Consider the following 57,671-nt stretch of genomic DNA (forward strand, 5'->3'; position numbering starts at 1 on the left):
ATGCGATCGTCGGCAGCGTCAGATGTGTATAAGAGACAGGTCCGTGTGGACCGGGCGCCTTTTGCTTGCGCGGACAATCAGCCCCGCCAGGCGGTGTAGTGGCGAACGTCACTCTCGCGCGAATCCGCCGCCGGGCCGCCGGTTCGACACCCCGGTTCCGCGCGATGAGAGGTGTCTCACAGCCGCCGGGTCAGGGCGTCTGCGGCGGCGAGAAGATCGGCCGCCCAGCGTGCTCCGGGGCGACGGCCCATGCGGTCGATCGGTCCCGACACCGACACCGCCGCGATCACGTTGCCCCGCCCGTCGCGGACCGGTGCCGACACACTCGCCACGCCCGCCTCCCGTTCGGCCGCGCTCTGCGCCCATCCGCGCTTGCGAACCTCGGCCAGTGTGCGGTCGGTGAATTTGGCCGTCGGCAGCACTGCTTGTTGCGTCGCGGCGTCGGCGTAGGCCAGCAGCACCTTGGCGCCCGAGCCGGCCGTCATCGGGAGCTGCGTGCCGACCGGCACGGTGTCACGCAGGCCCGCCGGAGGCTCCAGGGCCACCACACACACCCGGGACAGGCCCTCCCTGCGGTACAGCTGGACGCTCTCGCCGGTGATTTCGCGGAGCCGGGGCAGTACGGCCGCGCCGGCCGCCAGGAGCGGATCGTTGACGTGGGAGGCCAATTCGGTCAAGGCGGGGCCCAGGCGCCAGCGACCGTCGCCGTCGCGTGCCAGCATCCGGTGGGTTTCCAGGCCGGCCGCCAGTCGGTGCGCGGTCGCGCGGGGGAGCCCGGTCCGCTCGCACAGTTCGGCCAGCCCACACGGAGACTCGGCCACCGTGTGCAGCACACCCACCGCTTTGTCGAGCACGCCGATGCCGCTATCATTTCTCACAGAGAGATACTAACGTCTCGCATACTGAGATAGCTACGTGAGATGGCGACTGTAGCTCCCAGCCCGTTGACTGCAGCCCAGCAGTGCCCTGAACGAATCGAGTAGTAGCGATGGACCAATCGACACCGACGTCTGCACAGCCGCGCACCATGGCCGAAAAGGTGTGGGCCGACCACGTTGTGGCCTCCCAGGAGGGAGAGCCCGATCTGATCTACATCGACCTGCACCTCGTGCACGAGGTCACCAGTCCGCAGGCTTTCGACGGGCTCCGGATGGCCGGGCGTCCGGTGCGGCGGCCGGATCTGACCATCGCCACTGAAGATCACAACGTCCCGACGGTCGACATCGACAAGCCGATCGCCGACCCGGTTTCGCGCACCCAGGTCGAGACATTGCGGCGCAACTGTGAGGAATTCGGCATCCGGCTGCACCCGATGGGCGACGCCGAGCAGGGCATCGTGCACATCATCGGGCCCCAGCTGGGTCTCACCCAGCCCGGTATGACGGTCGTGTGCGGCGACAGCCACACCTCCACCCACGGCGCGTTCGGTGCGATCGCGATGGGCATCGGCACCTCTGAGGTGGAACACGTGCTGGCCACGCAGACCTTGCCGCTCAAGCCGTTCAAGACCATGGCGGTCAACGTGGACGGCGTGCTGCCGCCCGGCGTGAGTGCCAAGGACATCATCCTGGCGGTCATCGCCAAGATCGGCACCGGCGGCGGCCAGGGTCACGTCATCGAATACCGGGGCAGCGCCATCGAATCCCTGTCGATGGAAGGCCGGATGACGATCTGCAACATGAGCATCGAGGCGGGGGCCAGGGCCGGGATGGTCGCGCCCGACGAGACGACGTTCGAGTTCCTCAAGGGCCGCCCGCACGCCCCGAAGGGTGCGGACTGGGACGCCGCGGTGGCGGCCTGGAGCCAACTGCGCACCGACGAGGGCGCCGAGTTCGACACCGAGATCTACCTGGACGCCGCGTCGTTGAGCCCGTTCGTGACCTGGGGCACCAACCCCGGCCAGGGCGTGCCGCTGTCGGCGGCAGTGCCGGATCCGGAGCTGATCGGCGACGACGGCGAGCGTCAGGCCGCGGAAAAGGCTTTGGCCTATATGGATCTTCGCCCCGGTACGGCGATGCGGGATATCGCCGTGGACACGGTGTTCGTCGGCTCGTGCACCAACGGCCGCATCGAGGACCTGAGGGTGGTGGCCGACGTCCTGCGCGACCGCAAGGTCGCCGAGGGTGTGCGGATGCTGGTGGTGCCCGGCTCGATGCGGGTCCGCGCCCAGGCCGAATCTGAAGGGCTGGACCAGGTATTCATCGCCGCCGGAGCCGAGTGGCGCCAGGCCGGCTGCTCGATGTGTCTCGGCATGAACCCCGATCAGCTCTCGCCGGGGCAGCGCTGCGCCTCGACGTCCAACCGCAATTTCGAGGGCCGCCAAGGCAAGGGCGGTCGCACGCACCTGGTGTCGCCTGCCGTCGCCGCCGCCACTGCCGTCCGCGGCACGTTGGCCTCGCCCGCCGACCTGCCCGCCGCCACCACCCGCTAGAGGAGAAGACGATGGAAGCCTTCAAGACCCACACCGGCATCGGCGTTCCGCTGCGGCGGTCCAATGTCGACACCGATCAGATCATTCCGGCGGTCTACCTGAAGCGGGTAACCCGAACGGGTTTCGAGGACGGGTTGTTCGCCGCCTGGCGTTCCGATCCGTCATTCATTTTGAATCTCGCACCATTCGACAAAGGCTCGGTATTGGTGGCCGGGCCCGATTTCGGCACCGGATCGTCACGCGAGCACGCCGTCTGGGCGCTGATGGACTACGGCTTCCGGGTGGTTATCTCCTCCCGCTTCGCGGACATATTCCGGGGCAATGCGGGCAAAGCCGGGCTATTGGCGGCAGAAGTTTCTCAGGATGATGTCGAGCTGCTCTGGAAGCTCATCGAGCAGCACCCGGGCTTGGAAATCACTGTGAATCTTCAAGATCGAAATATCTCCGCGGGAACGGTCGTGGTGCCGTTCAGGATTGACGATTACACCGCCTGGCGACTGCTCGAAGGACTCGACGATATAGGCCTTACGCTGCGGAAACTCTCCGCGATCGAGGCCTATGAGCAGGGCCGACCGTCCTGGAAGCCACGCACCCTGCAGGGCTGATCAGGGGCCTCGGCGACCCGAATTCGCCGCCCACCAAACCGGTTCTGCACCCACCCGACAGGAGTCCAAGGGGGGCAAGCGGATTGCCGGAATGTTCGCTAGCTACCCCCGAAATTGCGCGTGGCTCTTGGAAATCAGTGGTCACAGGGTTTACCGTGTCCACTAGTCGGTTCAAAGTGGACCACTGGTTTCGGAGGTTTTGGATGAACAAAGCGGAGCTCATCGACGTACTCACAACCAAACTGGGCACCGATCGTCGGCAGGCTACCGCCGCGGTGGAGAACGTTGTCGACACCATCGTGCGCGCGGTGCACAAGGGCGAGAGCGTCACGATCACCGGCTTCGGCGTTTTCGAGCAGCGCCGCCGCGCAGCCCGTGTGGCGCGCAACCCGCGCACGGGCGAGACCGTGAAGGTCAAGCCCACCTCGGTGCCGGCGTTCCGTCCCGGAGCGCAGTTCAAGGCGGTTGTCTCTGGCGCACAGCGTCTCCCGGCGGACGGCCCCGCGGTCAAGCGTGGCGTGACCGCCGGCCCCGCCAAGCGCACCGCAGCCAAGAAGGCCCCCGCCAAGCGGGCCGCCGTCGCCAAGAAGGCCCCGGCCAAGGCCGCTGCCACCAAGGCTCCGGCGAAGAAGGCTCCCGCCAAGAAGGCCGCGACCAAGGCCCCGGCCAAGAAGGCCGCGACCAAGGCTCCGGCCAAGAAGGCTGCCGCCAAGGCTCCGGCCAAGAAGGCCGCTGCCAAGGCTCCGGCCAAGAAGGCCGCGACCAAGGCTCCCGCCAAGAAGGCCGCGACCAAGGCCCCGGCCAGGAAGGGCCGCAAGTAGATTCCCTGTCAGGCACGCCGTGAGCCGCTATGCGCTCACGGCGTGCCTTTCTGTGTGAGGCCGTTACTTCTTGGTGGGCAGGGGACTGCAGATGTGGTCGGCGGCCACCAGCCGCCCGTCGACAAGGGACATCACCCAGGTGCTGCCCTTGCGGTTGCCCGTCGTCTCCGGACGGACGTTGTCCCGTTCGCACCACCGGGCGATGAGATCGGGAATCACCTTGCCCTGCGTGCAGATCACCGGGGTGCCGGCGCGCGTGGCGATCTCGAGGACCCGGTTGCGGGTCGCCTTATGGTCGCTGGCGTAGGCCTCTTCGGTCAGCGCGGGCTCGTTGTGGATGTCCACCTCGAGCTCCTGAGCGAGCGGCTCGATGGTCTGGTGGCACCGCACTCGGTCGGCGGCGTAGAGCGTGCTGGCGTCGAACGACAGCAGCTGGCCGACCAACGACTCCGCCTGAGCCCGGCCGTGTTTGTCCAACGGACGAGCCCGGTCGTCGCCGTTGTAGCGCGACCGACTCCCCGCCGTCGCGTGTCGCACGATCAACACCGTCTTGGTGTCAGGTGGGTATTTGGCGAAGCGCTGCAACACTTTTCGGTCGTAGGGGTAGTGCAGCTGGTTCATCGCCGCTTCGACCGGGAGCCAGATCAACTTGTCCACTTCGGCGTTGGGGGCGAAGTCTCCGCCGGTCGCCTGGGCCACCCAGTACCAGACCCGCTTGGTACCCGGGGGGATCGGGTACGAGACCGAGCCGAGCCTGCGGCCGAGCACAGCGGTGTAGCCGGTCTCTTCGTGGATCTCGCGCACCGCGGTCACCGGTTCGGTTTCGCCGGGGTCCACTTTGCCTTTGGGCAGCGACCAATCGTCGTAGCGCGGCCGGTGGATGAGAGCGACCTCGACAGCTGCCCTGTCGGCGGTCAGATCGCCGCTGCGCCGCCAGAGCACCGCACCGGCAGCGGGCACGACCTTTTTCTCGGCGGTCGTGTTGTTGTTCGACACCTCAACTCCTGCAGGTCATTCTCCGGTGCCGCTGCTGGCCCGTACCCCGACCCGATCAGCGCTGTCGGTGACGTTCCATCAGCGACACCTGGTGGTCGCGTACCGTCTGGCCTTCCTGCGGCAGCGCGGTCCAATGGCCGTCGTGCTGCAGTTCCCAGCACCGGGTGGCGGGGTCCATGGCGGATTCGAAAACATCGTTCAGTTGCGCGGTGAGTCGCGGGTCCTTCACCTGAGCCATGACCTCGACACGCCGGTCGAGATTACGATGCATCATGTCGGCGCTACCGATCCAGAACTCGTCGATGGCGCGGAAATGAATAATCCGCGAGTGTTCCAGGAAGCGGCCGAGGATCGACCGCACCGTGACGTTCTCGGAATAGCCGGCACCCCCCGGCCGCAGCGCGCAGATGCCGCGCACCACGATGTCGACGGGAACGCCTGCCTGCGACGCCCGGTACAACGCGTCGATCACCTGCTCATCGACCAATGCATTGGCCTTCATACGAATTCCGGAAGGCGCACCGTCCAGGTGGGCAGCGATCTCCCGGTCGATCCGCTCGACGATGCCCTTGCGCACGCCGCGCGGAGCCACCAGCAGGTTGCGGTAGGAATCCTTGCGCGAGTAGCCGGTCAGGGAATTGAACAGATCCGTCAGATCGGCGCCGATATCGGGGTCGGCCGTCAACAGGCCCACATCCTCATACAGGCGAGCGGTTTTCGGGTTGTAGTTACCCGTCCCGATATGGCAGTAGCGGCGAATGGTCGAGCCTTCGCGGCGCACCACCAGGCAGGTCTTGCAGTGCGTCTTGAGTCCGATGAGGCCGTAGACCACGTGCACGCCCGCCTGTTCCAGTGCGCGCGCCCACTTGATGTTGGCCTGCTCGTCGAACCGGGCCTTGATCTCCACCAACGCGACGACCTGCTTGCCTGCCTCGGCCGCGTCGATGAGTGCGTTGACGATCGGGGAGTCGCCCGACGTGCGGTAAAGCGTCTGCTTGATAGCCAGCACATTCGGATCGGCGGCGGCTTGTTCGATGAAGCGCTGCACGGTCGTTGAGAACGAGTCGTACGGATGATGCACCAGGACATCGCCGTCGCGCAGCGTCGAGAAGATGCTCTTGGGCGTCTCCCGCTCGCCGAAAGCCGGTGGCGTCGCGGGCACGAACGGCGGGTCTTTGAGGTCGGGGCGGTCGACACCGTAGATCTGCCACACCGACGACAGGTCGAGCAGCCCCGGCACCTGGATCACGTCGCCGGGGTCGACGTCGAGTTCGCGCAACAACAACTCCAGCATGTTGTCGGTCATGTCGTCGGCGACTTCGAGACGGACCGGCTTGCCGAAGCGGCGGCGGGCAAGTTCGCGTTCCAGTGCCTGCAGCAGATCCTCGTCGCGGTCCTCTTCGACCTCGAAGTCCGCGTTGCGGGTGATCCGGAAGGCATGGTGTTCCACGACTTCCAGGCCGGGGAACAACACCGGCAGAAACGCGGCGATAAGCGCTTCCATCGGCAGGAATCGCAGGACCTGCGACCCGTCGGCCGGTGGGGGCAGTTGCACGAAGCGGTCGACGTTGTCGGGCACCTTGATTCGGGCGAAGTGCTGGCCGCCGTCGTCGGGATGGCGGACGGTGATCGCCAGGTTGAGGCTCAGCCCACTGACGAACGGGAAGGGATGTGCGGGGTCGACCGCGAGCGGCGTCAGCACCGGAAACACTTGCTCGTGGAAGTAGGTGGAGAGCTTGTCGCGTTCGGCGGGGCTGAGTTCGGCCCACGTGACGATGACGACGCCTTCTTCGGCGAGCTGTGGGCGTACCGAGTTGAGGAAGACCGCGGCGTGCCGGCTGGCGATCTGCTGGGTGCGCTCGTTGATCCGGCGGAGTTGCTCGCGGGGGGACAACCCGTCGGCCGAGCGCACCGACAACCCCATCTCGTCACGGCGTTTCAGACCGGCGACCCGGACCATGTAGAACTCATCGAGATTCGACGAGAAGATGGCGAGGAACTTCAAGCGTTCCAACAGGGGCAGCGATTGATCGGCCGCCAGCGCGAGCACGCGAGCGTTGAAGTCCAGCCAGCTCAGTTCCCGGTTGAGATAGCGGTCCTCGGGCAGCGCGCTGTCGACGGCGGGAGACGTGGCCGCCGGCGGCGCCCCAGGTGTCGCATCGGCACCGGCTGACGGCTCCGACCCGTTCGAGGTGTCGCCGCGATCGGTGTCGTCGGCCCGAACGGTCGGCTCGGCTTCGGTGGCTTCGCTCACCCGTCCGATCATTCCCTATCCGCCAGCCGTACGGCTACCCGCGCTGGTGATGTCGCGCGAGGGTTTTCGTCGTGGCCGGTCCCACGCCCAACCGGCGGGCAGCAGACAGATCGTCAGGTGTGTCGATATCGCAACGCAGCCCCGGCCATGGCCCGGTGAGTTCGATCGCGCCGGAGTGCCGGTGGCGCGCAGCGGAATCGGCGCCGAACTGCGGTTGCAGGGGCACCCCGAAAGCGAACAGCGCGGCGGTTCCCGTGCCGTGCCGGTCACCGACGAAACTACGCGGGTGGGCCTGCGCCGCGGCGAGCGCGCCCGCCAGCTCCTGCGGTTGCAGCGCGGGTAAATCGCCTTGCAGCACAACGATGTTCGGGGTGGATCCGCGCAGTTCCAGCTCCGCGGCGGTGATCGCGTTGTTCAGCGGATTGCGGTGCCCGGCAGGCGTCGGGTCGGAGATCACCCGGGCGCCCAGTTGCAGGGCGGCGTCGGCGGCGTCCTCGTCGGGCGTGACGACGGTGACCGCGGCGACCGCCGAGGCGGCGGTGATGGTGTCGACCAGCATGGCCAGCACGACCGCTTCCCGGGTGGGCGCGGAAAAGATCGGAGCCAGACGGGTCTTGGCCGCCGTGAGGCGCTTGACGGCGATCACCAGCGCGACCTCGGCGTCCGGCGTCGTGCCGGCGGGACGGGTACCGCTCATGGCAGCCATCCTGCCAGCCGGGCCGCTGCCGCCGCGTACCTGCGCGCAGCGGCTAGGGTGATGCCGTGGTGGAGGCTGCGGTAATGGGCGCCGGCGGGTGGGGCACGGCGATTGCGAAGGTCCTGGCGGACGCGGGTAACCCGGTGACGATGTGGACGCGACGTCCGGAAGTCGCCGACGAGATCAACACCGAGCACCGCAACAGCGAGTACCTCGGCGATGTCGTGCTGCCGCAGGCGATACGCGCGACCAGCGACCCGGCCGAGGCGCTGACCGGCGCGTGCACGGTGTTCCTTGCGGTGCCCGCCCAACAGCTGCGGGCCAACCTCGAGGGCTGGAAGCACCTGATCGGTGACGACGTCACGCTCGTGAGCCTGGCCAAGGGCATCGAGCTGGATTCGCTGATGCGGATGAGTCAGGTCATCGTCCAGGTCACCGGCGTCGACCCGTCCCGGATCGGTGTCGTCACCGGGCCGAACCTGGCCAGTGAGATCGCCGCCATGCAGCCGGCCGCCACGGTGATCGCCTGCAGCGATTCCGGGCGCGCAGTCGCCTTGCAGCGGGCGATGGCCACCGGATACTTCAGGCCATACACCAATTCCGACGTCGTGGGCGCCGAAATCGGCGGTGCCTGTAAAAACGTGATCGCCCTCGCGTGCGGTATGGCGGTCGGGGTCGGACTGGGGGAGAACACCGTCGCCGCGATCATCACCCGCGGACTGGCCGAGATCCTGCGCCTGGGCATCGCGCTGGGCGCCAAGCCCGCAACGTTGTCCGGGTTGGCGGGAGTCGGCGATCTCGTCGCGACCTGCACGTCACCGCGCTCCCGCAACCGCACGTTCGGCGAACGGCTGGGCAAAGGTGGCACCATGGAGTCGGCACTGCTCGCGGCGGGTGGACACGTCGCCGAAGGAGTGTCGTCATGTGAATCGGTGTTGGCCCTCGCGTCCAGTTACGACGTCGAGATGCCGCTGACCGAAGCCGTCCACCGGGTATGTCACAAGGGATTGTCGGTACACGAGGCCGTCGCACACCTGCTGGGACGCAGCACCAAACCGGAGTAGAGATGATCGAAGGCACGTACGGCGATTCCACCCGCACCGTCAAAGCCGTTGGGTCCGAATCGGTTCCGGGCGTACCGGTGGCGCCGATGCCCGTTCCCGCGTCGACCTATCACCTGTCGCCCGACGAGACCGAGCCGCTGGACAGCTACGGGCGCAGTTCCAACCCGTCGTGGCGGCAGCTGGAAACCGCGCTGGCCGAACTCGAAGGCGCTTCCGCCGCGCTGACTTTCGGATCCGGCATGGCGGCCATTACATCGGTGCTCCGCGTCCTGACCAAGCCGGGCTCGACGCTGGTCGTACCCGCCGACGGCTACTACCAGGTTCGCCGGTACGCATCGGAATACCTTGCCCCGCAGGGAGTTACCGTCATCGAAGCCGGTGCGGGCGAGATCTGCCAAGCCGCGTCCAACGCAGACGTTGTGCTGGCCGAAACACCGGCCAATCCCGCGCTGGACGTCGTCGACCTGCATCGCCTGGCGCTGACCTGCCGGGGCCGCGGCGCCACACTCGTCGTCGACAACACCACCGCGACCCCGCTGGGCCAGCAACCGTTGTCGCTCGGCGCGGATCTGGTCGTGGCCAGCGCCACCAAATCGCTGTCGGGCCACAGCGATCTCATCGCCGGCTACGTCGCGGGAAGCCAGCCCGAGCTGATGTCCGCGGTGGAACGCGACCGGCTCCTGGCCGGGCCGATTCTGGGAGCGTTCGAGGCCTGGCTCGTCCTGCGCAGCCTTGGCAGCGCCGGACTGCGCTTCGAGCGACAGTGCCAGAACGCGCAAGCGCTCGCGGTGATGCTGCGCAATCACCCGGCCGTGCGATCGGTGCGCTACCCGGGCCTGCCCGAAGACCCCTCGCACGATCTGGCTGCCGCACAGATGCAGCGGTTCGGGGGTTTGGTGTCGATCGAACTGGCCGACGCCGCGGCGGTGCATGCGCTGGTCGAGCGCAGTGCCCTGCTCATCGCCTCGACCAGCTTCGGCGGGATCCACACTTCGGTCGACCGACGTGCCCGCTGGGGCGATCCGGTCCCGGCCGGGTTCGCCCGGATATCGGCAGGCATCGAGGACACCGACGATCTGATCGCCGACGTCAGTGCGGCGCTGAGTTAGAAACCGCAGGTCAGGACGCGCTGAAGGTTGAGGTCCGCCCAGGGCGGTAGCCTCTCTAGGTTGTGACTGTCCGCAATCAGCCCGGATCCCGGATCCGCGTCGCCGTCGTGTACGGCGGACGCAGCTCCGAACATGCGATTTCCTGCGTGTCGGCGGGCAGTATTCTGCGCAACCTCGACCCAGAACGTTTCGAGGTGGTCGCCGTCGGAATTACGCCCGAGGGCTCCTGGATGCTCACCGACGGCAGGCCGGAGACCCTGGCCATCACCGACGGTCAGCTGCCCGGCGTCACCGACACCTCCGGCACCGCCCTGGCGCTGCCCGCAGACCCGCGGCGTAGCGGTCAGCTGCTCTCGTTGGGCTCCGGGCCAGGACAGGTGCTCGCGTCGGTCGACGTCGTGTTCCCCGTGCTGCACGGGCCTTACGGCGAGGACGGCACCATCCAGGGCCTGCTCGAGCTGGCCGGGGTGCCGTATGTCGGCTCGGGTGTGTTCTCCAGTGCCGCCGGCATGGACAAGGAATTCACCAAGAAGCTGCTGGCAGCCGAGGGCCTGCCGATCGGCGACCATGTCGTGCTGCGGCCCAAGGACGCCACCGTGGATCTCGAGCAGCGCGAGCGGCTCGGGCTGCCGGTGTTCGTCAAGCCCTCCCGCGGTGGATCCTCGATCGGGGTGAGTCGCGTGACGGCATGGGACGAGCTGCCCGCCGCCATCGAGCTGGCCCGCCGCCATGACCCGAAGGTCATCGTCGAAGCCGCGATCCCGGGCCGCGAACTGGAATGCGGTGTGCTCGAATTCCCTGATGGCTCAGTCGAAGCCAGCACAGTGGGGGAGATCCGCGTGGCCGGCGTGAAGGGGCGCGAGGACGGCTTCTACGACTTCGCCACCAAGTATCTCGTCGATGCCGCCGAACTGGACGTGCCCGCCAAGATCGAGGACGACACCGCGGAGGCGATCCGTAGTCTCGCGGTACGGGCATTCACCGCGCTCGACGGCCAGGGCCTGGCGCGTGTCGACTTCTTCCTCACCGACGACGGTCCGGTGATCAATGAGATCAACACCATGCCCGGGTTCACCACGATCTCGATGTTCCCCCGCATGTGGGCTGCCAGCGGCGTCGACTATCCGACGCTGCTCGCGGCCATGGTCGACACGGCACTCGCCCGCGGCACCGGCCTGCGCTGAGTCAACGCCCCTTGAAGTTCAGCGCGCCGGCCCCGGATCCGGCGGGCGGGCCGGCATGGTGCGGGTGATCTGCGCCGAGATCAGCTGAATCGGTGTCGGCCCAGAACCTGCGGGCAACGTCAGTGCGACGTAGACGGGCCGGTCGACGGCGTACCAGGTGCTCCGAGCCTGGTCGGGCGTGCCCGCAGGCGCTGCCCCAGGCGCCGCCCCCTCATCTCCCACGCGGAACCACTGCACGTCGTCGACCAGCTGCAGGGGCGTGCCCACGACGAAATCGCCAGGGCGTTCCAGGCCGCAGCGCAGGATGACCGGTTCGGTGCCGGATTCGCCCTGCCACGCGGCGGTACCCGCCGGGGTGGGCTCGACAGTGGGCGCGCGCAGGAAATCGCCCAGCTGCTCTGGCAGACCGTTGAGCAGGGCTCCGCATTCGGGACTTTGCGCCTGTGGGGCCGGAACCGAGGAGATCGCCACCGGTGGGTGGTCCGGGGACTGCTGGCGCGCCGCCGCGATCCCCAGCACGGTGATCAACACCGACACCGCCACCACAATCGCCGCTATGAGCAGTGCGCGAGGTGGGCCGTCGGTGGTCTGCGGGTCGGTCACGCAGCCAACTCTATGGCTGAGCTCCGTTGGCGATCGGGCAGGTGAGCGTCCGGGTGATCCCGGTCACCTGCTGCACACTCGGGACCACGTCGGACTGCAGGGCCGCGAGCGTATCCGCGCCGACGCGCAGGACCACGTCGTAGGGGCCGGTGACATACTCGGCCGATTGCACACCGGGAAGGACCGCCAGCGCCTTGGCGACGACCTCGGCGCGGCCCACCTCGGTCTGGATCAGCATGTAAGCCTCCACCACCTGCTGTCTCCTCCGTGTCGCTGCATAGACTCACTCGCCGCAGACAAACAAACTACCGTAGGTCCGCCCAGTGTTCAGAGCACGGCCGCGACCGGTAGGAGGGGGCTATGGCCGGCGCAAAATCCAGCGGGCACGACCCGGACACTCTGGCCGGCGTCGGTGAGTTCGCCGTCATCGACCGCCTCGTGGCAGGGCGGGTACAGCCCGCGGCGGTGACACTCGGTCCCGGTGACGACGCCGCGCTGGTGCGCGCCGATGACGGCCGCACCGCCATATCGGTCGACATGTTGGTGCAGGACCGGCACTTCCGACTGGACTGGTCGACACCGCACGACATCGGCCGCAAGGCCATCGCGCAGAACGCCGCCGATATCGAAGCCATGGGCGGGCGGGCCACGGCATTCGTGGTCGCGTTCGGCGCGCCCGCCGACACTCCCAGCGCCGCAGCGGTCGAACTCGCCGACGGGCTGTGGGACGAGGCGCGGCGGCTCGGCGCCGGAATCGTCGGCGGCGATCTGGTGCGGGCCCCGCAGTGGGTGGTGTCAGTCACGGTTCTCGGTGATCTCGAAGGCCGGGCCCCGGTACTGCGCAGCACCGCCCGGCCCGGTGACACCGTTGCCGTGGTCGGCGATCTCGGGCGGTCGGCAGCCGGATATGCGCTGTGGCACAACGAAATCCACGATTATCCGGAGTTGCGGCGTCGACATCTGGTGCCCGAACCACCCTACGGCCAGGGTGCGGCCGCGGCACGTGCGGGCGCCACCGCGATGACCGACGTGTCCGACGGGTTACTCGCCGATCTGGGCCATATCGCCTCGGCGTCCGGAGTCGTGATCGACCTCTCTGCCGCGGCGCTCGAGAGCGACAGGGCCGCGGTCGCGGCCGCTGCCACGGCAACCGGTGCCGACCCGTTGGAGTGGGTGCTGGGCGGTGGCGAGGACCACGCCCTGGTTGCGACCTTCCGCGGCTCGCCGCCGGAGGGCTGGCGGGTGATCGGCCGGGTACTCGACGGTCCGGCCGCGGTGCTGCTCGACGGCGACGCGTGGGCGGGAAACCCGGGATGGCAGTCGTTCGATTGACGGGCTCACGCTAGGTTGGCTTTTCGTGATGCGCACGCGAGGAGCGATTTGATGGTGACCGACGCGAGGAGCAATCCGACAAAAGCACGACCGATGAGCGAGCTTGTCGAAGACGGTTGGGCCCGGGCGCTGGAGCCCGTGGAGGCTCAGGTCGCGCAGATGGGGGAGTTCCTGCGCGAAGAACTCAGCGCGGGGAGACGGTATCTGCCTGCCGGGCAGAATGTCTTGCGCGCCTTCAGCTTTCCGTTCGATCAGGTGCGGGTGCTGATCGTCGGGCAGGATCCCTACCCGACGCCCGGGCACGCGGTGGGTCTGAGTTTCTCGGTCGCTCCCGATGTGCGGCCCTTGCCGCGCAGTCTGTCCAACATTTTCACCGAGTACACCGAAGATCTCGGCTTTCCGCAGCCCAGCACCGGTGACCTCACTCCGTGGGCCCAGCGTGGTGTGATGCTGCTCAACCGGGTACTGACCGTGCGGCCGGGCACGCCGGCCTCGCACCGCGGCAAGGGGTGGGAGGCGGTCACCGAATGCGCGATCCGGGCTTTGGTGGCGCGGGATCAGCCGATGGTCGCGGTGCTGTGGGGGCGTGATGCGTCGACGCTGAAACCGATGCTGGCGGAGGGCGATTGCGCGATCATCGAGTCCCCGCACCCGTCACCGTTGTCGGCATCGCGGGGATTCTTCGGGTCAAGGCCGTTCAGCAGAGTCAACGAACTGCTGCAGCAGAAGGGTGCCGAGCCCATCGACTGGCAGCTGCCCTGACGGTGCAGCAGCTCACGGCATCGGCACGCCCGGCGGCGACGGGATTGCCGGGGGTGCCGGAATGGCGGGTGGCGACGGGATTGCCGGGATGGCCGGAGGTGACGGGATCCCCGGCGGCGGTGGGACCATGACAGTTCCGTAGCCGCCACCACCGGTGGTCTCCTCAGGAGGCGCCGTAGGCGCCGGTGACACCGTGGTCTGCTCCGTCGGCGTCACGACAGGACTCGGCGTGGTGCTCGTGGTCGTCGACGTGGTGGTTCCAGTGGTCGGCTGGTCGCCGGAGTTATTGCTCCCGCATGCCGACAACGCCGAAGCGGTGGCTAGCATGCAGGCGCATCCGTACACGAACCGACCGGACAAGCGAAGAGGGCTCATGATGGCAGGAGGTACCCTGCCGAGCCGACTGTTAAACGACGACCGAACGCGCGACCGCCCGCGCTTTCGCGCGAGCGGTCAGCTGTGTTGGTCGTCGTTTACGCGCAGGCAGTCAGCCGTGCAAGTTTCGGCTTCGCGCAAGCGCTCAGCCGCGCGAGACCTTGCCGGCCTTGATGCAGGAGGTGCAGGCGTTCACGCGCTGCTTGTTACCGCCCGGACGTGCCACGGCACGGACCGACTGAATGTTCGGGTCCCAGCGTCGGTTGGTCCGCCGATGCGAATGCGACACCGACTTGCCGAAGCCCGGCGCCTTCCCGCAGATATCGCACACGGCAGCCATATCAACAACTCCTTGAAATCAGTTCTTGGGGGTCTGGGTTTGGTCGCCGCAAAACTACGCGGCTCGACCCGACAACCTGACCAGGATACCGAGAGGCCAGGGTATCGCCAAAATCGCCGGTGAACCGCGTGTCAGGTTATGCACAGGACCCGATGGTCTGATCAGCATTGTCGCAGGCACTGGCTAGGCTGACGCGCACGGCGGCCATGCCGCACGGCGTGTGTTCTCAGGCGAACGGCTCGGGATCTGGAGGGGGTTCGGGTGGCTGCTGGACGGCTCGATGCCTCCGCTCTGCGCGCGTGGGCGCACACTGCCGTCGGTGACCTCATCGCGCACACCGACGAGATCAACCGGCTCAACGTCTTCCCGGTGCCCGACGCCGACACCGGCACCAACATGCTGTTCACGATGCGTTCGGCGTGGGCGCAGGTGGACGCCCAACCGGCCGGCGACGTCGCACAGGTAGCAGCCGCACTGGCCGCGGGCGCGCTACAGGGCGCGCGCGGTAACTCCGGGGTGATCCTGTCGCAGATCCTGCTGGCCGTCGCCGAGGTGGTCGCATCGGCCGCGGCGCAGCGCGACGGTGATCTGTACGACATCGACGGTGTGCTGTTCGGTGCGGCCCTGCGGCATGCCGTCGCGCTCGTCGTCGCGTCGATGGGTGAGCCGGTGCCCGGCACGATCGTCTCGGTTCTGCAGGCCGCTGCCGGTGCTGCCGAGCACTGCGCCGCCGGCGGTGCCGAACTGGGCGCGGTCACTGTGGCGGCCGCGGACGCCGCTGCGGCGGCGCTGGACCAGACACCGCATCAGCTCGACGTGCTCGCCGAAGCCGGCGTGGTCGATTCCGGTGGTCGCGGTCTGCTGGTGCTGCTGGATGCGATGGCATCCACGATCGCCGGACATGCGGCACGGCGGCCGGCGTACCAGCCGTCGGCGGAGCCGCCCCTGCCTGCCGCAGGCACCTCGGCTCCGCCGCAGTTCGAGGTGATGTATCTGCTCAGCGGATGCGATGCCGACGCTGTCGAAGGATTGCGGGCAGCGCTGGACCAGCTGGGCGAGTCGGTGACCATCGCCACTTCCGGCAGCAATGAGTTCTCGGTCCACGTGCACGTCGACGATGCCGGTGCCGCCGTCGAGGCGGGTTTGGCGGTGGGCACGCCGAGCCGGATCCAGATCACCGCGTTGCTCGGGGGCCCCGACACCCGCCCCGCGGGCGGTTGGGCCAAGCCGCGGGCGGTGCTGGCCGTTGTCGACGGCGACGGCGGAGCCGAACTGTTCGCCGGGGAGGGTGCGGCCGTGCTACGGCCCCGGGAGGGGGAGGCGATCAGCGCCAAGCAACTCTTGCGTGCGCTCGTCGACGCCGGAGCCGCGCAGGTGATGGTGCTGCCCAACGGGTATGTGGCCGCCGAGGAACTTGTCGCGGGCTGCACGGCCGCCATCGGCTGGGGTATCGACGTGGTGCCGGTGCCAACCGGCTCGATGGTGCAAGGGCTGGCGGCGCTGGCTGTGCACGACGGCGATCGGCAGGCCGTCGACGACGGCTACACCATGGCCCGGGCGGCCGCAGGCGCCCGGCACGGGTCGGTCCGCGTGGCCACCGAGGAGGCCCTGACGTGGGCAGGTACGTGTAAGCCGGGCGACGGCCTCGGCATCGCCGGCGACGAGGTGCTCATCGTCGGACCCGACATCACCACCGCGGCGGCCGGTCTCATCGATCTGCTCCTGCTTGCCGGAGGCGAGTTGATCACGGTGCTGACGGGTGACGGTGTGCCCCCCGAGGTGGGCGAGGCGCTGCAAGAACACGTGCACCGCGAACACCTCGGCGCCGAATTGGTGACGTATCACACGGGCCACCGGGGTGATGCCCTGCTGATCGGAGTCGAGTAGTGGCCGTCCTTTCCGACCGGCTGGACCTCGTGATCGGGGCCAAGTCGGCCAAGCCGTTGGAGGAGCACTTCGGTATCCGCACCGTCAACGATCTGTTGCGGCACTATCCCCGCAAATACAGCGACGGCATGACGGTCCGCGGTGAGGGCGAGGCGCTCGATCTGGAAGAGGGTGAACACGTCACCTTCATCGAGGTGATCACCGAGACCAAGGAAGGGACGATGAAGCCGGTCTTCGACAAGAAGACCGGTCGGCAGAAGACCCGCAAGTGGCTGCGCGTCACGCTCGGAAAGCACCGCCCTGCCGTCACCGCAACGTTTTTCAACGCGGGGTGGATGGTCGACAAGCTTCCGGTCGACACCAGGCTCATGCTCTCCGGTGAGGTGAAGTACTTCCGCAACACCCTGCAGCTGGACCATCCGGCGTTCCTTGTGCTCGACTCGCCGCTGGGCAAGCAGTTCGGTACCAAGTCGCTGAAAACCATCGCGACCGCGTCCGGAGCCAGCGGCGATGACATGCTCGCGGCGTTCGAGCGGGAGTTCTTCCCGATCTACCCGGCCTGCGCCAAGGTGCAGAGCTGGGACATCTACTCGTGTGTGCGCCAGGTGCTCGACGTGCTCGACCCGGTCACCGACCCGCTGCCCGCATCTTTTGTGCGGCAACGGAATCTGATGACCGAAGACGAGGCGTTGCGAGCGGTTCACCTGGCCGAGAACGCGGCGCAGCGCGATCGGGCCGCCGAACGGTTGACCTACGACGAGGCCATCGGCCTGCAGTGGGGGCTGGTGGCCCGGCGCCATGGCGAGTTGAGCGAGTCGGGCCCGCCCGCACCGTCGACCGACGATGGGCTGGCCGCCGAGTTGTTGCGGACGCTGCCGTTCGACCTCACGGTCGGCCAGCGTGAGGTGCTCGGCGTGGTATCGGCGGAACTCGCCTCGACCCGCCCGATGAACCGCATGCTGCAAGGTGAGGTCGGTTCCGGCAAGACCATCGTGTCGGTGCTGGCTATGCTGCAGATGGTCGATGCCGGCTACCAGTGCGCATTGCTGGCGCCGACGGAAGTCCTTGCCGCTCAACATGCCCGGTCGGTGCGCGACGCGTTGGGGCCGCTGGCGATGGCGGGCGAGCTCGGCGGAGCCGAGCACGGCACGCGTGTCGCGCTGCTGACCGGATCGATGTCGGCGGCGCAGAAGCGGCAGGTGCGTGAGGAGGTCGCCTCGGGTGCGGCAGGCATCGTGATCGGCACCCACGCGCTGCTGCAGGATGCGGTGGAGTTCGCGAACCTCGGCATGGTCGTGGTCGACGAGCAGCACCGGTTCGGAGTTGAGCAGCGAGATGCCTTGCGCGCCAAGGCTCCTGATGGATTGACCCCGCACCTGCTGGTGATGACGGCGACCCCCATCCCGCGCACCGTCGCCCTGACCGTGTACGGCGACCTGGAGACCTCGACGCTGCGGGAACTGCCACGCGGTCGACAGCCGATCACGAGCAACACCATCTTCGTGTCGCAGAAGCCGGCCTGGCTGGACCGGGCGTGGGCGCGGATCCGCGAGGAGGTGGCCGCAGGCCGTCAGGCCTACGTGGTGGCGTCACGCATCGACGAGTCCGACAAGGACACCAACGGTGCCAAGGAGGGCAGGCAGGCCGGGCCGCCGCCGGTCACCGTCATCGAGCTGTTCGACGGGCTGCAGCGCGGGCCCCTGGCCGGGCTGCGGCTGGGCCTCATGCACGGCCGGTTGTCCGGCGACGAGAAGGATGCGGTCATGTCGGCGTTCCGCGCCGGTGACCTCGACGTCCTGGTGTGCACCACCGTCATCGAGGTGGGCGTGGATGTGCCCAACGCCACGGTGATGGTGGTGATGGACGCCGACCGATTCGGTATCAGCCAGCTGCACCAGCTGCGCGGCCGCATCGGACGCGGCCAGCATCCCAGCCTGTGCCTGCTGGCCACCCGGCTGCCCGAGACCTCCAAGGCGGGGGAGCGCATCAAGGCCGTCGCGGGCACGCTCGACGGCTTCGCCCTCGCCGATCTCGACCTCGACGAGCGTCGTGAGGGAGATGTGTTGGGGCTCAACCAGTCCGGGCGGACCATCAATCTCCGGTTCCTGTCGCTGCGCGAGCACCTCGAGGTGATCACCGACGCCAGGGAATACTGCGAATCGCTCTACGAGGCCGACCCGAACAACGCCGGGATGGCCTTGCTGGCAGCCCAGTTCGTCGAGACCGACCGGGTCGAGTATCTGGACAAGTCATGAACCGGCTGGCATGGCTGGCCATCGCGGTCGCGTTGACCGTGATCGTCGCGGTTCAGGTGACGGTGTCGGCGCAGCGATCCAGTCGATTCGTCGCCGAAGCCGACGCGCCGACGGTCGCGCCGGGCGCCGACGTGCTCGCCGGGATCGCCGAGATTCCGGTTCGGGTGCGGGGCAACGACTATCGCCGTGCCGCCTTCGGCGAGGCCTGGGACGACGACAACAGCGCGCCGGGCGGGCACAACGGCTGCGACACCCGCAACGACATCCTCAACCGCGATCTCGTCGACAAGACATTCGTCGCCATCAAGCGGTGCCCGACCGCGGTGGCTACCGGCACACTGCACGATCCGTACACCAACGCGGTGGTGGCGTTCGTTCGCGGCAACCAGGTCGGCGCCTCGGTCCAGATCGACCACATCGTGCCGCTGGCGCTGGCGTGGGATCTGGGTGCCCGCGCCTGGCCCGACGATCTGCGACTGCGGTTCGCCAACGACCCCGCGAATCTCCTTGCGGTACAAGGGCAGGCGAATCAGGACAAGGGTGACCAGGAGCCGGCGCACTGGATGCCGCCCAACCACGCGTTCTGGTGTCAGTATGCCGTGGCCTTCGTCGCGGTGCTGCGGGGTTACGGTCTACCGGTCGATGAGCCCTCGGCGGCAGTGCTGCGCGAGGCTGCCGGGACCTGCCCGACGGGGTAGCGGCGAGTGGCCAATTGCGCACGCGTTTTTCCGAATCTGCGTGCATCTACTGGCCACTCGGCGAGGTCTAGAGGTCGAGAATCCAGTTCTGGCCGTTGAGGTCCTGCCCGAAGCTGTGGTGAGGTTCTTCATCGATGAGTCGAAACCCGAACCCCTGGTAGATCTTTCGCGCTGAGGTCAGTACGTCGTTGGTCCACAGCGTGACCTGGCGGTAGCCTGCGTCACGCGCGAACCGCAAGCATTCGTCGACCAGGCGAGCACCCAGTCCCAGCCCCCGGGCGGGCGGCGCGACCAGCAGGATCCGTAACTTCGCAACCCCGGGCTCATCGCCCTTGACGCAGAAGATGCACCCGGCTCGTTCACCGTCGACCTCGGCGATCCAGCCGGCCTCGGTTGCCGGATTGTGTTCTGCGGCAAAGTCGGCCACGATCCCTGCGACCAGAGCCTCGAAATCGGCGTTCCAGCCGAACTGCTCGTGATAGATCTCGCCGTGGGCCATCACCACCCAACCGAGATCGCCCGGGCGGTCCACGCGGCGCACCACGACCCGCGATTGCTCGACACTCAACGACATCGACGCGCCTCCGATCGTGAAACAAATCACTGACACACTCGTTTCAGTGGCGTTAGGCTACCAACGTGGCCTCGGATCCGACAACCCCGTCCGCCCGCCAGATTGAACTTCTGGAGAGCGCCTATAAGTACGCGCTCACCCATGGTCTGGCCGACATGTCGTTGCGGCCGTTGGCGGCGGCAATCGGGTCGAGCCCGCGGGTGCTGCTGTTCTTGTTCGGCAGCAAGGACGGGCTCGTACGCGCGCTGCTGGCCCGGGCACGCTCCGACGAGCTGGCAGTGATGGATCGGCTACGCCACGCCGCCGACCCCGATCGCGTCGGGTTCGGCGCAGCCGTCGACCAGATCTGGGGTTGGCTCACCGCCGACGAGCATCAGCCACTGCTGAAACTGTGGACCGAGGCCTACGCCCGCTCACTCGTGGAACCCGAGGGCGCGTGGGCGGGCTTCGCGCGTGACACCGTCGAGGACTGGCTCGAAGTGTTGGCGGAATATCAAGCGCCGCAGGAGAAAAGCACTGCCGAAGGCATCGCGCGCCGCACCCTGGCGTTGGCCGTGGTACGCGGTGGCCTGCTCGATCTACTGGCCACCGGTGACAAGGACCGGGTCAGCCGAGCGGTCCGGGTCCACCTGGCGACATTGGGCACCGACTGACGGCGAGCAGACATGGCGGTCCCGGAACCGCGGCGTGTCGTGGACCTGAGTGTCTGCTCGCCGGAGAAAGTCTCGCCGGAGTTAGCTGGAGCTCGCCGGAGTTAGCCGGTGTAGGTGGCCGGGTCGGGCCGGAAGCGGGTGCCGTCGTCGAGCCCGTTGATGGTCGTCATCTCGTCGTCGGTGAGCTCGAAATCGAACACGCCGAGATTGGAGGCGATCCGGTCAGGGTTGGACGACCGGGAGATGACGATGTTGCCGAGCTGGACGTTCCAGCGGATCAGCACCTGGGCCGCGGTTTTACCGTGCGCTTCGGCGACGGCGGTGATGGCGGGGTTGTCCAGGAGGTTGCCGACGCCGAGCGGGCTGTAGGCCTCGGTGGCGACGTTGTTCTCGGCGTTGGCCGCACGCCACGCGCTTTGATTGAGCAGCGGGTGCAGCTCGATCTGGTTCACCGCGGGTGTGTAGAAGGTCAGGCCGATGATGGTCGACAGATCCTCAGGGCTGAAGTTCGCGACACCGACCGAGCGGGAGACGCCGTCTTCCTTGATCTTCATCAGGCCGCCCCAGCTGTCGACGTACTTGCTGGTGTCGCCGGCCGGCCAGTGGATGAGGTAGAGGTCGACGTAGTCCAGGCCGAGTCGTTCGAGGCTGGCGCGTGCGGCGTTCTGCGAGGACTGGTAGCCCTGGTCCGGCGTGGCCAGCTTGGTGGTGACGTAGATCTCCTCGCGCGGGATGCCCGACGCGGCGATCGCGCGACCGACCCCGGCCTCGTTGTCGTAGGCGGCCGCGGTGTCGATCAACCGGTAGCCCGTCTGCAACGCGGCCGAAACCGCCTGCTCGGCTTCGGAATCCGACAGCGCTCCGACCCCAAGACCGACAACCGGAATCGTATTGCCGTCATTGAGAGTGATAGTGGGAATCGCCGACCCGTCCGATGGGGTCATGTCACCTACCCTGTGAAATTGAAGGTTCGAGGATCGGGGCCCAACCGGGTGCCGTTTTCGAGCGACGCGATGGACGCGATGTCCTGCTCGCTGAGCTCGAAATCAAACACGTCGAAATTGCTCGCAATCCGTTCGGGGTTCACCGACTTGGGGATGACGATATTACCCAGCTGGATATGCCATCGGATAAGCACCTGGGCCGGTGTTTTCCCATGTGCGGTGGCAATCTCGGTGATGACGGGATCGGCTAGCAGCGAGCCTTGGCCCAGCGGGCTCCACGCCTCGGTGGCGATCCCGAGCTGGGCATGAACCTCACGGAGCTCGCGCTGCGGCAGCAACGGGTGCAGTTCGATCTGGTTGACCGCGGGCACGATGCCGGTGGAGTCGATCAGCATCTTCAGGTGCTCCGGTTCGAAATTGCTGACGCCGATCGACCGGATGCGGCCCTGATCCCGCAGATGGGCGAACGCCTTGAAGGTGTCGACGTAGGCATTCTTGGCGGGCACCGGCCAGTGGATCAGGTAAAGGTCCAGGTAATCCACGCCGAGCCGCTCCAGGCTAGCCTCGAAGGCGGCCAGGGTGGCGTCGTAGCCCTGATCGCTGTTCCACAGTTTGGTGACCAGGAACACCTCATCGCGTGGCACTCCCGCGGAAGCCAGCGCCCTACCCGTCTCGACCTCGTTCTGGTAGGCAGCGGCAGTATCGATATGGCGGTAGCCGGACTGCAGTGCAGCGGTGACCGCGCGTTCGGTCTCGTCCGGAGGGGTCTGCCAGACACCCAGGCCGACCTGGGGTATGGAATTACCGTCGTTGAGTGCGACGCGTGGGTTCACAGAGGGAGCTGCCATGAGTGAAAGTCTGCCAGGTCGGGGCACTGCCAAGCAGGTCCTGCTCCACCGGGCGACCAAGCTCACGTTCGCCGCGTTGCCGCGGATCCCCGAACGGAGCAAACGGCTGTTGCTCGGCAGCCACCCGGTGGAACTCGACGGCAACACCTTGGACTCCACGCTGCAGATGATGCTGTTGGCGCAGCGCGCCGCCGGACTGGGTGGCCTGGTCGGCGATTTCCGGCCCGACGGCGGCGTGGCATCGTCGCGTGCTCAGTTGCGGGCACAGGCAGCCCTGTTGAGCCCGCCGATCCGGGCCGACGTCTCCGAGATGTCCATTCCGGGGCCGGCCGGACCGATTCCGGCGCGGCACTACGTGCCGGACGGTTCGGGCCCAGCTCCGACATCGGCGCTGCTGGTGTTCTTTCACGGCGGTGGATTCGTGCTCGGCGACCTGGACACGCACGACAGCCTGTGCCGGCTGATCTGCCGTGACGGCGGAATCCAGGTGCTGTCGGTGGACTATCGGCTGGCTCCCGAACACAAGGCCCCGGCCGCCGCCGAGGACGCCTATGCGGCGTATCAGTGGGCATTGCAGCACGCCCCGGGCCTGGGCGCCACGCGCATCGTCGTCGGCGGGGACAGTGCCGGCGGCAACCTGGCGGCCGTCGTCAGCCAGCGGGCCCGCGTAGACGGCCTGCCCCTGCCCGACCTGCAACTTCTGCTCTACCCGGTCACGGATTTCTCCAGCCAGACGCGCTCGCGCACGTTGTTCGCCGACGGGTTCTTCCTGACCAAACGCGATATCGACTGGTGCTTCGACCACTATCTGGGCGGATCCGACGTCAGTCCCGAGGATCCGATCGTTTCGCCTCTGCTCACCGAAGACCTCTCCGGACTGCCGCCCGCCCTGGTGTTCACCGCGGGTTTCGATCCGCTGCGCGACGAGGGCAACCGGTATGCGGCGGGCCTGAAAGAGGCCGGAGTGTTGGTCGATCTTCGCGTGGAACGCTCCCTGATCCACGGCTTCGGCAACTTCTTCCCGCTGGGTGGCGGCAGCGCCACCGCGACCACCGCGATGATCTCTGCCCTGCGGGCACATCTCAGCCACGCTTGAGGTCCACACCTGAACCGCCGGTACGCTTGGCGCCGTGGCCAAACCGAAGAAGACCGCTAAGTACGACCTGAAGGCAGCGGATCGCAAACGCAACCTGCTGATCCAGATCGGCCTGACCGCTGTCGTGGTGATATTCGCCGCGGCGCTGGTGCTCTACATCGTCATGACCGGCAACAAGAAGCCGGCTTCCGGTGAGGCCAAGGCCGTCCGGGTGGCGGCGAGCAACGTGGTGACCAAAGAGGGAACCAGCGACCCCAAGGTGGTGCTGTCGTTCTACGAGGACTTCCTGTGCCCAGCCTGCGGTAACTTCGAGCGCGCCTTCGGCCCGACCATCAGCAAGATGATCGACTCGGGCGCAGTGGCCGCCGACTACCACATGGTGGCCATCCTCGACCGGTCCGGCGACGGGTACTCGTCGCGCGCCGGTGCCGCCGCCTACTGCGTCGCCGACGAGTCCATCGAGGCGTTCCGTCGCTTCCACACAGCGCTCTACACCAAGGAGTTGCAGCCCCAAGAAGGCGGCGGTATCTACCCGGACAACGCCCGGCTCATCGAACTCGCCCGCCAGGCCGGGGCCGCCGGCAAGGCGCCCGACTGCATCACCAAGGGCACGTACGTCGACATGGTCAAGGGAATGGCTGCCGCAGCGGGCATCAACTCCACGCCCACCATCCGCATCAACGGCGAGGACTACCAGCCCAGCACACCGGACGCGATGGTCGCCAAGGTCAAGGAGATCGTGGGTGACGTGCCCGGACTGAGCGCCGTCACGCCGCAGGCCCCCGCCGCCGGCGCTCCGGCTGCCCCCGCCGCGGGTGCTCCCGCAGGTAACGCTCCGGCCGCGCCGCAGCAACCGGCTCCGGCGGTGTCGCCGGCCCCGGCCAAGCCAGGTTCGTGACCGTGACCACGGAGTCGCAGGCAGAAGCCGCGCAGTCCGTCGAGCAGCCCGGCGTCGAGGTCGCCAAGGCCAGCGCCGTGTGGGTGCTGATCGCCGGGGTGGTCGGCTTGGCCGCCGCGTTGACGCTGACGTACGAGAAGATCGAAATACTGATCAACCCCAAGTACGTCCCGTCCTGCAGCATCAACCCGGTGCTGTCGTGCGGCTCCGTGATGGTCACGCCCCAGGCGTCGGCGTTCGGCTTCCCCAACCCGTTGATCGGCATCGTCGCGTTCACCGTCGTCATCGTCACCGGTGTCCTCGCGGTCGCGAATGTGCGCCTGCCGCGCTGGTACTGGGCGGGTCTGGCGGTCGGCACGCTGCTCGGGGCGGTGTTCGTGCATTGGCTGATCTTCCAGAGCCTCTACCGCATCGGCGCGCTCTGCCCGTACTGCATGGGGGTCTGGGCGGTCACCATTCCGCTGCTGGTGGTGGTCTCCTCGATCGCCCTGGAACCGCTGCACGGCAACGCGGTGCTGCGGGTCGTCCACCAGTGGCGATGGTCGCTGGTGGCGCTGTGGTTCACCGCGCTGATCCTTTTGATCTTGGCGAGGTTCTGGAACTACTGGTCGACGCTGCTGTAACACAGCCGATGTAACACCGCGTCACAGTGCTGCGGCTAGGGTTACCCGCGTGATTTCCAAACTGCTGGTCGCCAACCGTGGCGAGATCGCCATCCGCGCGTTCCGTGCGGCGACCGAGATGAACATCGCGACCGTGGCGGTCTACCCGTATGAGGACCGCAATTCGTTGCACCGCCTCAAGGCCGACGAGTCGTATCAGATCGGTGAGGCCGGCCATCCGGTGCGGGCATACCTGTCTGTGGAAGAGATCATCCGGGTGGCCCGCCATGCCGGGGCTGACGCGATCTACCCGGGATATGGATTCCTCTCGGAGAACCCCGAGCTGGCCTCGGCGTGCGTCGAGGCAGGTATCACGTTCGTCGGCCCGTCGGCCGAGGTGTTGGAGCTCACCGGTAACAAGGCGCGCGCGATCGCCGCGGCGCGCGCGGCGGGTCTGCCGGTGCTGGCGTCCTCGGAGCCTTCGGCGTCGGTGGACGAGCTCGTCGCCGTGGCCGCCGGGATGCAGTTCCCGTTGTTCGTCAAGGCGGTCTCCGGTGGTGGCGGCCGCGGCATGCGCCGGGTGACCGATCCCGCAGCACTGCCCGAGGCCATCGAGGCGGCCAGCCGTGAGGCCGAATCGGCGTTCGGCGATCCGATGGTCTACCTGGAGCAGGCGGTGATCAACCCCCGCCACATCGAGGTGCAGATCCTGGCCGACACCCAGGGCGACGTGATTCATCTGTTCGAACGCGACTGCAGTGTGCAGCGGCGCCACCAGAAGGTGATCGAGCTGGCGCCCGCGCCGAATCTGGATCCCGAGCTGCGTGAGCGGATCTGTGCCGACGCGGTGGCGCTGGCTCGACAGATCAACTACTCGTGCGCGGGCACCATCGAGTTCCTGCTCGACGAGCGTGGGCATCACGTGTTCATCGAGTGCAATCCGCGCATCCAGGTGGAACACACGGTGACCGAGGAGATCACCGATGTGGACCTGGTGTCCTCCCAGTTGCGCATCGCGTCCGGAGAATCGCTGGAAGACCTTGGGTTGAGCCAGGATTCGGTGAAGATCCGCGGTGCGGCGCTGCAGTGCCGGATCACCACCGAGGATCCGGCCAACGGTTTCCGCCCCGACACCGGGCGGATCACGGCCTACCGTTCTCCGGGTGGTGCCGGTATCCGGCTGGACGGTGGTACCCACACCGGCGCGGAGATCGGCGCCCATTTCGACTCGATGTTGGTCAAGCTGACCTGTCGCGGCCGGGATTTCGCGACGGCGGTGGTGCGAGCGCGGCGTGCCTTGGCGGAGTTCCGGATCCGCGGTGTGTCGACCAACATTCCCTTCCTCATGGCTGTGCTCGACGACCCCGATTTCCGGGCGGGTCGCATCAACACGTCGTTCATCGATGAGCGACCCCAGCTGCTGACCTCGCACACCCCGGCCGACCGCGGCACCAAGATCCTCAACTACCTCGCCGACGTGACGGTCAACAAACCGCACGGCCAGCGTCCGTCGACCGTGTACCCGCAGGACAAGTTGCCTGCCGTGGACCTCTCGGTGGCACCGCCGGCCGGTTCCAAGCAGCGGCTGGTCGAGCTGGGACCCGAGGGGTTCGCGCGGTGGATGCGCGACAGCCCGGCGCTGGGCGTGACGGATACGACGTTCCGCGACGCGCACCAGTCACTGCTGGCCACCCGGTTGCGCAGCACGGGTCTGCTCAAGGTTGCGCCGTACGTGGCTCGGTCCATGCCGCAGCTGCTCTCGATCGAGTGCTGGGGCGGCGCGACTTACGATGTGGCGCTTCGCTTCTTGAAGGAAGATCCGTGGGAGCGGCTGGCCGCACTACGCGAAGCGGTGCCGAACATCTGCCTGCAGATGCTGCTGCGCGGCCGTAACACGGTCGGCTACACCCCGTATCCGGAGCTCGTCACCTCGGCGTTCGTCGAAGAGGCGACGGCAACCGGGATCGACATCTTCCGGATCTTCGACGCACTCAACAACGTGGAGTCGATGCGGCCGGCGATCGATGCGGTACGCGAAACCGGAACGGCCATCGCCGAAGTCGCGATGTCCTACACGGGTGACCTCAGTGACCCGGGGGAGCAGCTCTACACCCTGGATTACTACCTGAAGCTGGCCGAGGAGATCGTCGCTGCCGGCGCCCACGTGCTGGCGATCAAAGACATGGCCGGGCTGCTGCGTCCGCAGGCCGCGGCGGCGTTGGTGTCGGCGTTGCGGTCCCGGTTCGATCTGCCGGTGCATGTGCACACCCATGACACCCCGGGCGGACAGCTGGCGACGTATCTGGCCGCCTGGCAGGCCGGCGCGTCGGCCGTGGACGGCGCGGCCGCTCCGCTGGCCGGGACGACGTCTCAGCCGGCGCTGTCGGCGATTGTGGCGGCGTCCGCGCACACCCCGTACGACACCGGGCTGTCCCTGCGGGCGGTGTGCGACCTGGAGCCGTACTGGGAGGCGCTGCGAAAGGTGTACGCGCCGTTCGAGTCCGGACTGCCGGGCCCGACCGGGCGGGTGTATCACCACGAGATCCCGGGTGGGCAGCTGAGCAATCTGCGGCAGCAGGCCATCGCGTTGGGATTGGGCGACCGGTTCGAGGATGTCGAGAACGCCTACGCCGGTGCCGACCGGGTGCTGGGCCGGCTGATCAAGGTGACGCCGTCGAGCAAGGTCGTCGGCGACCTGGCGCTGGCCCTGGTCGGCGCAGGCGTGACGGCCGACGAATTCGCCGCCGACCCGGCCCGCTACGACATCCCCGACAGTGTCATCGGTTTCCTGCGTGGCGAACTCGGTGACCCGGCGGGCGGGTGGCCGGAACCGTTGCGCACCAAGGCTTTGGCGGGGCGGGGTCCGGCCAAGCCCGAGCAGCCGCTGTCGGCTGAGGACGAGGCGCTGCTGGCCACGCCCGGCCCGAAACGCCAGGCCGCCCTGAACCGTTTGCTGTTCCCCGGGCCCACAAAGGAATTCGAGGCGCACCGCGAAGAGTACGGGGACACTTCGCAATTGAGCGCCAACCAGTTCTTCTACGGGTTGCGCCAAGGCGAGGAGCACCGGGTCGAGCTGGAGAAGGGTGTCCAGCTGCTGATCGGGCTTGAGGCGATCTCCGATGCCGACGAGCGCGGAATGCGCACGGTCCTGTGCATTCTCAACGGCCAACTGCGTCCGGTGCTGGTGCGCGACCGCAGCATCGCCAGCGACGTCCCGGCCGCCGAGAAGGCCGATCGCACCAACCCCGACCATGTCGCGGCCCCGTTCGCCGGTGTAGTGACCGTCAGTGTCAAGGTCGGTGATGCCGTCGAGGCCGGTGCCACCATCGCCACGATCGAGGCCATGAAGATGGAGGCCGCGATCACCGCACCCAAGGGCGGCACCGTATCTCGCGTGGCCGTCGCACCCACCGGTCAGGTGGAAGGTGGGGACCTGCTGGTGGTGATCGGTTCGGCGGGTAGGAGCGAAGCGACCGGAGGATCAGACTGACCCGCATCGTCTCCGGCAGCTATGGCGGGCGCCGTATCGCGGTGCCCGCCCGCGGCACCCGGCCGACCACGGACCGTGTGCGCGAGTCGCTGTTCAACGTGCTGACCGCGCGTCTCGACCTCGATGGTGTCGCCGTGCTCGATCTGTATGCGGGCTCGGGTGCCCTTGGGCTGGAAGCGATTTCGCGTGGTGCGGCGTCGGCGCTGTTCGTGGAGTCCGATCGGCGGGCTGCCGCCGTCATCGCCGACAACATCGCCGCGCTCGGCGCGAGCGGGGCGACCGTGCGGTGCGCGCCGGTGGCCACCGTGGTCGCGGGCGCCGCGGCGCGTCCGGTCGACCTGGTGTTCGCCGATCCGCCCTATGAGGTCGCTGTCGCCGACGTCGAGGCGCTGGTCAGCGGGTTGGCCGCCGGCGGCTGGGTGCGGCCGGGCACGGTCATGGTCATCGAACGGGCGGCGTCGGGGCCGTCGGTGCGCTGGCCTGAGGACTGGGAGCCGTGGCGTGAGCGTCGCTACGGGGACACCCGCGTGGAGTTCGCCGAACTCGCGTAGCGTGCTGACTCATGAGTGGCGCCGTATGCCCAGGATCCTTCGACCCCGTCACCCTCGGCCACATCGACATCTTCGAACGGGCCGCCGCGCAGTTCGATGAGGTCGTCGTCGCAGTTCTGGTGAACCCCAACAAAAAAGGGATGTTCGACCTCGACGAGCGCATCGCGATGATCGTCGAATCGACCGAGCACCTCCCGAACCTGCGAGTCGAGTCGGGGCAGGGGCTCGTGGTGGACTTCGTCAAATCGCGGGGGCTGACGGCCATCGTCAAAGGACTGCGAACGGGCACCGACTTCGAGTACGAGCTGCAGATGGCGCAGATGAACAAGCATGTGGCGGGCGTCGACACATTCTTCGTCGCCACCACCCCGAAGTACTCGTTCGTGTCGTCGTCGCTGGCCAAGGAGGTTGCCACGCTCGGCGGCGATGTCTCGGCGCTGCTGCCCGAACCCGTCAACCGCCGGCTACGGACCAAACTGAACGGGTAGGTCCTGTGGCAGCGCTTCGGAGCTGATCGCCGCCGACCCAAACCCCCCGCACGTCGGTGACCCCGGACAGGGCGAACACCTTGGCCAGAGCGTCACCAGGATCCGCTGCGTGCTCGAGAACGACGTCCAGGGTGCTGCCCGGTTGCGGGCACACCCACACCGCGTCGAACTGTTTGCCCACGGACAGGTCTCCGATCACACCGTCCATTTCCAGCGCGGCTGCGCCGGCCGCGGTGGCCAGGTACAGCATGTGCGCCGCGGTCAGCGGCAGGCCGTCGACCCCGAGCAGGGCCTGCATGAAGTAGGACTGTAAGCCCTCACGCAGCAGTGAGAAGCCGGTCCCGGCACCCACGTCGGTGCCAAGCGCCACCCGCACCCCGTGCTCGATGTGACGGCGCAGCGGGAACAACCCGCTGCCCAGCGCACTGTTCGACGATGGGCAGTGCGCCACACTCGCGCCGGCCGCCGCAAGTACGTCGAGCTCGGCGTCGACCGGGTGCACGTTGTGCGCCAGGACGCTGCGCCGCCCGAGCAACCCGTGACGACCGTAGGTGTCCACGTAGGAGTCGCACTCGGGAAACAGCCCTCGCACGGTTTCGACTTCCGCGGTGTTCTCGTTGACGTGCGAGGTGAACAGCACGCCGTCCACGTCCTGCAGCAGCGCCGCGCAGGATTCCAACATCGCACCACTGGCCGACAGAGAGAACCTGGGCGTCACGGCGTAGCGCAGCCGATCCTTGCGATGCCAGCGGCCGGCCAGCGTCAACCCGTCCGCGTACGCCTGCTCCGGGGTGGTCAGCAGCTCCGGGCGCAGCAGCCGGTCGCTGACCACCAACCCGGAGCTGACCCGCACTCCGCCTGCCGCCGCCCGCTCGAACAGGCAATCCACCGCCGATGCGAAATGCGCGCCGAACACGAGCGCGGTCGTGGTGCCGGCCCGGATCAGCCCGTCGATGAAGTCGGCCGCCACCGCGCGCGCGTAGTCGGAGCCTGCCATCCTGGCCTCTTCCGGCAGCGCGCAGCGGTCCAGCCAGTCCAGCAACGGCATGCCCAACCCACCGATCACCCGGACCTGGGGGAAGTGGACGTGGGTGTCCACCAATCCGGGCAGCACCAGGCCGCCGGTCAGGTCCACGACCTCGGTATCCGGGTGGGCAGCGCGCACGCGATCGAACGGGCCCCGGTCGGTGATCACGCCGTCGGACACCGCGATCCCGGCGTCGGATTCGGCGCGCAACTCGCCGCCGGCGAACGGTGACTCCGGAGTGTCCAGCACCGTCCCGCGATAGATCATCACCTGGTCGCCTCCGCCGCGTCGATGCCGGCCGGCCGTTCGCACTGAAACCGCAACACCAGATCGGCCGCCACACTCACCGCGATGGTCGCCGGCTCCTTACCGGTGATGCCGCGCAGCCCGATCGGGGTTGTGATGCGGGCCGCCGTGGCCTCGTCGTGCCCCTCCTCGGCCAGCCGTTTGGCGAACCGGCGCCACTTCGCCGAAGACCCGATCAGGCCGATCGAGCCCAGGTGCCCGCAGCGCAGCGCTGCATCGCACAGCGCAGCGTCCTCGGCATGGTCGTGAGTCATCAACAGCACATGGCAGCCGGCCGGCAGCTCGCCGAGCACCAACTCCGGCACCACCGCGTGGTGGGTGTGCACGCTGGCCTCGGCGTCGGCGAGGAGCGGCGCCAGCCGCTCCGGCTCGACGTGCCGCGCCCGCGAGTCGACCAGGTGCAACTCGATGTCATGGCGGGCCAGGATCCGGGCCAGCTCGCTGCCGACATGGCCCATCCCGAAGATCGCCACCGCGGGCACTGCGGGCAGCGGCTCGAAGAGCACGCTCACCTCGCCGCCGCAGCACTGGACGCCGTGGCGGGCCGGGGCCCGCTCGGTGAGGCCCCAGGTGCGGGTCTCCAGCTCCCGGGTGCCGCTGGCCAGCAGATCGCGCGCCGCGACCAGGGCCGACTCCTCCAGGTTGCCACCGCCGATACTGCCCCAGCAGTTGTCCGCGGACACCACCATCTTCGCCCCGGCCTCCCGAGGCGCGTGACCGCGCACGGCCAACAAAGTCACCAGCACGGCAGGCACCCGCTGCGCGCGAAGCCGCGCCGTCACGTCCAGCCAGTGCATGTCAGGTGCCTCCGGCGATCTCGACGGCGGGCGCCTCGGTGGGCCGCAGGGGAGCATCGGTGGAGCGAGCGCGTTCGATCGCCCAGAACACCTGCTCAGGGGTCGACGGGCAGCCGAGGTCGACGCAATGCCCGGTCGGTCCGAACGCGGCGACCGCCTCGCGTAGCGCCTCCCGCACGCTGAAGGCCAACATCAGGGGCGGTTCGCCGACCGCCTTCGACCCGTACACCGCGCCGTCCTCGTGCGCCTTCTCCAGCAGCGTCACGTTGAACGTCTCGGGCATCTCGGAGAAGCTGGGCAGCTTGTAGGTGCTGGCGGCCTGCGTGGCCAGCCGGCCTCGGGACGGCCCGTCCCCGGTATCCCAGCGCAGGTCCTCCAGGGTCAGCCACCCGGCGCCCTGCACGAACCCACCCTCCACCTGGCCTCGGTCGACCAGCGGGGACAGGCTGTCGCCGACGTCGTGCACGATGTCCACCCGGCGCAGCCGATAGGCGCCGGTGAAGCCGTCGACCTCCACCTCGCTGGCCGCCACCCCGTAGGCGAAGTACTTGAACGGCGATCCCTGCATGCGCTTGGCATCCCAGTGCAGCCCCGCGGTGCGGTAGAAACCGGCCGCCCACAGCTGCACCCGCTGGTGGTAGGCGAGGTTGACCAGCTCGGTGAATACCAGCTCGCGGGGTGCGCCCAGCCCGGTCACCTTGCCGTCGGTGAACCGGACGTCGGCCGGATGCACCCCGAGTTCTTCAGCGGCCACCTCGGCCAGCCTGTCCTTGATCTGCTCGCAGGCGTTCTTCACCGCGCCGCCGTTGAGGTCGGCGCCCGAGCTGGCCGCGGTGGCCGACGTGTTGGGCACCTTGTCGGTGCGGGTCGGCGCCAGCCGCACGGACGACAGCGGCACTCCGAGTGCGGTTGCTGCGACCTGCAGCATCTTGGTGTGCAGGCCCTGGCCCATCTCGGTGCCGCCATGGTTGATCAGCACCGAACCGTCCTTGTAAACGTGCACCAACGCGCCGGCCTGGTTGAACGCGGTCAGGTTGAACGAGATGCCGAACTTCACCGGCGTCATGGCCAGCGCCCGCTTTGTGTGCTCGTGGGTGGCGTTGAACGCCTCGATCTCGACCAGGCGCCGATCCACGTCGCCGCTCTCCAGCACCTGGGCCCAAGCCCGCACGATGCGTTCCGGGTGGCGCACCTCCTGGCCGTAGGGCGTGGTCTGCCCGGCGGTGTAGAAGTTGCGCCGGCGCAGCTCGCGGGCGCTCAGGCCGAGAGCGGGCGCAACCTGGCCCAGGATGTTCTCGATCACGAGCATGCCCTGCGGCCCGCCGAACCCGCGGAACGCGGTCTGCGAAGTCTTGTTGGTCTTCGAGATCCGGCCATGCACCTCGATGTTCGGGATCCAGTAGGCGTTGTCGATGTGGCAGAGCGCCCGGCCCTGCACGGGTTCGGACAGGTCGAGGCTCCAGCCGCCGTCAGCGGTCAGCGTCGCGGTCAACGCCTGGATCGTGCCGTCGTCGGCGAAGCCCGCTTTCCAGAGCGCGTGGAATCCGTGCCGCTTGCCGGAGATGGTGATGTCCTGGGTCCGGTTGAACCGGACCCGCACCGGGTGCCCGGTGATGACGGCGCCCAGCGCCGCGATGGCCGCGTAGCCGTGGGGCTGCATCTCCTTGCCACCGAAGCCGCCGCCCATGCGCAGGCACTGCACAGTGACCTCGTGGTTCGACTTGCCCAGCACGTGCGAGACGATGTCCTGCGTTTCGGTGGGGTGCTGCGTCGAGGACTGGATGAAGATCTGCCCGTTCTCGTCGATGCTCGCCAGCGCCGCGTGGGTCTCCAGGTAGAAGTGCTCCTGCCCGGCGAACTCGAACTCGCCCTCGAAGACGTGCGCGCAGCCTCCGAAGGCTGCCTCCGGATCGCCGCGGAGCAGCGTGGGGCGGGCTCCCTGGTAGCTCTCCGCGGCGATGGCCTCCTTGATCGTGATCAACGACGGCAGTGGGTCGTACTCGACGGCTACCTTGCTTGCGCCGATCCGGGCCGCTTCCAGAGTCTCGCCGAGCACCCAGCACACCGGGTGCCCGTAGTACATGACTTCGCTGGGAAACAGCGGCTCATCGTGCTTGATCCCGGCGTCGTTCACACCTGGCACGTCGGACGCGGTGAGCACATGCACCACCCCGGGCGCGGCCAGCGCGGGCGCGGTGTCCATCGACCGCACCTGGGCATGCGCGTGCGGGGCCTGCACCGGGTAGGCGTGCAGCGTGCCGGGGTAGCGGCTGACCAGGTCGTCCGTGTAGAGGGCGAGCCCGGTGACGTGCAGGTCCGCGCTCTCGTGTGGCATCTCGACGCCGACCACGGGAGACGGCGGGCGGGTGCTGAGTTCACTCATGACGTGACCCCCTCTGGTACTGCGGACTCGGCGTGGAATTTGAGCAGCGACTGTTCGAGCATCGCCGCGCGGAAGGCGGCGCTGGCCCTGTGGTCGTCGATCGGGGTGCCCTCGTGACCAAGCACGGCGGCAGCCTGCCGCACTGTGTCGGCGGTCCACGGTTGACCGCGCAGCGCGTCTTCGGTCGCAGTGGCCCGCAGCGGCGTGGCGGCCACCCCGCCGAGGCCGATGCTCACTCGCTGGACGACACCATCGACGACGTCGAATGCGAATGCGATTGCCACACTGGAGATATCGTCGAACCGGCGCTTGGCGATCTTGTGGAAGGCGACCATCGGGGCGGGCGGCATCGGGATGCGGATCGCCCGGATCAGCTCGCCTTTCGCCTTCACGGTCTGCCGGTAGCCGGTGAAGTAGTCGGCCAGGGCGACCTCGCGATCGCCGTCGGGCCCGGCCAGGACAACCTTGGCCTCCAGGGTCAGCAGCGCGGGCGGAGCGTCACCGATGGGGGAGGCTGTGCCCAGGTTGCCGCCCAGCGTGGCGCCGTTGCGGATCAGCCGGGATGCGAACTGTGGCCAGAGCTGGTCGAGCAGCGGGATCCGTCCGGCAAGCCACCGCTCGGCCTCGGACAGGGTGAGCGCGGCGCCGAGTTCGATCTCCGATGGGCCGACGCTGAACGTGCGCAGTTCGGGCAGCCGGTCCACCGCGACCACGAAAGGCGCGCGGGAGCCACGCAGGTTGACTTCGACGCCCCAGTCGGTGCACCCGGCGATCACGGTAGCGTCCGGCCGCTCGGCCAGCAGTGCGACCGCCTCGGCCAGGTCGGCGGGCCTGACGTATTCCGCGTCGCCGACCCGCACCCGGGTGGCGGGCGCCGCGGGCGCGGGCGTGGCGCAGCGCTGGGCGAAAGAGTCGTCGACGGGCGGGGCGCCCAACGCGTAGGCCGCATCCCGGATCGGGCGGTATCCGGTGCAGCGGCACAGGTTTCCACTCAGCGCGTGCAGATCGAAGCCGTTCGGACCGTGTTCATGGTCGGCAGCCTGCTTCCCGTTGCTGCTCGGGTCGGCGGGGGTGCGGTCAGGCCGGTAGTACTCGGCTGCCATCGAGCAGATGAAGCCGGGCGTGCAGTACCCGCACTGGGAACCGCCGCGACGCGCCATCTCCTGCTGCACCGGATGCAGCGCACCCGGCTTGCCGAGACCCTCTGCGGTGACCAGCTCCTGGCCGTCCAGTGAGAGTACAGGCACCAGGCAGGCGTTCAGCCCGGTCCAGCGAGTGCGGCCGTCGCAGTCGGGCCGGGCCACCATGATCGAGCAGGCTCCGCACTCGCCCTCGGCACAGCCTTCCTTGGCGCCGGTCAGCCCTTGGTCGCGCAGCCAGTCGAGCGCGGTGACGTGTGGCTCGACATCGATGACCTGGCGCTGTGCACCGTTGACCATAACTGTGGGTGTCGTCATGGCGCCGTTCCTTCCTTGCAGGTCACGGTACTCGCGCGAGCCAGCAGCGTGCGGTGTGCGCGGACCGCGGATTGGGTGATTTCGTGTTCGTCGACGGTGACCACGTGGTCTCGTTCGACCACTGTCCGGCCGCCGACCATCAGCAGCTCGAGCGGCGGTGCGGCGCCCAGCACCAGCGCGGCGACCGGGTCGGCGATGTCGGCGTGTGCCAGGCCGTCGAGCCGCCAGACCGCGACGTCGGCCTGCTTGCCCGGCTCCAGGGAGCCGATCTGGTCGTCCCAGCCGAGCAGCCGGGCACCGCCTATTGTGCCCAGTTCCAACGCATCTCGCACCGCAAGTGCCTGCGGACCCCCGCGGGCGCGGGCGAACAGCAGGGCGTGCCTGGCCTCCTCGATCAGCGAGCCGGCCTCGTTGCTGGCCGCGCCGTCCACACCCAGGCCCACCGGAACCCCGGCTGTGCGGAGGTCCGCGGTGCGCGCGATGCCGGCGCCGAGCCGGGCGTTGGACGACGGGCAGTGTGCGACGCCGGTCCCTCCTGCGGCCAGCTTCTTGATGGCGGTGTCGTCGAAGTGGATGCCGTGGGCCAGCCAGACGTCGTCGCCGAGCCAGTCCAGCGCCTCTAGATACTCCACCGGTGTGCGGCCGAAGCGCTCCCGGCAGAACTCCTCCTCGTCGGTGGTCTCCGCCAGGTGGGTGTGCAGTCGCACGCCCTTGTCCCGCGCCAGCGCCGCGGCCTGCCGCAGCAGGTCCCCGGTCACCGAGAACGGCGAGCACGGCGCCAACCCGATGCGGAGCATCGAGTCCGGGCCCGGGTCGTGATGGGTGTCGATCGCGTCGGCGCTGGCCGCCAGGATGGTGTCGATGTCCTCGACCACGTGGTCCGGGGGCAGCCCTCCGTCGCGCCTGCCGAGGTCCATCGAGCCGCGCGTAGGCATGAAGCGCACACCGACCCGCCGCGCCGCCTGGATCTCAGCACCGAGCACGTCCCCGCCGTCGGCCGGGAACACGTAGTGGTGGTCGGTGGAGGTGGTGCAGCCGGTGCGGGCCAGCCACGCCAGCCCCGCCCCGGCGGCGGCCGCGACGATATCCTCGTCGATGCCGCCCCAGACCGGGTACAGCGTGGTCAGCCAGCCGAACAGGCCCTCGTCGACGGCCAGCCCCCGCGTCACCCACTGGTACAGGTGATGGTGGGTGTTCACCAGCCCCGGCGTGACGAGACATCCGCTCACATCGGTGCGCGAGCCGTCCAGCTCGACGGGTGCCCGGCCGGCCCCGACGGCCGCGATCCGGCCGTTCTCGATCACCACGTGCCCGATCGCGTGTTCGGTGCGGGCGCCGTCCATGGTCACCACGGTGGCGCCGTCGAGGATGACGCGCTCAGGTGCCACGCCGCCGGTGCCGGTCATGTTCGTGTCTCCCATATCGGCTTATGTGTCCAGGTGTCGGGTTCGGGCGGAGTGGATCGGGTTCGCGTCGGCCACCAGCCGGTCGAACCGGTGCGCAGCGATCTTGGCGATCTCGATCAGCGCCGCGGCATGTTCCTGGGTCGGCGAATTGTTCAGCCGGTCCCAGCCGTGACTCAGCAACTGGTCGATGTTGACGTGATCGCGCACGGCCATGATCAACGGGAACCCGAACTGATCCCGGTAGTCCTTGGTCAGCGACGCCAGCTCCTCGTGTTCCTGCTCGGCGAGGCGGGTCAATCCGAGCACCGACTGGTCGGACTGGGAGTCCTCTCCTTCGTCACCGGCGGCCACCGATACCGCCCCGAGATCGGGGTAGGAGTTGATCAGCTGCGCCTGCTCCTCCGGGGTGGCTGCGAACAGCGCCTCCTGGAACGACCGGCGCAGGTTATGGGTGTCGGTGAAGGGGCGTCGGGCGTACGCCCGTTCGACCACCAAGTCCGGGCCCTGGAACAGGCCGGAGAAGGTCCGCACGAAGTCCTCCGAAGACATGTTGTTCACGTCGTTCAGCCGCACCAGGTTGGCGCCGGGTGTGCCCGCCACCGCTGGGCCGCGACCTTTACCGATGTGGTGGAACACCACGTTGAGCACGATCGCGGTGATGCTGCCCAGCGTGATCCCGCTGCCCAGGATGATCTGCGCCCACTGCGGCACCGCCTTGGCCACGTCGGGCTGGACGGTCACGTACATGGCCAGGCCGACGCTGGTGGCCACGATCACCACGTTGCGGTGGTCGTGGAAGTCCACCCGGGAAAGGGTCTGGAAGCCGACCACGGCGACGGTGGCGAACATGGCCAGTGCGGCGCCGCCGAGCACCGGGTGCGGGATGCCGGCCACGATCGCCGCCGCCTTCGGTAGCAACCCGAGGATGATCATGATGACCCCGGCCGTGGCCACCACGTAACGGCTCTTGATCCGGGTCAACCGAACCAGGCCGACGTTCTCGGCGAAGCAGGTGTACGGGAACGAGTTCAGGACGCCGCCGATCATGGTGGACAGGCCGTCAGCGCGGAGTGCGCGCGCGATGTCCTCGCGCACGATGCGCTTTTCCACGATCTCGCCGGTGGCGAACACGTCACCGGTGGTCTCGACCGCGGTGATCAGCATGACCACGATCATCGAGACGACAGCGGCCAGCGCGAACTTGGGCCAGCCGAAGTAAAACGGCGTGGTCACGCCGAACCAGGACGAGATGGCCACATCGCTGAACTGGGCGTCGCCCAGGATCCAGGCCACCACGGTGCCGACGACCAGGCCGGTCAGCACGGCCACGGTGGCCATGAAGCCCTTGAACACGCGCTGGATGATGACGATCAGGGCCAGTGTGCCCATCGCGTAGGCCATGTTCTTGCCGCTGGTCGGGTTGAGCGTCGGCCCGGCTCCGCCGGCCGCGTCGGCCGCCGCCACCGGCAGCAGCGCGATGCCGATGATGGTGATCACCGAACCGGTCACGACCGGCGGGAAGAAGCGGATCAGCTTGGAGAAGAACGGGGCGATCAGGAAGGTGAACAGCCCTGCCACGATGACCGCGCCGTAGATCACCAGAAGCCCGTTGGTGCCGCCTCCCGCGGCCAACCCGATGGCGATCATGGGGGAGACCGCGGTGAAGGTGACCCCTTGCAGCAGCGGGAGCCGCACCCCGATCTTCCAGAAGCCCACCGACTGGATGATCGACGCGATACCGCAGGTGAACAGGTCGGCATTGATCAGGTGGATCAGCTGCGTGGTGGTCAGCCCGATCGAGTTCGCCAGCAGGATCGGGACGATCACCGCGCCGGCGTAGAACGCGAGTACGTGCTGGAAGCCGTACACCGCGAGTTTCGGGACCGGGAGGATTTCGTCGACCGGGTGCTTGGCCGGACGTTTTTTCGCGACGTTGGCAGACTTGGTTTTGGTCATGGGAGTGCCGTCTTTCAGCAGAGGCCGGGGGTGTTCAACCAGGCGGGTTCGGAGCCGCCATCACGTGCGACGGAAGTCTCGATGAGACCGTGCGGACGGTCGGTGTCGTGGTAGTAGCGCACGTCCCGACTTCCTGCCTTCCCGTACTGGTTCGATCCGAGAACGATCCTCATGGGAGCTCCCTTTGTGCGGTTTCGCTCAGGTACTCCGAAGGCGGAAACGCTCTCCTGGAGACCGTCCGCTTCCGATGCACGTGTGCTTGAAATTTCGCATCGTGAGAAGTGTATTTCGTAAAGCGAACTCATCGTGACCTGCGTCACAGTGGTTGTCAAGACCCCGGCGGCACTGAAATCGGACGCGCGGTGTGCCCACAACGCCGGTCGTCGAGTTCGTGTCCACGCCTTGGCGCGACGTTGCGGTGATCTGGTCAGGTGAAGCGCTTTCGGCCTGCCCTCTGCTGGATCCGGTCGGTCCGTCCGACGTGAGATTGCGTGCCGAGCTGTCCGCAATTCCGCACGAGCGCACGCCGGGCAACGTCTGACAACGGCCGTCGGTAGCGACACACCGGCAATCCTCCCCAGTCACAGGAGTAACACCAGGCACACTGGTCACTAACAACGACGCCTGGAGGGTATAGCCGTGTACCGAGTTTTTGAAGCGCTCGACGAGCTGGGCGCCATCGTCGAAGAAGCGCGTGGCGTACCGATGACTGCGGGCTGCGTGGTTCCGCGCGGGGACGTCCTGGAACTGATCGATGACATCAAGGACGCCATTCCCGGCGAACTTGACGACGCGCAGGATGTGCTGGACGCCCGGGACTCGCTGCTGCGCGAGGCCAAAGAGCACTCCGAGTCCGTGATGTCGAAGGTCAACGCCGACGCAGACGGCATGATCAACCACGCCAGAGGCGAAGCGGACCGGCTGCTGGCCGATGCCAAGTCGCAGGCCGACCGGATGGTCGCCGAGGCCCGCCAGCACAGCGAACGCATGGTCGGTGAGGCGCGTGAGGAGGCCGCGCGCCTCAGCGCCGCGGCGAAGCGGGAATACGAGGCCAGCACCGGGCGTGCCAAGGCCGAGGCCGACCGCCTCATCGAAAGTGGCAACCTCTCGTACGAGAAGGCCGTCCAAGAAGGCATCAAAGAACAGCAGCGGCTGGTGTCGCAAACGGAGATCGTCGCGACGGCAACCGCCGAGGCGACCCGGCTGGTCGATGCCGCACATGCCGAAGCCGACAGGCTGCGCGGCGAGTGCGACATCTACGTCGACAGCAAACTGGCCGAGTTCGAGGAATTCCTCAACGGAACGCTGCGCTCGGTCGGCCGCGGCCGCCACCAGCTACGCACGGCGGCCGGAACGCACGACTACGCCACGCGTTGATCGCCTCGGGCGCCGTGGGCGTTATTTGCGGCTGACAAGGCCGCCGTAGGATTGCTGCATGGCGACGCACGCAACCGCGGGAAGGCACCGCGCTTCACGGTCGCCGCTGGTCATCAACATCTCCCGACTCGGCCGGCGACCCGGCTCGATGATTACTCACCGCGAAACGGTGCCGAACCCGGTACGCATCGGTGTGGAACTCATCGCCATCGAGGCGGGTGCACCGCTTGAGCTGGACCTGCGGCTGGAATCTGTTTCCGAGGGGGTGCTGGTGACCGGAACGGTTGCCGCCCCGACGGTCGGTGAATGCGCACGATGCCTCACGCCGGTCACCGGTGACATCGAAATCGACCTCACCGAACTGTTCGCCTACCCCGACAGTGCCACAGACGAGACCACGGAATCGGACGAGATGGGCCGGGTCATCGATGACACCGTCGACCTGGAACAGCCCGTCATCGACGCCGTGGGCCTGGCCCTGCCGTTCTCTCCGCTCTGCGGGCCGGACTGTGCGGGATTGTGCCAGCAGTGCGGCATCCCGCTGGCCACCGCCGAACCCGGGCACCACCATGAGCAGCTCGATCCGCGGTGGGCAAAGTTGGCCACGCTGCTGCCGCCTGATGACGGGGACCAACACCGCGGATGAGTGAAGCGCATGCACAGCTGCTGGAGGCACTCGGGGTCGTGCTTCCCAGTGAATTGCTGACCATTGCGCTGACCCATCGCAGCTACTCGTACGAACATGGCGGCCTGCCCACCAACGAGCGGCTGGAATTCCTCGGTGACGCCGTGCTCGGCCTTACCATCACCGAGGAGCTGTACCACCGTCACCCGGACCGCTCCGAGGGCGACCTGGCCAAACTGCGGGCCAGCATCGTCAACACCCAGGCGCTGGCCGACGTCGGCCGCGGACTCAGCGACGGCGGCCTCGGTGCCCACCTGTTTCTGGGCAAGGGTGAGGAAAACTCCGGTGGCGCCGACAAATCCAGCATTCTCGCCGACAGCGTTGAATCATTGCTCGGCGCAATCTATTTGGAGCATGGCCTGGAAACCGCCCGCGAGGTGATCCTGCGGCTCTTCAGTGAACTCCTCGACACCGCACCCACTTTGGGGGCGGGCCTCGATTGGAAGAGCAGCCTGCAGGAGCTGACCGCCGCGCGCGGCATGGGGGCGCCCGGCTATCTGGTCTCCTCGACCGGGCCCGATCACGACAAGGAGTTCACCGCGACGGTGGTGGTCGGTGAGGTCGAGTACGGCAGGGGAGTAGGCCGCACCAAGAAGGAAGCCGAACTGAAGGCCGCCGCGGCGGCCTGGCAGGCGCTCGAGGATGGGTGATCGGTGCCCGAACTCCCCGAGGTAGAGGTCGTTCGGCGGGGACTGCAGGAACATGTCGCGGGCAAGACCATCACCGCGGTACGCGTGCATCATCCGCGGGCGGTGCGCCGGCATGAGGCAGGCCCGGCAGACCTGGCCGCCCGACTGCTCGACGTGCAGGTCACCGGTACGGGCCGGCGTGGAAAGTACCTGTGGCTGACGCTTTCTGACGGGGCCGCGTTGGTGGTGCACCTCGGCATGAGCGGCCAGATGTTGTTGGGCCCCATCGCCGATGACCGTCATCTGCGGATCGCCGCCCTGCTCGACGACGGCACCGCGCTGAGCTTCGTTGACCAGAGGACGTTCGGCGGCTGGCAGCTGACCGAGCTGGTCGACGTCGACGGCTCCGAGGTTCCGCAGCCCGTCGCGCATATCGCCCGTGACCCGCTCGATCCCCGCTTCGACCGGGACGCCGTCGTTACGGTGTTGCGGCGCAAGCATTCCGAGATCAAGCGCCAGCTGCTGGACCAGACCGTGGTGTCGGGTATCGGCAACATCTATGCCGATGAGGCGCTGTGGCGCACCAAACTCAACGGGGCCCGGCTGGCGTCGGTGCTGCCGCGCGCCCGGCTCGGGGAGCTGCTCGACGCGGCCGCCGACGTGATGACCGAGGCGCTGGGCCAAGGCGGTACGTCGTTTGATTCGCTCTACGTCAACGTGAACGGCGAATCCGGCTACTTCGAGCGGTCATTGGACGCTTACGGCCGCGAAGGGGAGCCCTGTCGGCGCTGCGGCGCGGCGATGCAGCGGGACAAGTTCATGAACCGGTCGTCGTTCTACTGCCCGAAATGCCAGCCACGCCCGCGGTCGCGACGGTAGATCAGGGCAGCGACGGCAGATTCGCCAGCCCCGGCGAATCGGTGGTGCACAGCTTCCAGTCGCCGCTCTCCTTGCGGAAATAGATGGTGTTGGTTTGGCCGCCGGCTTCGACCTTGGCCGTGGCCCGGTCGCCGTTGACCTTGATGTCGCTGATCTTGGCCGATCCTGACGGCGGCTTGATGGTGGGCGTGGGCACGTTGATGCCGTACTTCTCCAAGCCACTGGTGTCCAGGGCGTCGAGAATCTTGCGGTCGCCGGCGCAGACGTACTTCTTCATGGCCGAGATGCTGCTGCCGGAATTCCCGATGTTCTTGAGCAGCTGGCCGATCGCGCGCTCGTCACCGGACGGCATCATCAACACGATCACGACGCCGATGATCGCCGCGACAGCCACCACCGCCGCGACCGCACCACCGATGATCAACCCTTTCCGGCTACCACCGGTGTGCTGCGGCGGCATGCCGTAACCGTAGGGAGGCTGGCCGTACTGCGGAGCGCCGTACTGCTGACCGCCGTACTGAGGCGCACCGAACTGTGGCGGCCCGGGGTACTGCTGAGGACCTCCGTACTGTTGCGGCGGCCCGTACGGCTGGGGCGGCTGTTGCTGTCCCCACGGGTCGTGCGGTCCGGACGGAAATGTCATCGTGCTCCTCAGCAGAACGGCGGTACGTCGAGTTTATCGTCCGTTCGGCCTATCAGATGGCCGCAGAGCGGCGGATCCGCGGACGTTCGGAGCAGAAACGCTGCTGGGGGAATAGCCGGTCGTCGCGGCGTGTAGAAATACCGCATGACTGAACTGTGGGTCGAGCGCACCGGCGTACGCCGCTACACCGGGCGCAGCTCCCGAGGTGCAGAGGTGCTGGTCGGCAGTGAAGACGTCGAGGGCGTGTTCACTCCCGGTGAGCTGATGAAGATCGCCTTGGCGGCGTGCAGCGGGATGAGCAGCGACGCCCCGCTGCGGCGTCGTCTCGGCGATGACTACGCCACCACCATCCGCGTCACGGGACCGCCCGACCGCGAACAGGAGCGTTATCCGCTGCTGGCCGAGAAACTCGAGGTCGACCTGTCGGGGCTTTCGGAGGACGAAAGGGCCAGGCTGCTGACGGTTGTCGAGCGCGCGATCGACCAGGTCTGCACCGTCGGGCGGACCCTGAAATCGGGCACCGAGGTGACCTTCGAGGTTGTGGACAAGGTCACAACGGCGTGACCGGCACGGAACCCCCGCAGCATCAGGTGCGGCTCAGTGCCTGGGTGCACGGGCACGTCCAGGGCGTGGGGTTCCGCTGGTGGACCCGGGCTCGGGCACTCGAACTGGGCTTGACGGGGTTTGCCTCCAACCGCCCCGACGGCCGCGTCCACGTCGTGGCGCAAGGTCCGCGTGCCGCCTGTGAGCGTCTGCTTGACCTGCTGCAGAGCGGCAAAACCCCAGGTGCAGTGGACAACGTCGTCGTCGATTGGTCCGATGCGGGCACACCGATGACGGGCTTTAACGAGCGGTAGCCGACTCGGCGGTAGGGTAAGTCGCCGTGCACCTCAAGAGTCTGACGCTGAAGGGCTTCAAGTCCTTCGCATCGCCGACGACTCTGCGTTTCGAACCGGGCATCACCTGCGTCGTCGGGCCCAACGGGTCCGGTAAATCAAACGTCGTCGACGCGCTGACCTGGGTGATGGGCGAGCAGGGCGCCAAGACGCTGCGCGGCGGAAAGATGGAAGACGTCATCTTCGCCGGCACCAGTTCGCGCGCGCCACTGGGCCGTGCCGAGGTCACCCTGACCATCGACAACTCCGACAACGCGCTGCCCATCGAGTACTCCGAGGTGTCGATCACCCGCCGGATGTTCCGCGACGGCGCCGGCGAATACGAGATCAACGGCAGCAGCTGCCGGTTGATGGACGTGCAGGAACTGCTCAGCGACTCCGGTATCGGCCGGGAAATGCACGTCATCGTCGGCCAGGGCAAGCTCGCCGAAATCCTGGAATCGCGTCCCGAGGACCGCCGCGCGTTCATCGAGGAAGCCGCAGGCGTGCTCAAGCACCGCAAGCGCAAGGAAAAGGCCGTCCGCAAGCTCGACTCGATGGCTGCCAACCTGGCCCGGCTGACCGATCTGACCACCGAACTGCGCCGCCAGCTCAAGCCGTTGGGCCGCCAGGCCGAGATGGCGCGCCGGGCGGCGACCATCCAGGCCGACCTGCGTGATGCGCGGCTGCGGCTGGCGGCCGATGATCTGGTCACGCGGCGCACCGAGTTCGAGAACACCAACCAGGCCGAGAGCACGCTACGCCGCGAGCACGAGCTGGTGGCTGCGCGGTTGGAGGCCGCGACCGTCGAGCACGACACGCACGAGGCGGCGGTCGCGGAACTGACGCGCCGCGCCGAGGCCGCTCAACAGACGTGGTTCCGCGCGTCCGCGCTGGCCGAGCGGGTCAGCGCGACCGTGCGGATCGCCACCGACCGGGCCCAGCTGTTGGAGTCGGAGCCGGAAACCTCGTCGGGTCGTGACCCCGAGGAACTCGAGGCCGAGGCCGAAGAGGTCGCTGAGCTGGAAATGGAACTGCTCGGCGAGTTGGAGATGTCGCGCATCGCGCTGGAGACCGCGCGAGGCGAACTGGCCGAGCGCGAACGCCTGGCGGCCGAAGCCGAGCGCGCGCATATGGCCGCGGCCCGCGCCGAGGCCGACCGTCGGGAAGGGCTGGCCCGGCTGTCCGGGCAGGTCGACACCATGCGCACCCGGGTCGAGTCGATCGACGAAAGTGTGATGCGGATCTCGGTCAACATCGAGGAAGCCGCCAACCGCGTACAGCAGACCAAGGCCGAGTTCGAGACCGTGCAGGGCCGCGTCGGTGAACTCGACGCCGGGGAAGTGGGCCTTGACGATCACCACGATCGCACCGTGAGCGCCCTGCGGCTGGCCGACGAACGCGTCGCCGAACTGCAGGCCGCCGAGCGCAGCGCAGAACGTCAGGTGGCGTCACTGCGAGCCCGTATCGAGGCTCTCTCGGTCGGTCTTGACCGCCGCGACGGCGCTGCGTGGTTGCAGAAAAACCGCAGTGGCTCAGGGCTTTTCGGCTCGATCGGCGATTTCCTCAAGGTCCGCGGCGGGTACGAGGTCGCGGTCGCGGCGGTGCTCGGAGCGGCTGCCGACGCCCTGGCCGCCGAGGACTTCGGTGCCGCGGCCTCAGCCGTCGCCGCCCTCAAGGAGTCCGACGGCGGCCGGGCCGCCATCCTGCTCGGCGACTGGCCCGTCAACGGGTCCTCACCGAGCGTGGCGCCGCCTGACGGCGCCATCTGGGCCGCCGACGTCGTCACCGTTCCCGACCGGCTGCACGGCGCGATCGCGGCGATGCTGTCCGGGGTCGCGGTGGTGTCCGACATGGCGGCCGGTCTGCGGTTGGTCTCGCAGCGTCCCGAGCTGCGGGCAGTCACCGCCGACGGCGACCTCGTCGGCGCCGGCTGGGTCAGCGGTGGATCCGACCGTAAGCCAAGCACATTGGAGATCGCTGCCGAGATCGACAAGGCCCGCAGTGAACTCGAAGCCGCCGAGAAGCAGACGGGCGAATTGGCAGCAGCCCTGTCCGGGGCGCTGGCCGAGCAGTCCGCACGTCAGATCGCCGCCGAGCAGGCACTGGCCGCCCTCAACGAGTCCGACGCCGCGATCTCGTCGATCTACGAGCAATTGGGCCGCCTCGGCCAGGACGCCCGCGTCGCCGAGGACGAGTGGAAACGGTTGATCAAACAGCGCGATGAGCTCGAGGCCGGCCGCACCAAAACTGTCGAAGAGCTTGTCCAACTCGAGGCCCGGCTGCACGGGGCCGAACAGGCCCCGATGTTCGAGGCCGAACCGGTCGACCGACAGGAGTCGGTGGCTGCGGCCGACGCTGCCCGCTCGGTCGAGGTGGAAGCCAGATTGGCGGTCCGCACCGCCGAGGAGCGCGCGAATGCCGTTCGCGGACGCGCAGATTCGCTGCGCCGGGCGGCCGCGGCCGAGCGTGAGGCCAGGGTGCGGGCACTGCGCGCCCGCGAGGCCCGTGAACAAGCCGCCAAGGTCGCCGCGGCCGTCGCCGAGTCGGGACGCCTTGTGGCGCAACGCTTGAGCACTGTGGTGGCGGCGGCAGGCCGGGCTCGTGACGGGTTGGCCACCGAGCGTCAGATGCGCGCTGCCGCGCTGGCGAAATCGCGCGACGAGGTCAACGAACTCGGCGCCAAGATCAACCAGTTGACCGACGCATTGCACCGCGACGAAGTGGCCAAAGCGCAAGCCTCCCTTCGCATCGAGCAACTGGAGGCTCAGGTCCTCGACCAGTTCGGGATGCCGACAGCGGATCTGATCGCCGAGTACGGCCCGCAGGTGCCGCTGCCGCCCACCGAGCTGGAGATGGCCGAATACGAGCAGGCGAAGGAACGCGGCGAGCAGGTCACCGCACCGGCGCCCATGCCGTTCGACCGGCCCACCCAGGAACGCCGGGCCAAGAAGGCCGAACGCGAACTCAACGAACTGGGCCGCGTCAACCCCCTGGCGTTGGAAGAGTTCGCCGCGCTCGAGGAGCGTTACAACTTCCTGTCGACCCAGCTCGAAGACGTCAAGGCGGCCCGTCAGGATCTGCTCGACGTCATCGCCGACGTCGACACCCGCATCCTGCAGGTGTTCACCGAGGCCTACACCGATGTGGAGCGCGAGTTCGAGCAGGTGTTCTCCACACTGTTCCCGGGCGGCGAGGGCCGGCTGCTGCTGACCAACCCCGACGACATGCTCACCACCGGCATCGAGGTCGAGGCCCGGCCGCCCGGAAAGAAGATCAAACGGCTCTCACTGCTCTCCGGTGGCGAGAAGTCGCTGACCGCGGTGGCGATGCTGGTGGCGATCTTCCGGGCCCGTCCGTCGCCCTTCTACGTGATGGACGAGGTCGAGGCGGCCCTCGACGACGTCAACCTGCGCAGGCTCATCAGCCTGTTCGAGCAGCTTCGAGAGAAGTCGCAGCTGATCGTGATCACGCACCAGAAGCCGACCATGGAGGTCGCCGACGCGCTCTACGGCGTGACGATGCGCGGCGACGGCATCACCACGGTGATCTCCCAGCGCATGCGCGGCCAGGAATTGGTGTCCAGCGCCGGGTCGTGATCCCGGTTCGGTGTCGGCCGGACCGATGCCCTACCGCCAGTGTTGCGGGGCAGATCGTCGACCGGCGACACCCCTGAGAGAATGGCTGCCGTGTCGGAAGGTCTGTGGATCGCGATAGCGGTCATTGCTGTTCTGCTGGTTACTGCGCTCGTGGTCGGATTGGTTCGCTACCGACGGCGGCGGATCAGCCTGTCGGGCCCGGACACCGCGGCGAAGCCGATCGATCGCTCAGGCGGGTACACGGCGTCCTCGGGTATCACGTTCAGCCAATCGACGACCGCTCCGCCTGCGCCTCCCAAGGCAGCGCCTCCGAAGGTGGAGCGCATCGACACCAGCGGGCTGCCCGCGGTCGGCGACGATGCGACGATCCCGCGCGACGCGCCGAAGCGTCCCATCTCCGACGTGCGGTTGCCCGAACCTCCCGTCGAGGAGGCCGCACCCCCGGTCGAACCTCCCGTCGAAGAGGCCCCGGCGGCCGAGGCCGAACCGGTCGTTGAAGAGGCGCCTGCGCCCGCCGAACCGGAGGCGCCCGCCGCACCTGTCGAACCGCAAGCCCCCGCGCCTGTCGAACCGGAAGCGCCTGCCGCGCCTGCGCTGGAGGAGATCGCACCGACCGAGGGTCGCCTGGACCGGCTGCGTGGCCGGCTGTCGAAGTCCCAGAACGCGCTCGGCCGCAGCATGCTCGGGCTACTCGGCGGCGGTGACCTCGACGAGGACTCCTGGGAGGAGGTCGAGGACACACTGCTGATCGCCGACCTCGGACCGGTCGTCACCGAATCCGTTGTCGCCGCGCTGCGGTCGCAGATGGCCAGTAAGGGTGTGCGGACCGAGGCCCAGGCGCGTGCGGTGCTGCGCGACGTCCTCATCTCCGAGCTGCGGCCCGATCTGGACCGCTCGATCCGTGCGCTGCCGCATGCCGACAAGCCGTCGGTGTTGCTCGTGGTCGGTGTCAACGGCACGGGTAAGACCACCACCGTGGGCAAGCTGGCGCGCGTCTTGGTGGCCGACGGCCGTCGCGTGGTGCTGGGTGCCGCTGACACCTTCCGAGCGGCCGCCGCCGATCAACTCGAGACCTGGGCGGCGCGCGTGGGCGCCGATGTGGTGCGGGGCGCGGAGGGGGCCGATCCGGCGTCGGTCGCATTCGACGCGGTCGACGAGGGCATCTCCACCGGTGCCGACGTGGTGGTCGTCGACACCGCAGGCCGGCTGCACACCAAGACCGGTCTCATGGACGAGCTCGGCAAGGTCAAGCGGGTGGTGGAGAAGCGCGCCGCCGTCGACGAGGTGCTGCTCGTCCTGGACGCCACCATCGGGCAGAACAGCCTGCCGCAGGCCAAGGTGTTCGCCGAAGTGGTCGACATCACCGGCGTGGTGCTGACCAAGCTCGACGGCACGGCCAAGGGCGGCATCGTGTTCCGCGTGCAGCAGGAACTCGGCGTCCCCGTCAAGCTCGTCGGTCTCGGTGAGGGGCCCGACGATCTGGCCCCGTTCGAGCCCGGGGCGTTCGTCGACGCTCTCCTCGGCTGAGCTCTCTGCGCCAAAAGCGCACGGTGTAACACCGGCGAAACGCGACCCGGGCATCCGTTCACGCGAGCGAAACACGACGGCGTCGTCGCCGAAACATCCACTCAGCATTGTCTTGAACCAGGTCAACGGTTCGTAAATCCTTGCGGCCGTGGCGTGGTGAAGGAGGAAACTGCGAGTGGAGCAATTCCCGTTGATGGGCGCACCGGATACCGGTGACACGGCGTGGATGCTGGCCAGTGCGGCGCTTGTGTTGTTGATGACGCCGGGGCTGGCCTTCTTCTACGGCGGCATGGTGCGCGCCAAAGGTGTGCTCAACATGATCATGATGAGCGTGAGCGCCATGGGCGTGGTGACCGTGCTGTGGGTGCTGTACGGCTACTCGGTTGCCTTCGGCAACAACACCGCCGGTGTGATCGGCGACCCGGCCCAGTTCTTCGGCCTCAAAGGGCTGATCGGCACGAACGGATCGGCTGACGCGCCCATCGCGCTCGCCGGCACCATCCCGGCCACTGTGTTCGTCGGCTTCCAGTTGATGTTCGCGATCATCACCGTCGCGCTGATCTCCGGTGCGGTCGCGGACCGGCTGAAGTTCGGCGGATGGCTGCTGTTTGCCGCACTGTGGGCGACGGTCGTGTATTTCCCGGTCGCGCACTGGGTGTTCGACTTCGACGTCAAGGACCCCAAGACCGACGCCATCGTCCACCACGGCGGCTGGATCGCCAACCAGCTCAAGGCAATTGACTTCGCCGGTGGCACGGCGGTGCACATCAACGCAGGTACCGCCGGCCTGGTCCTCGCCATCATCCTGGGCAAGCGGCTCGGCTGGCCCGGTACCCCGATGCGTCCGCACAACCTGCCGTTCGTGATGCTCGGTGCCGGCCTGCTGTGGTTCGGCTGGTACGGCTTCAACGCCGGGTCCGCGGTGTCCGCCAACGGGGCTGCGGGCGCGACCTTCATCACCACCACGGTGGCGACTGCGGCGGCCATGCTGGCGTGGCTGCTCACCGAACGTATCCGGGACGGCCGGGCGACCTCGCTGGGTGCGGCCTCGGGCATCGTGGCCGGGCTGGTCGCGATCACGCCGTCGTGCTCCTCGGTGAACGTCGTGGGTGCACTGGTGATCGGCGTGTGCGCGGGTGTGCTGTGCGCGCTGGCGGTGGGGCTGAAATTCAAGTTCGGTTTCGACGATTCACTCGACGTCGTGGGAGTCCACCTGGTGGGTGGCATCGTCGGCACGCTTCTGGTCGGCCTGGTGGCCACCAAGCAGGCACCCGCCGGAGTTGCCGGACTGTTTTACGGCGGCGGGTTCGACCAGCTGTGGCGACAGGCGGTCGGGGCCGGTGCGGTTCTACTCTATTCGGCGGTGGGTACCGCTATCTTGGCGTTGATTGTCAAATACACCGTGGGCCTGCGCCTGGACAAAGAAGAGGAGGCGTCCGGCATTGACGAGGCCGAACATGCGGAAAGCGCGTACGACTTCGTCGCTGTCGGAACCGGATCTGTTCTCGGTCGTCGCGGCGGGGAGGAATAAGGAAATATGAAGCTGATCACTGCGATCGTCAAACCGTTCACTCTGGAAGACGTCAAGACCGGTCTGGAGCAGACGGGAATTCTCGGCATGACGGTCAGCGAGGTCCAGGGGTACGGCCGGCAGAAGGGGCACACCGAGGTCTACCGGGGCGCTGAGTACTCGGTCGACTTCGTGCCCAAGGTGCGGGTCGAGGTGGTCGTCGAAGACTCCGCGGTGGACAAGGTCGTCGACGTCATCGTGCAGGCCGCCCGCACGGGCAAGATCGGCGACGGCAAAGTCTGGGTCAGCCCGGTGGACACCGTCGTCCGCGTGCGCACCGGGGAGCGGGGCGCCGACGCCCTGTAGCCGCGGTCGGTCGAAGGCGTAATCGACCGACTCTCCCGGCCAGGCACCGTCTGAGCGCTGGTAGGTAATTGGCCGGGGGAGGGAGTCGAAAATGTCTGAGCAGCAACCAGAGTCCGCTAACGGGCGCTCGCGCAGGGAGCCGGATTTGTTGCGGCCGGCCACCGATCTGGCGGTGGCCACCACGCAATTGCTGTCGAGTTCACACCAACTCGACGCCCCGGCACTGCGCGACGCCTTGCTCGATCTGCACGAATTCTGGCTCGTCACAAAGGCAACCGAGATCGGCATCACCGCCGACAGCGGGTTCGCCATCGTGGCCTCCGGTGGGCTCGGGCGCGGCGAGATGTTGCCGTACTCGGACCTCGATCTGATGCTGCTGCACAACAATATGCCGACCGAAGTGGTCGGCGAGGTCGCGGAGAAATTGTGGTACCCGTTGTGGGACGCCAACATTCGCCTCGACCACAGCGTGCGCACGGTGCCCGAGGCATTGCGCGTCGCCAATGACGACATCTCGGTGGGCCTGGCGATGCTCGAGGTCCGCCACATCGCCGGCGACGCGGACCTGTCCTCGCTGCTGGTCAGCGGCGCGCGCAGGCAATGGCGCATCGGCGTCGCATCGCGGTTCGACGAACTCGTCACGCACGCACAGGCCCGGTGGGAGCGCAGCGGCCAGATCGCCCACCGCGCCGAGCCTGATCTCAAGTCCGGCCGCGGTGGGCTGCGCGATGTCCAGCTGCTCAACGCCCTGGCCATCGCGCAGCTGGCCGATGTGTACCCCAGCCGGGCGCTGGCATCGCCGATAGGAACGCTCGGCGATGCACACCTGGCGCTGCTCAATGTGCGCACGGAACTGCACCGGGTGTCCGGTCGCGGCCGGGAGCTGCTGCTGGCACAGCACGCCGACGAGATCGCTGCGGCGCTGCGCATCGGCGACCGATTCGATCTGGCCCGGGTGCTTTCCGACGCCGCCCGCACGGTCAGCTACTACGTGGACGCGGGGATTCGCACTGCTGCCAACGCATTACCCCGGCGTGGCTTCGCCGCGTTGCGCCGGCCGGTGCGCCGACCGCTCGACGAGGGCGTCATCGAATACGCCGGCGAGGTGATCCTGGCCCGCGACGCCCGGCCCGAACGTGACCCCGGCCTGATCCTGCGCGTCGCAGCGGCCTCGGCCACCACGGGGCTGCCGATGGCCGTATCGACTCTGGGGCGGCTGGGGGAGCGGGCGCCCGAACTGCGCACGCCCTGGCCCCGGCAGGCTCTCAAGGATCTCCTGGTGCTCCTGGCATCGGGGCCCTCCGCGGTCGCCACCATCGAGGCGCTGGACCGGACCGGTTTGTGGGGCAGGCTCTTTCCCGAGTGGGGCGCCGTGCGCGATCTGCCGCCCCGAGATGTCGTGCACATCTGGACCGTCGACCGGCACCTTGTCGAGACTGTCTCGCGGGCAGCAGCTTTCACTACCAGAGTGTCGCGTCCCGACCTGCTGCTGCTCGGGGCGCTGTGCCACGACATCGGCAAGGGGCGCGGCGGGGACCACAGCGTGATCGGCGCGGAACTCGCCACGCAGATCGGCACGCGGCTGGGCCTGTGGCCATCCGATATCGACGTGCTGGCGAAGCTGGTGCGCCACCACCTGCTACTGCCTCACACCGCAACCCGACGAGATCTTCAGGACCCCAAGACAATTGATGCCGTTGCCGAGACGCTCGGCGGCGATCTGGTGCTGTTGGAGCTACTGGCCGCCTTGGCCGAAGCCGATTCGCTGGCCACCGGTCCCGGGGTCTGGGGCGATTGGAAAGCGTCACTCATCGGCGATCTCGTGCGTCGCTGCCGGCTGGTGATGGTCGGTGAGCCGCTGCCGCAACCGGACCCGATCGACCCGAGGTTCGTTGCGCTGGCCGCCGATGGCGGCGTGCACGTCGAACTGGCCGCGGGCGACGGGCAGCACATCTACAACGTCACGATGATCGCCCCGGACCGGCGCGGTCTGCTGTCGAAGGCCGCCGGGGTGCTGGCGCTGAATTCCCTACGGGTGCACTCGGCTTCGGTCAACAGCGATCAGGGCTCGGCGATCAACACGTTCGTGGTGTCACCGCTGTTCGGCTCGCCGCCGGAAGCCGGGCTGCTGCGCCAGCAGTTCATCCTCGCCCTCGACGGGGAACTCGACGTGCTCGGCACGCTGCTGGCCCGCGAGCGTGAGGCCGCTCAGTATCCGACCACCCGGGCAGGCGAGATCCTGGCGGCGGTCCCGGCCAATCACGTTCCGGCGCCACCGCGCATCCTGTGGTCGGACGGCGGTGCACCGGGGGAGTTGGTGGTGCAGATCCGCAGCGCCGACCGGGCCGGGCTGCTGTCCCGATTGACCGCGGTGTTCGAGCGCGACGGTGTCGACATCGCGTGGGCGAAGGTGACGACGCTGGGATCCTCGGTGCTCGACGCTTTCGGCATCACCGTTCCGGACGACGACTCCACCGGCTCCGGCCGGGGTGCTCTGCGCGAGGAGCTGGAACGCGACCTGTACGCGATCCTGCCCGCGCCGCCCCCGGCCAAGCCGGCCACGCCCGCTGAGCAGGCCAGTTGACCGGTACCTGCGGCTCAAGCTCGCCAAGCCCTGAGCCGCAGGCCCCTCGGCCCGTCAGTCGTGGAAGAGCCGGTCGAGGAACCGGTCAAGCGGACTGTTCGGGAAATGCCGGTCGACAAATCGGTCGAGGTCATGGCGAACAAGGACGGGATGTGGCCGCGGATGTGTGGGCTGGGCCTGCGCGATCCCCGCGCCGAGCCCCAATCCCGCACCGGCCAGCATCAGCGCCAATACGGTCAACCCGACGGATTTGCGCAGGCGCGTGATCCCAGTGGTTGTGTTCATGGCCGCTACCTCCTGAATGTTGTGAAGTGATGATCAGAGGGTCGACCCGTTCTGTTCACGAGCCAGGGCACGCAACCGTTCACCGGTACACGCCGGTTGATGGGCCATGATTGGGCGCATGACCGAATTCGGGGGGTATTACGCCAATTACGGCCACAGCTATGGCGGGACACCGCCCCCGATCGTGCGGCCCGAGCGGTTCTCGCCGGGAACACAGATCCTCATCAGTGTTCTGCTGGTGCTGCCGACGCTCCCGATCTTTTTCGCGAACTCGCTCCTCCTCCGGGCGGATTGGGTCGGGTACTGGCCCGAGCCGCTGCGGAATCTGTGGGCACTGGGATGCAATGCGATTCTGCCGCTGTACTACCTGATCGTCGTCGCATGCTGGGCACGGCCGACGCGCCGCAGCGCGGCGGTGGCCATCGCATTCGTCACGGCTTTGTTGGACACGGCCTGGTTGGCTGCCATCCTGATCATCTTCAGGTCCTCCGACACCGGTCTGCTGGCGTGGGTATTTGCCGCGGTCCAGGTCCTGATCGCGGTGGGCTATGTGGTGGCGTGGGGTGTCGCACGTAGACGCACCGGCATCTGGGCAGTCGGGCTGACTGCGGCCGTCGTACTCGGCGGCATCGTGCAGTGGGTCTACCGGCTGCTGCCCACCGAGACTTTCTCCGACGGTTCCTGGTGGGTGAAGTCATGGGCTTTGAACATCGGCGCCTTCGTGTTGTCCTGCCTCATCTGCTGGGCACTGGACGTCATGGGAGCCCGCTCGTGGCGCGCAACTACGCCACTGATCTCGGACCGTTAGGCTTACGACGTGTTTGAGAGCTTGTCTGACCGGTTGACCGGTGCCCTGCAGGGGCTGCGCGGCAAGGGGCGGTTGACCGACGCCGATATCGATGCCACCAGTCGGGAAATCCGGTTGGCCCTGCTGGAGGCCGACGTCTCGCTGCCGGTGGTGCGCGCCTTCGTCGCACGCATCAAGGACCGGGCCAAAGGTGCCGAGGTGTCGGGTGCGCTGAATCCGGCACAGCAGGTCGTCAAGATCGTCAACGAGGAACTGATCGGCATCCTCGGCGGTGAGACCCGGCAGTTGGCATTCGCCAAGACGCCGCCCACGGTGATCATGCTGGCCGGTCTGCAGGGTGCCGGTAAGACCACCCTCGCCGGCAAGCTGGCGAAATGGCTCAAGGGACAAGGGCATACCCCGCTCCTGGTGGCCTGCGACCTGCAGCGGCCGGGCGCCGTGCATCAGCTCAAGATCGTCGGCGAGCGCGCCGGGGTTGCCGTGTTCGCGCCGCACCCGGGTACGTCGGTGGAAGGGCTGGAGAACGCGGGCCACGGTGATCCGGTGGCGGTCGCCGGGGCCGGTCTGGCCGAGGCCAAGGCCAAGCACTTCGACGTGGTCATCGTCGACACCGCCGGTCGCCTCGGTATCGACGAGGAACTGATGGGGCAGGCCGCCGCGATCCGCCAGGCCGTCAACCCCGACGAAGTCCTGTTCGTGCTCGACGCGATGATCGGCCAGGACGCCGTCGCCACCGCCGACGCGTTCCGCGAGGGTGTCGGTTTCACCGGTGTCGTGCTGACCAAGCTCGACGGCGACGCCCGCGGTGGTGCCGCCCTGTCGGTGCGTGAGGTCACCGGCGTGCCGATCCTCTTCGCGTCGGCCGGCGAGAAGCTCGAAGACTTCGACGTCTTCCACCCCGACCGGATGGCGTCGCGCATCCTCGGCATGGGTGACGTGCTCACCCTGATCGAACAGGCCGAACAGGTCTTCGATCAGCAGAAGGCCGAGGAGGCCGCGGCCAAGATCGGCTCGGGTGAGCTGACGCTGGAGGATTTCCTCGAGCAGATGCTGGCCATCCGCAAGATGGGCCCGATCGGCAACCTGCTCGGCATGCTGCCGGGCGCCGGGCAGATGAAGGACGCGCTGGCCGCCGTCGACGACAAGCAACTGGACCGCGTTCAGGCCATCATCCGCGGCATGACCCCGGCCGAGCGCAGCGATCCGAAGATCATCAACGCCTCCCGGCGGCTGCGCATCGCCAACGGTTCGGGTGTCACGGTCTCCGAGGTCAACCAGCTGGTCGACCGGTTCTTCGAGGCCCGCAAGATGATGTCGTCGATGGCAGGCCAGATGGGCATGCCGTTCGCCCGCAAGAGCGCCACCCGCAAGGCGGCCAAGGGCAAGAACAAGCAGGCCGGGAAGGGCCGCAAATCGGGCAAGGGCCCGACACCGCCGAAGGTGCGCAACCCGCTCGCCGGGCCGGGTATGCCCGCCGGGTTCCCTGACCTGTCCAACATGCCCAAGGGGCTCGACGAGTTGCCGCCGGGTCTCGCCGATTTCGATCTGTCGAAGCTGAAGTTCCCGGGCCAGAAGTAACTGCCATGGCGGTCTTGCACGTCCGCGGTCGGGGACTGCCTGACGGCGAAGCCGTGCAGTGGTGGATCGATCGCGGTGTGCTGCACGCCGATCCGATCGACGACGCAGAGACTGTGTTCGACGGTGGCTGGATCCTGCCCGGCCTCGTCGACGCGCACTGCCACGTCGGCCTCGGGCCGCACGGACCGGTCGAATTCGACGAGGCGGTTACGCAGGCGGAGACCGAACGTGAAGTCGGGGCCCTGCTGCTGCGTGATGCCGGGTCGCCGGTGGACACCCGCAGCATGGATGACCGCGAGGATCTGCCGAGGATCATCCGGGCCGGTCGACACCTGGCCCGGCCCAAGCGGTATTCGCCGGGGCTGCCGATCGACATCGAGGACGAATCGCAGCTGCCGGAAGCGGTGGCCGAGCAGGCGCGCTGGGGCGACGGCTGGGTCAAACTCGTCGGCGACTGGATCGACCGCGGCGTCGGTGACCTGGCCCCGCTGTGGTCCGACGAGATTCTCGAGGCCGCCATCGACGCCGCCCACGCCAATGGCGCGAGGGTTACGGCGCACGTGTTCGGTGAGGACGCCTTACCTGGGCTCATCAACGCAGGCATCGACTGCATCGAGCACGGCACCGGCATCACCGACGACATCATCGAGCTGATGTTGGCCAACGGGACCGCACTGGTGCCGACCCTGATCAACATCGAGAACTTTCCCGGGATCGCCGACGCCGCGGCCAAGTATCCGGCGTACGCGGCCCACATGCGGCAGCTGTATGCGTCCTGCCGCGCCCGCGTCGGCGCCGCCTACGAGGCAGGCGTCCCGATCTTCGCGGGCACCGATGCCGGCGGCATGATCGCGCACGGTCGGATCGGCGACGAGATCGAAGCACTCAAAACCGTGGGGCTGAGCCCGACGGATGCCCTCGGCGCGGGCTGCTGGGACGCGCGGGCGTGGCTGGGCCGGCCCGCCCTCGCCGACGGGGCCCCGGCGGACCTGGTCTGTTACACCGAGGACCCGCGCACCGGCGGTGTCGACCACCCCGATCTGGTGATCCTGCGCGGCCGCGTCTACTGAGAGCGGTCAGCCGTACTGGCTGAAACCCCAGTCCAACAGTTGGGTCGCCTCGCCGTACAGGTCGCCGGTGCCGTACATCTGAACGACGATCAACCGGTGATTGCCGCGCTGCGCGGCTCCGACATACGTCTTGCGGGCCAGGTCGGTGTAGCCGGTCTTGCCGGCGATGTCGCCGGGGTAACGGGTCAGTAACTCGTTCTGACTGGTCAGCGTCCTGCCCGGGAATTGGGCCGTCGTCTGCCGAAAGATCTGGGCGATCAGCGGATAGGTCAATGCCGCCCGGTAGATCACCGCGAGATCGTGCGGCGTGGTCTTCGTTTCCCAGCCGGGCCCGTCCAGTCCGGACGGCGACGACGCCGTGGTGTTG

Annotated in this window: 54 protein-coding genes (1 of these 54 running past the window's edge); 33 read left to right on the forward strand and 21 right to left on the reverse strand. The window is 67.9% G+C overall.

Annotated features, from left to right (window positions below):
* Positions 1-176: 176 nt before the first annotated feature.
* Positions 177-878, reverse strand: a complete 702-nt coding sequence (locus A5784_RS06825) for an IclR family transcriptional regulator (protein ID WP_064943610.1) — start codon at positions 876-878, stop codon at positions 177-179.
* A 110-nt stretch (positions 879-988) separates the two neighbouring features.
* On the opposite strand from A5784_RS06825, the gene leuC reads away from it, so the two are divergent.
* The 3 genes from leuC to A5784_RS06840 all read left to right on the forward strand — a co-directional run bounded on the left by leuC (position 989) and on the right by A5784_RS06840 (position 3,857).
* Positions 989-2,431, forward strand: a complete 1,443-nt coding sequence (gene leuC, locus A5784_RS06830; RefSeq protein WP_156750421.1) for a 3-isopropylmalate dehydratase large subunit — start codon at positions 989-991, stop codon at positions 2,429-2,431.
* A gap of 11 nt (positions 2,432-2,442) precedes the next feature.
* On the forward strand, positions 2,443-3,036 hold the full coding sequence (gene leuD / locus A5784_RS06835) for a 3-isopropylmalate dehydratase small subunit (protein ID WP_064943614.1): 594 nt from the start codon (positions 2,443-2,445) through the stop codon (positions 3,034-3,036).
* 203 nt (positions 3,037-3,239) lie between these two features.
* The gene (locus tag A5784_RS06840; protein ID WP_064943616.1) at positions 3,240-3,857 is read left to right on the forward strand and encodes an HU family DNA-binding protein; all 618 of its coding nucleotides are present in this window, start codon (positions 3,240-3,242) and stop codon (positions 3,855-3,857) included.
* Positions 3,858-3,920: 63 nt separating this feature from the next.
* Here A5784_RS06840 and mutT1 read toward each other — a convergent pair whose 3' ends face one another.
* The 3 genes from mutT1 to cofC are packed head-to-tail and all read right to left on the reverse strand — an operon-like array spanning position 3,921 to position 7,804.
* Positions 3,921-4,853 carry an 8-oxo-(d)GTP phosphatase MutT1 gene (gene mutT1 / locus A5784_RS06845; protein ID WP_064943618.1) on the reverse strand — a complete coding sequence of 311 codons (933 nt, stop codon included), beginning with the start codon at positions 4,851-4,853 and terminating at the stop codon, positions 3,921-3,923.
* A gap of 55 nt (positions 4,854-4,908) precedes the next feature.
* Positions 4,909-7,119, reverse strand: a complete 2,211-nt coding sequence (locus A5784_RS06850) for an RNA degradosome polyphosphate kinase (RefSeq protein WP_064943620.1) — start codon at positions 7,117-7,119, stop codon at positions 4,909-4,911.
* 22 nt (positions 7,120-7,141) lie between these two features.
* Positions 7,142-7,804 (reverse strand): 2-phospho-L-lactate guanylyltransferase, encoded by a 663-nt coding sequence (cofC, locus tag A5784_RS06855; protein WP_064943884.1) that lies wholly within the window; start codon positions 7,802-7,804, stop codon positions 7,142-7,144.
* Between the two features lie 83 nt (positions 7,805-7,887).
* Between cofC and A5784_RS06860 the strand changes: the two genes are divergently transcribed.
* The 3 genes from A5784_RS06860 to A5784_RS06870 all read left to right on the forward strand — a co-directional run bounded on the left by A5784_RS06860 (position 7,888) and on the right by A5784_RS06870 (position 11,161).
* A complete protein-coding gene (locus A5784_RS06860; RefSeq protein WP_064943622.1) occupies positions 7,888-8,868 on the forward strand; it encodes an NAD(P)H-dependent glycerol-3-phosphate dehydrogenase in 981 nt (326 codons plus the stop codon).
* Positions 8,869-8,873: 5 nt separating this feature from the next.
* Positions 8,874-9,977 (forward strand): cystathionine gamma-lyase, encoded by a 1,104-nt coding sequence (locus A5784_RS06865; protein WP_064943886.1) that lies wholly within the window; start codon positions 8,874-8,876, stop codon positions 9,975-9,977.
* Between the two features lie 62 nt (positions 9,978-10,039).
* Complete coding sequence (locus tag A5784_RS06870; RefSeq protein ID WP_064943624.1) at positions 10,040-11,161, forward strand: D-alanine--D-alanine ligase family protein; 1,122 nt, start codon at positions 10,040-10,042, stop codon at positions 11,159-11,161.
* Between the two features lie 18 nt (positions 11,162-11,179).
* Here the strand turns inward: A5784_RS06870 and A5784_RS06875 are convergent, their stop codons facing one another.
* Together A5784_RS06875 and A5784_RS06880 are read right to left on the reverse strand one after the other, a co-directional pair.
* Positions 11,180-11,764: a DUF3515 domain-containing protein gene (locus A5784_RS06875; protein ID WP_064943626.1), complete on the reverse strand. Its 585-nt coding sequence runs from the start codon at positions 11,762-11,764 to the stop codon at positions 11,180-11,182.
* A 10-nt stretch (positions 11,765-11,774) separates the two neighbouring features.
* The gene (locus A5784_RS06880) at positions 11,775-12,017 is read right to left on the reverse strand and encodes an Lrp/AsnC ligand binding domain-containing protein (protein ID WP_156750423.1); all 243 of its coding nucleotides are present in this window, start codon (positions 12,015-12,017) and stop codon (positions 11,775-11,777) included.
* A gap of 107 nt (positions 12,018-12,124) precedes the next feature.
* Here A5784_RS06880 and A5784_RS06885 point away from each other — a divergent pair, with 107 nt between their 5' ends.
* Positions 12,125-13,096, forward strand: coding sequence for a thiamine-phosphate kinase (locus A5784_RS06885; protein ID WP_064943629.1), 972 nt, complete (start codon positions 12,125-12,127; stop codon positions 13,094-13,096).
* 51 nt (positions 13,097-13,147) lie between these two features.
* Positions 13,148-13,858 (forward strand): uracil-DNA glycosylase, encoded by a 711-nt coding sequence (locus A5784_RS06890; RefSeq protein WP_064943631.1) that lies wholly within the window; start codon positions 13,148-13,150, stop codon positions 13,856-13,858.
* Positions 13,859-13,870: 12 nt separating this feature from the next.
* Here A5784_RS06890 and A5784_RS38180 read toward each other — a convergent pair whose 3' ends face one another.
* Both A5784_RS38180 and rpmB read right to left on the reverse strand, forming a co-directional pair.
* On the reverse strand, positions 13,871-14,185 hold the full coding sequence (locus tag A5784_RS38180) for a hypothetical protein (RefSeq protein ID WP_156750424.1): 315 nt from the start codon (positions 14,183-14,185) through the stop codon (positions 13,871-13,873).
* 193 nt (positions 14,186-14,378) lie between these two features.
* A complete protein-coding gene (gene rpmB / locus A5784_RS06895; protein WP_019969600.1) occupies positions 14,379-14,573 on the reverse strand; it encodes a 50S ribosomal protein L28 in 195 nt (64 codons plus the stop codon).
* Positions 14,574-14,834: 261 nt separating this feature from the next.
* On the opposite strand from rpmB, the gene A5784_RS06900 reads away from it, so the two are divergent.
* The 3 genes from A5784_RS06900 to A5784_RS06910 are packed head-to-tail and all read left to right on the forward strand — an operon-like array spanning position 14,835 to position 19,413.
* On the forward strand, positions 14,835-16,460 hold the full coding sequence (locus A5784_RS06900; RefSeq protein WP_064943633.1) for a DAK2 domain-containing protein: 1,626 nt from the start codon (positions 14,835-14,837) through the stop codon (positions 16,458-16,460).
* Positions 16,460-18,715, forward strand: coding sequence for an ATP-dependent DNA helicase RecG (gene recG / locus A5784_RS06905; protein ID WP_064943635.1), 2,256 nt, complete (start codon positions 16,460-16,462; stop codon positions 18,713-18,715). Before A5784_RS06900 ends, recG begins: the two co-directional genes overlap by 1 nt.
* Entirely contained in the window at positions 18,712-19,413 is a 702-nt protein-coding gene (locus tag A5784_RS06910) for an HNH endonuclease family protein (RefSeq protein WP_064943637.1), read from the forward strand. The genes recG and A5784_RS06910 overlap by 4 nt, the downstream gene beginning before the upstream one ends.
* Before the next feature lie 67 nt (positions 19,414-19,480).
* Here the strand turns inward: A5784_RS06910 and A5784_RS06915 are convergent, their stop codons facing one another.
* A complete protein-coding gene (locus A5784_RS06915) occupies positions 19,481-19,987 on the reverse strand; it encodes a GNAT family N-acetyltransferase (protein ID WP_064943888.1) in 507 nt (168 codons plus the stop codon).
* A gap of 65 nt (positions 19,988-20,052) precedes the next feature.
* Here A5784_RS06915 and A5784_RS06920 point away from each other — a divergent pair, with 65 nt between their 5' ends.
* Positions 20,053-20,640 (forward strand): TetR/AcrR family transcriptional regulator, encoded by a 588-nt coding sequence (locus A5784_RS06920; RefSeq protein ID WP_064943639.1) that lies wholly within the window; start codon positions 20,053-20,055, stop codon positions 20,638-20,640.
* Between the two features lie 101 nt (positions 20,641-20,741).
* Here the strand turns inward: A5784_RS06920 and A5784_RS06925 are convergent, their stop codons facing one another.
* Together A5784_RS06925 and A5784_RS06930 are read right to left on the reverse strand one after the other, a co-directional pair.
* On the reverse strand, positions 20,742-21,584 hold the full coding sequence (locus A5784_RS06925) for an aldo/keto reductase (RefSeq protein ID WP_064943641.1): 843 nt from the start codon (positions 21,582-21,584) through the stop codon (positions 20,742-20,744).
* A 5-nt stretch (positions 21,585-21,589) separates the two neighbouring features.
* Positions 21,590-22,417, reverse strand: a complete 828-nt coding sequence (locus A5784_RS06930; RefSeq protein ID WP_064943643.1) for an aldo/keto reductase — start codon at positions 22,415-22,417, stop codon at positions 21,590-21,592.
* A 13-nt stretch (positions 22,418-22,430) separates the two neighbouring features.
* Between A5784_RS06930 and A5784_RS06935 the strand changes: the two genes are divergently transcribed.
* Genes A5784_RS06935 through coaD form a run of 6 tightly spaced genes read left to right on the forward strand, consistent with a single transcriptional unit; the run spans position 22,431 to position 29,557 of the window.
* On the forward strand, positions 22,431-23,528 hold the full coding sequence (locus A5784_RS06935; RefSeq protein WP_064943645.1) for an alpha/beta hydrolase: 1,098 nt from the start codon (positions 22,431-22,433) through the stop codon (positions 23,526-23,528).
* A 34-nt stretch (positions 23,529-23,562) separates the two neighbouring features.
* Positions 23,563-24,426: a DsbA family protein gene (locus tag A5784_RS06940; RefSeq protein ID WP_064943647.1), complete on the forward strand. Its 864-nt coding sequence runs from the start codon at positions 23,563-23,565 to the stop codon at positions 24,424-24,426.
* Positions 24,423-25,049, forward strand: a complete 627-nt coding sequence (locus A5784_RS06945) for a vitamin K epoxide reductase family protein (protein WP_064943649.1) — start codon at positions 24,423-24,425, stop codon at positions 25,047-25,049. The genes A5784_RS06940 and A5784_RS06945 overlap by 4 nt, the downstream gene beginning before the upstream one ends.
* 49 nt (positions 25,050-25,098) lie before the next feature.
* Positions 25,099-28,518: a pyruvate carboxylase gene (locus A5784_RS06950; protein WP_064943651.1), complete on the forward strand. Its 3,420-nt coding sequence runs from the start codon at positions 25,099-25,101 to the stop codon at positions 28,516-28,518.
* A complete protein-coding gene (rsmD, locus tag A5784_RS06955; protein WP_082944700.1) occupies positions 28,515-29,069 on the forward strand; it encodes a 16S rRNA (guanine(966)-N(2))-methyltransferase RsmD in 555 nt (184 codons plus the stop codon). The genes A5784_RS06950 and rsmD overlap by 4 nt, the downstream gene beginning before the upstream one ends.
* 11 nt (positions 29,070-29,080) lie before the next feature.
* Positions 29,081-29,557, forward strand: coding sequence for a pantetheine-phosphate adenylyltransferase (gene coaD, locus A5784_RS06960; RefSeq protein WP_064943655.1), 477 nt, complete (start codon positions 29,081-29,083; stop codon positions 29,555-29,557).
* Here the strand turns inward: coaD and A5784_RS06965 are convergent.
* From A5784_RS06965 to A5784_RS38185, 7 genes are read right to left on the reverse strand one after another with little or no spacing between them, the layout of a single operon-like run.
* Complete coding sequence (locus A5784_RS06965; protein ID WP_232005971.1) at positions 29,523-30,851, reverse strand: guanine deaminase; 1,329 nt, start codon at positions 30,849-30,851, stop codon at positions 29,523-29,525. The genes coaD and A5784_RS06965 overlap by 35 nt on opposite strands.
* On the reverse strand, positions 30,851-31,687 hold the full coding sequence (gene xdhC / locus A5784_RS06970; protein WP_064943657.1) for a xanthine dehydrogenase accessory protein XdhC: 837 nt from the start codon (positions 31,685-31,687) through the stop codon (positions 30,851-30,853). Before xdhC ends, A5784_RS06965 begins: the two co-directional genes overlap by 1 nt.
* A gap of 1 nt (position 31,688) precedes the next feature.
* The gene (xdhB, locus tag A5784_RS06975; RefSeq protein WP_064943659.1) at positions 31,689-34,070 is read right to left on the reverse strand and encodes a xanthine dehydrogenase molybdopterin binding subunit; all 2,382 of its coding nucleotides are present in this window, start codon (positions 34,068-34,070) and stop codon (positions 31,689-31,691) included.
* Positions 34,067-35,527 (reverse strand): xanthine dehydrogenase small subunit, encoded by a 1,461-nt coding sequence (locus tag A5784_RS06980; RefSeq protein ID WP_064943661.1) that lies wholly within the window; start codon positions 35,525-35,527, stop codon positions 34,067-34,069. Before A5784_RS06980 ends, xdhB begins: the two co-directional genes overlap by 4 nt.
* Positions 35,524-36,933 (reverse strand): 8-oxoguanine deaminase, encoded by a 1,410-nt coding sequence (locus A5784_RS06985; protein WP_064943892.1) that lies wholly within the window; start codon positions 36,931-36,933, stop codon positions 35,524-35,526. The genes A5784_RS06980 and A5784_RS06985 overlap by 4 nt, the downstream gene beginning before the upstream one ends.
* A 21-nt stretch (positions 36,934-36,954) precedes the next feature.
* A complete protein-coding gene (uraD, locus tag A5784_RS06990; protein WP_064943663.1) occupies positions 36,955-38,889 on the reverse strand; it encodes a 2-oxo-4-hydroxy-4-carboxy-5-ureidoimidazoline decarboxylase in 1,935 nt (644 codons plus the stop codon).
* A gap of 14 nt (positions 38,890-38,903) precedes the next feature.
* On the reverse strand, positions 38,904-39,062 hold the full coding sequence (locus A5784_RS38185) for a hypothetical protein (protein ID WP_156750425.1): 159 nt from the start codon (positions 39,060-39,062) through the stop codon (positions 38,904-38,906).
* 191 nt (positions 39,063-39,253) lie between these two features.
* On the opposite strand from A5784_RS38185, the gene A5784_RS38190 reads away from it, so the two are divergent.
* The 5 genes from A5784_RS38190 to mutM all read left to right on the forward strand — a co-directional run bounded on the left by A5784_RS38190 (position 39,254) and on the right by mutM (position 42,459).
* Positions 39,254-39,430, forward strand: coding sequence for a hypothetical protein (locus A5784_RS38190; protein ID WP_156750426.1), 177 nt, complete (start codon positions 39,254-39,256; stop codon positions 39,428-39,430).
* 98 nt (positions 39,431-39,528) lie between these two features.
* Positions 39,529-40,266, forward strand: coding sequence for a cell division protein SepIVA (gene sepIVA / locus A5784_RS06995; RefSeq protein WP_064943665.1), 738 nt, complete (start codon positions 39,529-39,531; stop codon positions 40,264-40,266).
* A 58-nt stretch (positions 40,267-40,324) separates the two neighbouring features.
* Complete coding sequence (locus A5784_RS07000) at positions 40,325-40,912, forward strand: YceD family protein (protein WP_064943667.1); 588 nt, start codon at positions 40,325-40,327, stop codon at positions 40,910-40,912.
* On the forward strand, positions 40,909-41,601 hold the full coding sequence (gene rnc / locus A5784_RS07005; protein ID WP_064943669.1) for a ribonuclease III: 693 nt from the start codon (positions 40,909-40,911) through the stop codon (positions 41,599-41,601). The genes A5784_RS07000 and rnc overlap by 4 nt, the downstream gene beginning before the upstream one ends.
* A 3-nt stretch (positions 41,602-41,604) precedes the next feature.
* On the forward strand, positions 41,605-42,459 hold the full coding sequence (mutM, locus tag A5784_RS07010; RefSeq protein ID WP_064943671.1) for a bifunctional DNA-formamidopyrimidine glycosylase/DNA-(apurinic or apyrimidinic site) lyase: 855 nt from the start codon (positions 41,605-41,607) through the stop codon (positions 42,457-42,459).
* Between the two features lies 1 nt (position 42,460).
* On the opposite strand, the gene A5784_RS07015 is transcribed toward mutM, so the two are convergent.
* Positions 42,461-43,102 (reverse strand): Rv0361 family membrane protein, encoded by a 642-nt coding sequence (locus tag A5784_RS07015; protein WP_232005967.1) that lies wholly within the window; start codon positions 43,100-43,102, stop codon positions 42,461-42,463.
* Positions 43,103-43,246: 144 nt separating this feature from the next.
* Here A5784_RS07015 and A5784_RS07020 point away from each other — a divergent pair, with 144 nt between their 5' ends.
* The 7 genes from A5784_RS07020 to A5784_RS07050 all read left to right on the forward strand — a co-directional run bounded on the left by A5784_RS07020 (position 43,247) and on the right by A5784_RS07050 (position 53,563).
* Positions 43,247-43,666, forward strand: a complete 420-nt coding sequence (locus A5784_RS07020; RefSeq protein WP_064943673.1) for an OsmC family protein — start codon at positions 43,247-43,249, stop codon at positions 43,664-43,666.
* The gene (locus A5784_RS07025; RefSeq protein ID WP_064943675.1) at positions 43,663-43,959 is read left to right on the forward strand and encodes an acylphosphatase; all 297 of its coding nucleotides are present in this window, start codon (positions 43,663-43,665) and stop codon (positions 43,957-43,959) included. Before A5784_RS07020 ends, A5784_RS07025 begins: the two co-directional genes overlap by 4 nt.
* A 26-nt stretch (positions 43,960-43,985) precedes the next feature.
* The gene (gene smc, locus A5784_RS07030) at positions 43,986-47,576 is read left to right on the forward strand and encodes a chromosome segregation protein SMC (protein WP_064943676.1); all 3,591 of its coding nucleotides are present in this window, start codon (positions 43,986-43,988) and stop codon (positions 47,574-47,576) included.
* A 90-nt stretch (positions 47,577-47,666) separates the two neighbouring features.
* Positions 47,667-49,103 carry a signal recognition particle-docking protein FtsY gene (gene ftsY, locus A5784_RS07035; RefSeq protein ID WP_502687498.1) on the forward strand — a complete coding sequence of 479 codons (1,437 nt, stop codon included), beginning with the start codon at positions 47,667-47,669 and terminating at the stop codon, positions 49,101-49,103.
* A gap of 175 nt (positions 49,104-49,278) precedes the next feature.
* A complete protein-coding gene (locus tag A5784_RS07040) occupies positions 49,279-50,634 on the forward strand; it encodes an ammonium transporter (RefSeq protein ID WP_502687499.1) in 1,356 nt (451 codons plus the stop codon).
* Between the two features lie 6 nt (positions 50,635-50,640).
* Positions 50,641-50,979, forward strand: coding sequence for a P-II family nitrogen regulator (locus A5784_RS07045; protein ID WP_018600748.1), 339 nt, complete (start codon positions 50,641-50,643; stop codon positions 50,977-50,979).
* Between the two features lie 91 nt (positions 50,980-51,070).
* Entirely contained in the window at positions 51,071-53,563 is a 2,493-nt protein-coding gene (locus A5784_RS07050) for a [protein-PII] uridylyltransferase (protein ID WP_064943680.1), read from the forward strand.
* Between the two features lie 54 nt (positions 53,564-53,617).
* Here A5784_RS07050 and A5784_RS07055 read toward each other — a convergent pair whose 3' ends face one another.
* Positions 53,618-53,848, reverse strand: a complete 231-nt coding sequence (locus A5784_RS07055) for a hypothetical protein (protein WP_064943682.1) — start codon at positions 53,846-53,848, stop codon at positions 53,618-53,620.
* A gap of 118 nt (positions 53,849-53,966) precedes the next feature.
* On the opposite strand from A5784_RS07055, the gene A5784_RS07060 reads away from it, so the two are divergent.
* The 3 genes from A5784_RS07060 to A5784_RS07070 are packed head-to-tail and all read left to right on the forward strand — an operon-like array spanning position 53,967 to position 57,304.
* A complete protein-coding gene (locus A5784_RS07060; RefSeq protein ID WP_064943684.1) occupies positions 53,967-54,656 on the forward strand; it encodes a hypothetical protein in 690 nt (229 codons plus the stop codon).
* A gap of 9 nt (positions 54,657-54,665) precedes the next feature.
* The gene (gene ffh / locus A5784_RS07065; RefSeq protein ID WP_064943686.1) at positions 54,666-56,234 is read left to right on the forward strand and encodes a signal recognition particle protein; all 1,569 of its coding nucleotides are present in this window, start codon (positions 54,666-54,668) and stop codon (positions 56,232-56,234) included.
* Positions 56,235-56,239: 5 nt separating this feature from the next.
* On the forward strand, positions 56,240-57,304 hold the full coding sequence (locus A5784_RS07070) for an amidohydrolase family protein (protein ID WP_064943688.1): 1,065 nt from the start codon (positions 56,240-56,242) through the stop codon (positions 57,302-57,304).
* Positions 57,305-57,310: 6 nt separating this feature from the next.
* On the opposite strand, the gene A5784_RS07075 is transcribed toward A5784_RS07070, so the two are convergent.
* Positions 57,311-57,671 carry the final stretch of a D-alanyl-D-alanine carboxypeptidase gene (locus A5784_RS07075; RefSeq protein WP_064943690.1) on the reverse strand. The gene runs 461 nt beyond the window's last position, so the window shows 361 of its 822 coding nt (coding positions 462-822); its start codon lies off the right edge, out of view; its stop codon occupies positions 57,311-57,313.

Source organism: Mycobacterium sp. 852013-50091_SCH5140682, assembly GCF_001665685.1.
Lineage (GTDB): Bacteria > Actinomycetota > Actinomycetes > Mycobacteriales > Mycobacteriaceae > Mycobacterium.

Coding starts and splice junctions, on each gene's coding strand:
- leuC (WP_156750421.1), top strand. CDS start 989: ATGGACCAATCGACACCGACGTCTGCACAGCCGCGCACCATGGCCGAA.
- leuD (WP_064943614.1), top strand. CDS start 2,443: ATGGAAGCCTTCAAGACCCACACCGGCATCGGCGTTCCGCTGCGGCGG.
- A5784_RS06840 (WP_064943616.1), top strand. CDS start 3,240: ATGAACAAAGCGGAGCTCATCGACGTACTCACAACCAAACTGGGCACC.
- A5784_RS06850 (WP_064943620.1), bottom strand. CDS start 7,119: ATGATCGGACGGGTGAGCGAAGCCACCGAAGCCGAGCCGACCGTTCGG.
- cofC (WP_064943884.1), bottom strand. CDS start 7,804: ATGAGCGGTACCCGTCCCGCCGGCACGACGCCGGACGCCGAGGTCGCG.
- A5784_RS06860 (WP_064943622.1), top strand. CDS start 7,888: ATGGGCGCCGGCGGGTGGGGCACGGCGATTGCGAAGGTCCTGGCGGAC.
- A5784_RS06885 (WP_064943629.1), top strand. CDS start 12,125: ATGGCCGGCGCAAAATCCAGCGGGCACGACCCGGACACTCTGGCCGGC.
- A5784_RS06890 (WP_064943631.1), top strand. CDS start 13,148: ATGGTGACCGACGCGAGGAGCAATCCGACAAAAGCACGACCGATGAGC.
- A5784_RS38180 (WP_156750424.1), bottom strand. CDS start 14,185: ATGCTAGCCACCGCTTCGGCGTTGTCGGCATGCGGGAGCAATAACTCC.
- rpmB (WP_019969600.1), bottom strand. CDS start 14,573: ATGGCTGCCGTGTGCGATATCTGCGGGAAGGCGCCGGGCTTCGGCAAG.
- A5784_RS06910 (WP_064943637.1), top strand. CDS start 18,712: ATGAACCGGCTGGCATGGCTGGCCATCGCGGTCGCGTTGACCGTGATC.
- A5784_RS06915 (WP_064943888.1), bottom strand. CDS start 19,987: ATGTCGTTGAGTGTCGAGCAATCGCGGGTCGTGGTGCGCCGCGTGGAC.
- A5784_RS06925 (WP_064943641.1), bottom strand. CDS start 21,584: ATGACCCCATCGGACGGGTCGGCGATTCCCACTATCACTCTCAATGAC.
- A5784_RS06935 (WP_064943645.1), top strand. CDS start 22,431: ATGAGTGAAAGTCTGCCAGGTCGGGGCACTGCCAAGCAGGTCCTGCTC.
- coaD (WP_064943655.1), top strand. CDS start 29,081: ATGAGTGGCGCCGTATGCCCAGGATCCTTCGACCCCGTCACCCTCGGC.
- A5784_RS06965 (WP_232005971.1), bottom strand. CDS start 30,851: ATGATCTATCGCGGGACGGTGCTGGACACTCCGGAGTCACCGTTCGCC.
- xdhC (WP_064943657.1), bottom strand. CDS start 31,687: ATGCACTGGCTGGACGTGACGGCGCGGCTTCGCGCGCAGCGGGTGCCT.
- xdhB (WP_064943659.1), bottom strand. CDS start 34,070: ATGAGTGAACTCAGCACCCGCCCGCCGTCTCCCGTGGTCGGCGTCGAG.
- A5784_RS06980 (WP_064943661.1), bottom strand. CDS start 35,527: ATGACGACACCCACAGTTATGGTCAACGGTGCACAGCGCCAGGTCATC.
- A5784_RS06985 (WP_064943892.1), bottom strand. CDS start 36,933: ATGACCGGCACCGGCGGCGTGGCACCTGAGCGCGTCATCCTCGACGGC.
- uraD (WP_064943663.1), bottom strand. CDS start 38,889: ATGACCAAAACCAAGTCTGCCAACGTCGCGAAAAAACGTCCGGCCAAG.
- A5784_RS38185 (WP_156750425.1), bottom strand. CDS start 39,062: ATGAGGATCGTTCTCGGATCGAACCAGTACGGGAAGGCAGGAAGTCGG.
- A5784_RS07000 (WP_064943667.1), top strand. CDS start 40,325: ATGGCGACGCACGCAACCGCGGGAAGGCACCGCGCTTCACGGTCGCCG.
- rnc (WP_064943669.1), top strand. CDS start 40,909: ATGAGTGAAGCGCATGCACAGCTGCTGGAGGCACTCGGGGTCGTGCTT.
- A5784_RS07015 (WP_232005967.1), bottom strand. CDS start 43,102: ATGACATTTCCGTCCGGACCGCACGACCCGTGGGGACAGCAACAGCCG.
- A5784_RS07020 (WP_064943673.1), top strand. CDS start 43,247: ATGACTGAACTGTGGGTCGAGCGCACCGGCGTACGCCGCTACACCGGG.
- A5784_RS07045 (WP_018600748.1), top strand. CDS start 50,641: ATGAAGCTGATCACTGCGATCGTCAAACCGTTCACTCTGGAAGACGTC.
- A5784_RS07050 (WP_064943680.1), top strand. CDS start 51,071: ATGTCTGAGCAGCAACCAGAGTCCGCTAACGGGCGCTCGCGCAGGGAG.
- A5784_RS07055 (WP_064943682.1), bottom strand. CDS start 53,848: ATGAACACAACCACTGGGATCACGCGCCTGCGCAAATCCGTCGGGTTG.
- A5784_RS07060 (WP_064943684.1), top strand. CDS start 53,967: ATGACCGAATTCGGGGGGTATTACGCCAATTACGGCCACAGCTATGGC.
- A5784_RS07070 (WP_064943688.1), top strand. CDS start 56,240: ATGGCGGTCTTGCACGTCCGCGGTCGGGGACTGCCTGACGGCGAAGCC.